General features: G+C 63.3%; 60 protein-coding genes (2 of these 60 only partly in view). 30 read left to right on the top strand and 30 right to left on the bottom strand.

Annotated elements, in window-relative coordinates; translation table 11 throughout:
* Positions 1–195 carry the 5' portion of a ParB N-terminal domain-containing protein gene (locus LB520_RS03245; RefSeq protein ID WP_042644583.1) on the bottom strand. It extends 54 nt beyond the left edge of the window, so the window shows 195 of its 249 coding nt (coding positions 1–195); its start codon is at positions 193–195; the stop codon falls past the left edge of the window.
* 146 nt (positions 196–341) lie between these two features.
* Here LB520_RS03245 and LB520_RS03240 point away from each other — a divergent pair, with 146 nt between their 5' ends.
* The 4 genes from LB520_RS03240 to LB520_RS03225 are packed head-to-tail and all read left to right on the top strand — an operon-like array spanning position 342 to position 4,905.
* Positions 342–1,982 carry a N,N-dimethylformamidase beta subunit family domain-containing protein gene (locus LB520_RS03240; RefSeq protein ID WP_224636408.1) on the top strand — a complete coding sequence of 547 codons (1,641 nt, stop codon included), beginning with the start codon at positions 342–344 and terminating at the stop codon, positions 1,980–1,982.
* 1 nt (position 1,983) lies between these two features.
* Entirely contained in the window at positions 1,984–3,366 is a 1,383-nt protein-coding gene (locus LB520_RS03235) for an aspartate aminotransferase family protein (protein WP_224636407.1), read from the top strand.
* A gap of 13 nt (positions 3,367–3,379) precedes the next feature.
* Positions 3,380–3,874, top strand: a complete 495-nt coding sequence (locus tag LB520_RS03230; RefSeq protein ID WP_224636406.1) for a GNAT family N-acetyltransferase — start codon at positions 3,380–3,382, stop codon at positions 3,872–3,874.
* A gap of 2 nt (positions 3,875–3,876) precedes the next feature.
* On the top strand, positions 3,877–4,905 hold the full coding sequence (locus LB520_RS03225) for a histone deacetylase family protein (protein WP_224636405.1): 1,029 nt from the start codon (positions 3,877–3,879) through the stop codon (positions 4,903–4,905).
* A 6-nt stretch (positions 4,906–4,911) separates the two neighbouring features.
* On the opposite strand, the gene LB520_RS03220 is transcribed toward LB520_RS03225, so the two are convergent.
* The 3 genes from LB520_RS03220 to LB520_RS03210 all read right to left on the bottom strand — a co-directional run bounded on the left by LB520_RS03220 (position 4,912) and on the right by LB520_RS03210 (position 8,201).
* Positions 4,912–6,180 (bottom strand): cysteine desulfurase-like protein, encoded by a 1,269-nt coding sequence (locus LB520_RS03220; RefSeq protein WP_224636404.1) that lies wholly within the window; start codon positions 6,178–6,180, stop codon positions 4,912–4,914.
* A 37-nt stretch (positions 6,181–6,217) separates the two neighbouring features.
* Positions 6,218–7,285: an aldo/keto reductase gene (locus tag LB520_RS03215; RefSeq protein ID WP_140677490.1), complete on the bottom strand. Its 1,068-nt coding sequence runs from the start codon at positions 7,283–7,285 to the stop codon at positions 6,218–6,220.
* A gap of 379 nt (positions 7,286–7,664) precedes the next feature.
* Positions 7,665–8,201 carry a hypothetical protein gene (locus tag LB520_RS03210; protein ID WP_411969852.1) on the bottom strand — a complete coding sequence of 179 codons (537 nt, stop codon included), beginning with the start codon at positions 8,199–8,201 and terminating at the stop codon, positions 7,665–7,667.
* Positions 8,202–8,518: 317 nt separating this feature from the next.
* Here LB520_RS03210 and LB520_RS03205 point away from each other — a divergent pair, with 317 nt between their 5' ends.
* Complete coding sequence (locus tag LB520_RS03205; protein ID WP_095765222.1) at positions 8,519–8,683, top strand: DUF1127 domain-containing protein; 165 nt, start codon at positions 8,519–8,521, stop codon at positions 8,681–8,683.
* A 55-nt stretch (positions 8,684–8,738) separates the two neighbouring features.
* On the opposite strand, the gene LB520_RS03200 is transcribed toward LB520_RS03205, so the two are convergent.
* A complete protein-coding gene (locus tag LB520_RS03200; RefSeq protein ID WP_140677488.1) occupies positions 8,739–9,245 on the bottom strand; it encodes a DUF1993 family protein in 507 nt (168 codons plus the stop codon).
* A gap of 140 nt (positions 9,246–9,385) precedes the next feature.
* Here LB520_RS03200 and LB520_RS03195 point away from each other — a divergent pair, with 140 nt between their 5' ends.
* Positions 9,386–10,435, top strand: a complete 1,050-nt coding sequence (locus LB520_RS03195) for a DUF1176 domain-containing protein (RefSeq protein WP_224636403.1) — start codon at positions 9,386–9,388, stop codon at positions 10,433–10,435.
* A 15-nt stretch (positions 10,436–10,450) separates the two neighbouring features.
* Here LB520_RS03195 and LB520_RS03190 read toward each other — a convergent pair whose 3' ends face one another.
* The 7 genes from LB520_RS03190 to LB520_RS03160 all read right to left on the bottom strand — a co-directional run bounded on the left by LB520_RS03190 (position 10,451) and on the right by LB520_RS03160 (position 16,820).
* A complete protein-coding gene (locus LB520_RS03190) occupies positions 10,451–11,338 on the bottom strand; it encodes an alpha/beta hydrolase (RefSeq protein ID WP_224636402.1) in 888 nt (295 codons plus the stop codon).
* 33 nt (positions 11,339–11,371) lie between these two features.
* Positions 11,372–12,988 (bottom strand): NTP transferase domain-containing protein, encoded by a 1,617-nt coding sequence (locus tag LB520_RS03185; protein WP_224636401.1) that lies wholly within the window; start codon positions 12,986–12,988, stop codon positions 11,372–11,374.
* Positions 12,985–13,689, bottom strand: coding sequence for an XdhC family protein (locus LB520_RS03180; RefSeq protein WP_224636400.1), 705 nt, complete (start codon positions 13,687–13,689; stop codon positions 12,985–12,987). Before LB520_RS03180 ends, LB520_RS03185 begins: the two co-directional genes overlap by 4 nt.
* 6 nt (positions 13,690–13,695) lie before the next feature.
* Positions 13,696–14,034, bottom strand: coding sequence for an XdhC family protein (locus LB520_RS03175; protein ID WP_095765217.1), 339 nt, complete (start codon positions 14,032–14,034; stop codon positions 13,696–13,698).
* An 86-nt stretch (positions 14,035–14,120) separates the two neighbouring features.
* Positions 14,121–15,368, bottom strand: a complete 1,248-nt coding sequence (locus LB520_RS03170) for a vWA domain-containing protein (protein ID WP_224636399.1) — start codon at positions 15,366–15,368, stop codon at positions 14,121–14,123.
* Between the two features lie 5 nt (positions 15,369–15,373).
* The gene (locus tag LB520_RS03165) at positions 15,374–16,297 is read right to left on the bottom strand and encodes an AAA family ATPase (protein ID WP_140840139.1); all 924 of its coding nucleotides are present in this window, start codon (positions 16,295–16,297) and stop codon (positions 15,374–15,376) included.
* A 28-nt stretch (positions 16,298–16,325) separates the two neighbouring features.
* A complete protein-coding gene (locus LB520_RS03160; RefSeq protein ID WP_095765215.1) occupies positions 16,326–16,820 on the bottom strand; it encodes a flavin reductase in 495 nt (164 codons plus the stop codon).
* 191 nt (positions 16,821–17,011) lie between these two features.
* On the opposite strand from LB520_RS03160, the gene LB520_RS03155 reads away from it, so the two are divergent.
* Both LB520_RS03155 and LB520_RS03150 read left to right on the top strand, forming a co-directional pair.
* Positions 17,012–18,076 carry a branched-chain amino acid ABC transporter substrate-binding protein gene (locus tag LB520_RS03155; protein ID WP_224636397.1) on the top strand — a complete coding sequence of 355 codons (1,065 nt, stop codon included), beginning with the start codon at positions 17,012–17,014 and terminating at the stop codon, positions 18,074–18,076.
* Positions 18,076–19,092 (top strand): P1 family peptidase, encoded by a 1,017-nt coding sequence (locus LB520_RS03150; RefSeq protein ID WP_224636395.1) that lies wholly within the window; start codon positions 18,076–18,078, stop codon positions 19,090–19,092. The genes LB520_RS03155 and LB520_RS03150 overlap by 1 nt, the downstream gene beginning before the upstream one ends.
* 7 nt (positions 19,093–19,099) lie before the next feature.
* On the opposite strand, the gene LB520_RS03145 is transcribed toward LB520_RS03150, so the two are convergent.
* A complete protein-coding gene (locus LB520_RS03145; RefSeq protein ID WP_224636392.1) occupies positions 19,100–19,357 on the bottom strand; it encodes a DUF2171 domain-containing protein in 258 nt (85 codons plus the stop codon).
* 262 nt (positions 19,358–19,619) lie between these two features.
* Here LB520_RS03145 and purB point away from each other — a divergent pair, with 262 nt between their 5' ends.
* Positions 19,620–20,927, top strand: coding sequence for an adenylosuccinate lyase (purB, locus tag LB520_RS03140; protein WP_224636391.1), 1,308 nt, complete (start codon positions 19,620–19,622; stop codon positions 20,925–20,927).
* Positions 20,928–21,174: 247 nt separating this feature from the next.
* Here purB and LB520_RS03135 read toward each other — a convergent pair whose 3' ends face one another.
* A complete protein-coding gene (locus LB520_RS03135; protein WP_224628043.1) occupies positions 21,175–21,987 on the bottom strand; it encodes a VOC family protein in 813 nt (270 codons plus the stop codon).
* Positions 21,988–22,185: 198 nt separating this feature from the next.
* On the opposite strand from LB520_RS03135, the gene LB520_RS03130 reads away from it, so the two are divergent.
* Entirely contained in the window at positions 22,186–22,743 is a 558-nt protein-coding gene (locus LB520_RS03130) for an RBBP9/YdeN family alpha/beta hydrolase (RefSeq protein ID WP_224636389.1), read from the top strand.
* Between the two features lie 150 nt (positions 22,744–22,893).
* Here the strand turns inward: LB520_RS03130 and LB520_RS03125 are convergent, their stop codons facing one another.
* Positions 22,894–23,667: an HpcH/HpaI aldolase family protein gene (locus tag LB520_RS03125; RefSeq protein ID WP_095765209.1), complete on the bottom strand. Its 774-nt coding sequence runs from the start codon at positions 23,665–23,667 to the stop codon at positions 22,894–22,896.
* Between the two features lie 219 nt (positions 23,668–23,886).
* Positions 23,887–24,207: a DUF1476 domain-containing protein gene (locus LB520_RS03120; protein WP_095765208.1), complete on the bottom strand. Its 321-nt coding sequence runs from the start codon at positions 24,205–24,207 to the stop codon at positions 23,887–23,889.
* Positions 24,208–24,481: 274 nt separating this feature from the next.
* Here LB520_RS03120 and purC point away from each other — a divergent pair, with 274 nt between their 5' ends.
* The 5 genes from purC (at position 24,482) to LB520_RS03095 (ending at position 27,356) form a co-directional block, all read left to right on the top strand.
* Positions 24,482–25,276 (top strand): phosphoribosylaminoimidazolesuccinocarboxamide synthase, encoded by a 795-nt coding sequence (gene purC, locus LB520_RS03115; protein ID WP_040995384.1) that lies wholly within the window; start codon positions 24,482–24,484, stop codon positions 25,274–25,276.
* Between the two features lie 64 nt (positions 25,277–25,340).
* A complete protein-coding gene (gene purS / locus LB520_RS03110) occupies positions 25,341–25,580 on the top strand; it encodes a phosphoribosylformylglycinamidine synthase subunit PurS (RefSeq protein WP_095765207.1) in 240 nt (79 codons plus the stop codon).
* 2 nt (positions 25,581–25,582) lie between these two features.
* A complete protein-coding gene (purQ, locus tag LB520_RS03105; RefSeq protein ID WP_224636387.1) occupies positions 25,583–26,251 on the top strand; it encodes a phosphoribosylformylglycinamidine synthase subunit PurQ in 669 nt (222 codons plus the stop codon).
* Between the two features lie 39 nt (positions 26,252–26,290).
* The gene (locus LB520_RS03100) at positions 26,291–26,701 is read left to right on the top strand and encodes a hypothetical protein (protein WP_224636386.1); all 411 of its coding nucleotides are present in this window, start codon (positions 26,291–26,293) and stop codon (positions 26,699–26,701) included.
* 7 nt (positions 26,702–26,708) lie between these two features.
* Complete coding sequence (locus tag LB520_RS03095) at positions 26,709–27,356, top strand: Pr6Pr family membrane protein (RefSeq protein ID WP_224636384.1); 648 nt, start codon at positions 26,709–26,711, stop codon at positions 27,354–27,356.
* A gap of 4 nt (positions 27,357–27,360) precedes the next feature.
* Here the strand turns inward: LB520_RS03095 and LB520_RS03090 are convergent, their stop codons facing one another.
* The gene (locus tag LB520_RS03090) at positions 27,361–27,702 is read right to left on the bottom strand and encodes a DUF1127 domain-containing protein (RefSeq protein ID WP_411969851.1); all 342 of its coding nucleotides are present in this window, start codon (positions 27,700–27,702) and stop codon (positions 27,361–27,363) included.
* On the opposite strand from LB520_RS03090, the gene LB520_RS03085 reads away from it, so the two are divergent.
* The 5 genes from LB520_RS03085 (at position 27,701) to LB520_RS03070 (ending at position 32,448) form a co-directional block, all read left to right on the top strand.
* Complete coding sequence (locus tag LB520_RS03085; protein ID WP_224602532.1) at positions 27,701–29,110, top strand: PLP-dependent aminotransferase family protein; 1,410 nt, start codon at positions 27,701–27,703, stop codon at positions 29,108–29,110. The two genes, LB520_RS03090 and LB520_RS03085, sit on opposite strands and share 2 nt — an antisense overlap.
* A gap of 149 nt (positions 29,111–29,259) precedes the next feature.
* A complete protein-coding gene (purL, locus tag LB520_RS03080) occupies positions 29,260–31,491 on the top strand; it encodes a phosphoribosylformylglycinamidine synthase subunit PurL (RefSeq protein ID WP_224636383.1) in 2,232 nt (743 codons plus the stop codon).
* Positions 31,492–31,563: 72 nt separating this feature from the next.
* Entirely contained in the window at positions 31,564–31,818 is a 255-nt protein-coding gene (locus tag LB520_RS29250) for a hypothetical protein (RefSeq protein WP_318012073.1), read from the top strand.
* 153 nt (positions 31,819–31,971) lie between these two features.
* Positions 31,972–32,112 (top strand): hypothetical protein, encoded by a 141-nt coding sequence (locus LB520_RS29245; protein WP_318012071.1) that lies wholly within the window; start codon positions 31,972–31,974, stop codon positions 32,110–32,112.
* Positions 32,113–32,214: 102 nt separating this feature from the next.
* Positions 32,215–32,448 carry a BolA/IbaG family iron-sulfur metabolism protein gene (locus LB520_RS03070; RefSeq protein ID WP_040995401.1) on the top strand — a complete coding sequence of 78 codons (234 nt, stop codon included), beginning with the start codon at positions 32,215–32,217 and terminating at the stop codon, positions 32,446–32,448.
* Between the two features lie 40 nt (positions 32,449–32,488).
* On the opposite strand, the gene LB520_RS03065 is transcribed toward LB520_RS03070, so the two are convergent.
* Positions 32,489–33,217 carry a DJ-1/PfpI family protein gene (locus LB520_RS03065; protein ID WP_224636381.1) on the bottom strand — a complete coding sequence of 243 codons (729 nt, stop codon included), beginning with the start codon at positions 33,215–33,217 and terminating at the stop codon, positions 32,489–32,491.
* Positions 33,218–33,523: 306 nt separating this feature from the next.
* On the opposite strand from LB520_RS03065, the gene grxD reads away from it, so the two are divergent.
* Positions 33,524–33,859 carry a Grx4 family monothiol glutaredoxin gene (grxD, locus tag LB520_RS03060; RefSeq protein ID WP_059185116.1) on the top strand — a complete coding sequence of 112 codons (336 nt, stop codon included), beginning with the start codon at positions 33,524–33,526 and terminating at the stop codon, positions 33,857–33,859.
* A gap of 188 nt (positions 33,860–34,047) precedes the next feature.
* The gene (locus tag LB520_RS03055; RefSeq protein WP_411969857.1) at positions 34,048–35,271 is read left to right on the top strand and encodes a multidrug effflux MFS transporter; all 1,224 of its coding nucleotides are present in this window, start codon (positions 34,048–34,050) and stop codon (positions 35,269–35,271) included.
* Between the two features lie 45 nt (positions 35,272–35,316).
* Here LB520_RS03055 and LB520_RS03050 read toward each other — a convergent pair whose 3' ends face one another.
* From LB520_RS03050 to rpsD, 3 genes are all read right to left on the bottom strand, one after another.
* Positions 35,317–36,144, bottom strand: a complete 828-nt coding sequence (locus tag LB520_RS03050) for an inositol monophosphatase family protein (protein WP_224631919.1) — start codon at positions 36,142–36,144, stop codon at positions 35,317–35,319.
* Positions 36,134–37,024: a tRNA 2-thiocytidine(32) synthetase TtcA gene (ttcA, locus tag LB520_RS03045; RefSeq protein WP_224636379.1), complete on the bottom strand. Its 891-nt coding sequence runs from the start codon at positions 37,022–37,024 to the stop codon at positions 36,134–36,136. The genes LB520_RS03050 and ttcA overlap by 11 nt, the downstream gene beginning before the upstream one ends.
* Before the next feature lie 106 nt (positions 37,025–37,130).
* Positions 37,131–37,748 carry a 30S ribosomal protein S4 gene (gene rpsD, locus LB520_RS03040; protein WP_224636378.1) on the bottom strand — a complete coding sequence of 206 codons (618 nt, stop codon included), beginning with the start codon at positions 37,746–37,748 and terminating at the stop codon, positions 37,131–37,133.
* Positions 37,749–38,112: 364 nt separating this feature from the next.
* Between rpsD and LB520_RS03035 the strand changes: the two genes are divergently transcribed.
* Complete coding sequence (locus LB520_RS03035; protein ID WP_140542642.1) at positions 38,113–38,316, top strand: hypothetical protein; 204 nt, start codon at positions 38,113–38,115, stop codon at positions 38,314–38,316.
* A gap of 63 nt (positions 38,317–38,379) precedes the next feature.
* On the opposite strand, the gene LB520_RS03030 is transcribed toward LB520_RS03035, so the two are convergent.
* On the bottom strand, positions 38,380–38,562 hold the full coding sequence (locus LB520_RS03030; RefSeq protein WP_095765193.1) for a DUF3008 family protein: 183 nt from the start codon (positions 38,560–38,562) through the stop codon (positions 38,380–38,382).
* A gap of 164 nt (positions 38,563–38,726) precedes the next feature.
* Here LB520_RS03030 and LB520_RS03025 point away from each other — a divergent pair, with 164 nt between their 5' ends.
* Positions 38,727–40,118: an RNB domain-containing ribonuclease gene (locus tag LB520_RS03025; RefSeq protein ID WP_224636377.1), complete on the top strand. Its 1,392-nt coding sequence runs from the start codon at positions 38,727–38,729 to the stop codon at positions 40,116–40,118.
* A 3-nt stretch (positions 40,119–40,121) separates the two neighbouring features.
* Here LB520_RS03025 and murI read toward each other — a convergent pair whose 3' ends face one another.
* The 3 genes from murI to LB520_RS03010 form a co-directional block, all read right to left on the bottom strand.
* Positions 40,122–40,922 carry a glutamate racemase gene (gene murI / locus LB520_RS03020; protein ID WP_224636376.1) on the bottom strand — a complete coding sequence of 267 codons (801 nt, stop codon included), beginning with the start codon at positions 40,920–40,922 and terminating at the stop codon, positions 40,122–40,124.
* A gap of 174 nt (positions 40,923–41,096) precedes the next feature.
* Positions 41,097–41,702, bottom strand: a complete 606-nt coding sequence (locus LB520_RS03015) for a hypothetical protein (protein ID WP_224636375.1) — start codon at positions 41,700–41,702, stop codon at positions 41,097–41,099.
* Positions 41,703–41,783: 81 nt separating this feature from the next.
* Complete coding sequence (locus LB520_RS03010; RefSeq protein WP_224636374.1) at positions 41,784–42,632, bottom strand: RNA methyltransferase; 849 nt, start codon at positions 42,630–42,632, stop codon at positions 41,784–41,786.
* 209 nt (positions 42,633–42,841) lie between these two features.
* Here LB520_RS03010 and LB520_RS03005 point away from each other — a divergent pair, with 209 nt between their 5' ends.
* Positions 42,842–44,053: an NADP-dependent isocitrate dehydrogenase gene (locus tag LB520_RS03005; RefSeq protein WP_095765188.1), complete on the top strand. Its 1,212-nt coding sequence runs from the start codon at positions 42,842–42,844 to the stop codon at positions 44,051–44,053.
* A gap of 79 nt (positions 44,054–44,132) precedes the next feature.
* A complete protein-coding gene (locus LB520_RS03000) occupies positions 44,133–44,759 on the top strand; it encodes a glutathione S-transferase family protein (RefSeq protein WP_224636373.1) in 627 nt (208 codons plus the stop codon).
* A 34-nt stretch (positions 44,760–44,793) separates the two neighbouring features.
* Here the strand turns inward: LB520_RS03000 and LB520_RS02995 are convergent, their stop codons facing one another.
* From LB520_RS02995 to recA, 4 genes are all read right to left on the bottom strand, one after another.
* Entirely contained in the window at positions 44,794–45,744 is a 951-nt protein-coding gene (locus LB520_RS02995; RefSeq protein WP_224636372.1) for a DarT ssDNA thymidine ADP-ribosyltransferase family protein, read from the bottom strand.
* Complete coding sequence (locus LB520_RS02990; RefSeq protein ID WP_140627545.1) at positions 45,729–46,622, bottom strand: macro domain-containing protein; 894 nt, start codon at positions 46,620–46,622, stop codon at positions 45,729–45,731. The genes LB520_RS02995 and LB520_RS02990 overlap by 16 nt, the downstream gene beginning before the upstream one ends.
* A gap of 237 nt (positions 46,623–46,859) precedes the next feature.
* A complete protein-coding gene (alaS, locus tag LB520_RS02985; RefSeq protein WP_224636370.1) occupies positions 46,860–49,529 on the bottom strand; it encodes an alanine--tRNA ligase in 2,670 nt (889 codons plus the stop codon).
* Between the two features lie 436 nt (positions 49,530–49,965).
* Complete coding sequence (gene recA / locus LB520_RS02980) at positions 49,966–51,063, bottom strand: recombinase RecA (RefSeq protein ID WP_095765184.1); 1,098 nt, start codon at positions 51,061–51,063, stop codon at positions 49,966–49,968.
* Positions 51,064–51,345: 282 nt separating this feature from the next.
* Here recA and LB520_RS02975 point away from each other — a divergent pair, with 282 nt between their 5' ends.
* Both LB520_RS02975 and LB520_RS02970 read left to right on the top strand, forming a co-directional pair.
* Complete coding sequence (locus tag LB520_RS02975) at positions 51,346–52,284, top strand: carbohydrate kinase family protein (RefSeq protein ID WP_224636368.1); 939 nt, start codon at positions 51,346–51,348, stop codon at positions 52,282–52,284.
* A 42-nt stretch (positions 52,285–52,326) separates the two neighbouring features.
* A complete protein-coding gene (locus LB520_RS02970; protein WP_224636366.1) occupies positions 52,327–53,244 on the top strand; it encodes a pseudouridine-5'-phosphate glycosidase in 918 nt (305 codons plus the stop codon).
* 21 nt (positions 53,245–53,265) lie between these two features.
* Here LB520_RS02970 and LB520_RS02965 read toward each other — a convergent pair whose 3' ends face one another.
* On the bottom strand, positions 53,266–53,598 hold the full coding sequence (locus LB520_RS02965; protein WP_224636365.1) for a TfoX/Sxy family protein: 333 nt from the start codon (positions 53,596–53,598) through the stop codon (positions 53,266–53,268).
* Positions 53,599–53,687: 89 nt separating this feature from the next.
* Between LB520_RS02965 and LB520_RS02960 the strand changes: the two genes are divergently transcribed.
* The gene (locus LB520_RS02960; protein ID WP_224636363.1) at positions 53,688–54,185 is read left to right on the top strand and encodes a GFA family protein; all 498 of its coding nucleotides are present in this window, start codon (positions 53,688–53,690) and stop codon (positions 54,183–54,185) included.
* A 78-nt stretch (positions 54,186–54,263) separates the two neighbouring features.
* Positions 54,264–54,655: the 5' portion of a RidA family protein gene (locus tag LB520_RS02955; RefSeq protein WP_095765180.1), read on the top strand. 67 nt of this gene lie beyond the right edge of the window; only the first 392 of its 459 coding nucleotides appear in the window; the start codon lies at positions 54,264–54,266; the stop codon falls past the right edge of the window.

Raw genomic sequence — 54,655 nt, 5'->3', positions numbered from 1 at the left:
CTTCGCGGCTTCGAGCCTATGCAGCCCCTCGACCAGGATGTGGCGCTTGCCGTCGTGTCGCACCTGTATCGGGGTCTTCATGCCGTTTTCGAGAATATCCTCGGCAAGATGGCGCACCGTCTCGGGATGCAGCGTCTTGCGCCGCGCCGTCGGCACGTAGATGTCGTCGACCTTGACCTTTTGCACACGCAGCATGTCGGCTCCTCGGCGAGAATGTCGCCTCAGCATGAATAGTTGGTTTGCCGGCGGCGGCCAAGCGCGAGCGCGCTGGCCCGATGCTTTCCATTTGACGCTTGGGCGGCCAATGGTCTCAATGACGGCCTCGTGACCTCAGGTGTTCCTTGACGCAACTGCCCAGTGAATTCCCCGATTTCGGGCTGACGCCCGAGCAGCGCCGCGAGGCGGTGCGCGGCCACTATTACGAATGGCCGGGAATGGATGGCCCGAGCGGCGAGATCTGGTGCTACAGTGACCGGTTTTCCTATCGCCCCGGCGAGACGGTAACGCTCTTCGTCAGCGCGTCGGCGCCGCAATTCAGCCTCGCCATCATTCGCGACGGCGACAGCGAAACAATAGTCTTCGAGGGAGCGGGGCTGTCGGCGCGCTGGCAAGATACGCCCGACCAATGCTCTGTCGACGGCTGCGGCTGGGAGGCCTCGTTCGAATTCCGCGTCGGCGACGACTGGCCGTCCGGCGCCTATCGCGTGACGCTCTCGGCCGAAGGCCGCGACGGCACGCCGATCCACAGCCATCATCTCTTCATCGTCACCCCCCTGCCCGGCCGCAAGCCCGGCCGCTTGCTGCAGGTCGCCGCGACCGGCACCTGGCTCGCCTACAACACATGGGGCGGCTCGAACCACTATCAGGGCATCACCGGCCCGAACCGCGACCAGTACGCGACGACGGTGTCAACGCAGCGCCCCTGGTGCCGCGGCTTCGTGGTGCTGCCCAAGGATGCGCCGCGCGTGCCGCTGGAAGTGGCGGTGCCGCCGAAGACAGTGCCGCGTTACCCGCACATGGAATGGGCTTTCGCCACTGGACATTCGAAGAAATATGCCTCTTCGGGCTGGGCGAGCTATGACAGCCATTTCTTCCGCTTCGCCGAGCGCGCCGGCTATCAGGTCGATCTCGCCAGCCAGCACGAGCTCCATTTCTCGCCCGAAATCCTCGACGGCTATGACTGCGTCGTCTTCGTCGGCCACGACGAATACTGGACCTGGGAGATGCGCGATGCCGTCGACACCTATGTTGAGCGCGGCGGACATGCGGCGCGCTTCGCCGGCAATTTCATGTGGCAGACGAGGCTGGAGGACCAAGGCCGCCGCCAGGTCTGCTACAAATACAAGGCACGCGCGGAAGACCCGGCCTATCGCGGCGGCGACGTCACCCGCGCCACCAATTCCTGGGAAGCGCCGGAGATCGGCCGTCCCGGCAGCGCCACCTTCGGCCTCAACGCGACCCGAGGCGTCTATGCCGGCTGGGGCGGCTGCGCGCCGCGCGGCGTGCCTGGCTTTCCGGTCTACCGTCCCGAGCACTGGGCATTCGCCGGCACCGGCATCTATTACGGCGACCTGCTCGGCGCCGACAGCCATGTCTATGGCTATGAAGTCGACGGCCTCGATTTCGAGATCCGTGGCGGCCTGCCCTACCCGACCGCGACCAGCGGCGCGCCGGACGGCTTGCAGGTGCTGGCGGTCGGCATGGCGAGCCAGGTCGAGGAAAGCGCCGACATCCCGGTCGAGGACCAGTTCCTCGCCGACGAGGACGGCCGCTTCACCGCCGAGACGTTGTTCGGCGAGGCGAGCGACGCCAATCTCGACAAGGTCAAGCGCGGCAACGGCATGATCGTCAATTTCCCGCGCGGCAAAGGCGAGGTCTTCCATGCCGGAAGCTGCGAATGGGTCGCCGGCCTGCTAAGGCAGGACGCGATGGTCGAACGCGTGACCAAAAATGTTCTCGACCGCTATCTCGGAAAGTCCTGACATGTCGAAACTGGAAGTCCAGCCCGTAGCAGAGGCCGAAGCGCGGCCGCCGTCGCACCTGTTCTATTTGTCCAGCCTGCGCCGGCCGCTCGTCGACCGCGCCGAGGGCATCTATTTCTGGACGAAGGACGGCCGCCGCTACATCGATGGCTCGAGCGGGCCGATGGTCGCCAATATCGGCCACTCCAACCGCAACGTGCTCGACGCCATGAAGCGGCAGATGGACAAGACCACCTTCGCCTACCGGTTGCATTTCGAAAATGAGCCGGCCGAGGAGCTTGCGCGCGCCCTGGCCGGCAAGCTGCCCGAAGGTATGGACCGCATCTTCTTCGTTTCGGGCGGCTCGGAAGCGACCGAATCCTGCATCAAGCTTGCTCGGCAATGGGCGGTCGCTACCGGCCAGTCCAAGCGCTGGAAGGTGATCACCCGCTTCCCGTCCTATCACGGCGGCACGCTGGGCTCGCTTGCCGTCACCGGCGACGATGCGCTGGCCGAAACCTTCACGCCGATGATGAAGGTGATGCCGACAGTGCCTGCGCCCACAGCCTGGCGCGACCGCGACAATCTCTCGATGGAGCAGCGCGGCCTTCGCTATGCCGACATGCTGGAGGAGAAGATTCTCGCCGAAGGGCCGGAAAGCGTTTTGGCCTTCATCATGGAGCCGGTCGGCGGTGCCGCGACCGCAGCCCTTGTCGCGCCCGACAGCTACTATCCGCGCATCCGCGAAATCTGCGACCGCTACGGCATTCTTCTGATTCATGACGAGGTGATGAGCGGCGCCGGCAGGACAGGCAAGTTCCTCGGCGGCGACCACTGGAACTGCAGGCCCGACATCGTCGCCCTCTCGAAGGGGCTGGGCTCGGGTTACGCGCCACTCGGCGCCCTCGCCGCGCCGATGCGCCTGGTCGAGCCGCTGCTGGCCTCCGGCGGTTTCCAGCACGGCCACACCTATGCCGGCAATCCGCTTGCCTGCGCCGCCGGCCTCGCCGTGCTCGGCGAGATGGACCGGCTCGATCTCCTCGCCAACGCCGCCGCGATGGGCGAGGTGCTGATGGCAGAGTTGAAGGGCTTGCAAAAGCGCTTCCCCTTCATCGCCGACGTGCGCGGCAAGGGCCTGCTCTCCGGCGCCGAAATGGTCGCCGATCCCGAGACTTTGAGGCCCATCGATCCGGCCAGCAAGGCGACGCAGCGCCTGCTCGACCACGCCTATGCGCGCGGCCTGATCATCTATGGCCGCAAGGTCAAGGGCGGCGTCGACGGCGACAATTTCATGGTAGCGCCGCCGATGATCATCACCAGAGACCAGATCGGCGAGATGATTTCCATCATCGGAGATTCGCTGGAGGCGCTCGCCGCGGAGCTCGACCTGCCGGTGGAAGGCTGAAAAAGGTGTTTTGATGCCGGCACCAATCACCCTCCGCACGGGCACCATCGACGATGTCGAAACCATCCACGCCGCCCTGCTGCGCCTCGGCACCCATATCGGCGCCCATCAGGAAATCACCTCGACACCCGAGGACCTGCGCCGCTACGGCTTCGGCGAAAAGCCCGCTTTCTCAACCCTGATCGCCGAGATCGACGGTGAGTTCGCCGGGCTTTGCCTGCATTTCCCGATTTTCTCGACCTGGATGGGCCGCCCAGGTGTCTATATTCAGGACCTCTATGTCGAGGACCGCTTTCGCGGCCAGCGGATTGGCGAAAAGCTGCTGCGGCGCGTAGCCAAGGAGTGTCGCGCGGCGGGCGGGGTCTATCTGAGGCTTTCCGTCGATACCGACAATGAAACGGCCAAGGCGTTCTACGAAAGACTGGGCATCGGCTGGTCGAGTTACGAGCAGGTGCAGAAGATCGTCGGCGACGCCTTTTTCGCCTTTGCCGACACGCCGGAGGAATGACGATGAAAACCTTCTACGCCGAAGAGCAGAAACGCCATGATCCCAAGGCTTTCCTCTCAAGCGGCGCGCCGCAGCCCAACCCGGAAAAGCCAGAGCGGGTCGAAAGATTATTAGCCGGCGCAAGATCGGCCGGGTTGACGGTCGAACGTCCAGGGAATCATGGGCTTGGCCCGATTGCGGCGGTGCATACACCTGAATATCTCGACTTCCTCGAGCACATTTTTGCGCGCTGGCAGCGCATCGAAGGCGCCTCGGCGGAAGTCATCCCGAACATTCACCCGATCACCCGCAACGGCTCCTATCCGGCCTCGGCTGTCGGCCAGGCCGGCTACCACATGGCCGACACCGCCTGCCCGATCTCGGCCGAGACCTGGAACAGCGCGTTGTGGAGCGCCTGGAGCGCGGTGGAGGCCGCTGAAGCTGTGATGACCGGCGCGCCCTCGGCCTATGCGCTCTGCCGTCCGCCGGGCCATCACGCATTCGCCGATGTCGCCGGCGGTTTCTGCTTCATCAACAATTCGGCGGTCGCGGCGCAGGTGCTGCGCAGACAAGCCGCGCGCGTCGCCATCCTCGATGTCGACCTGCACCACGGCAACGGCACGCAAGGCATCTTCTACGCCCGTCCCGACGTGCTGACCGTCTCGCTTCATGCCGATCCGGTGCGCTTCTATCCGTTCTTCTGGGGACACGCCGACGAGCGCGGCGAAGGCCTCGGCCTCGGCTACAATTTCAACCTGCCGCTGCCGCGCAAATCCGGCGATGCGGCCTTTCTCGAAGCGCTGGCGACAGCCTTCCAGCGCATCCGCGCCTTCGCGCCGGAAGCGCTGATCGTGGCGCTCGGCCTCGACGCTTTCGAGGGCGATCCGTTCGGCGGCCTGTCGGTGACGACGCCGGGCTTCTCGCGCATCGGCGAAGCGATAGCCGGGCTGGGCCTGCCGACGGTCATCGTCCAGGAAGGCGGCTATCTCTGCGACGCGCTCGGCGACAACCTCACCGCTTTCCTGACCGGTTTCGGAGGCAAGCAGCGGTAGACGGGCTTAGGAACGCTGCTGCCGTAGCATCGCGATCACGCGATGCGCGCTTTCCAGCGTCTCCTCGATCTCGGCCGCCGTGTTGTAATGCGCAATGCCGATGCGCACGACACCTTGCTCGGCGGGTATGCCGAGCTGGTGGACGACCTCCCACGCATAATTGTTGCCTGACCACAGGAAGATGTTTTCGGCGTTCATCTGCCGCACGATCGTTTCCGGCTCGATGCCTTCGACGGTAAAGGAAATGGTCGGCACCCGCTCAGTAAAGCGTTGCCGATCGGTGATGCCATGGATGATCAGGCCTTCGATATCGGACAGGCCCTCGATCAGTTGCCGGGCAAGCGCATTCTCGTAAGCGATCGACACCTCGAACGCCTTGGCGATCCGCTGCCGCCGCGAGCCGTCCTGGCCGGCGGCAGCACCGAGATCGGCGAAATAGTCGATTGCCGCCGTCAGCCCGGCCATCAGCTCGATCTGCGGCGTGCCGAGCTCGAACCGCTCGGGCAGGACGTTTGAAGAACAGCGGCATTTGTAGGGTTCGAGGCCGTCGATGACGTCGCGTCGGCCCCACAATATGCCCATATGCGGCCCGAAGAATTTATAGGCCGAGCAGATCAGGAAATCGCAGCCAAGCGCCTGCACGTCGATCAACCCGTGCGGCGCGAATTGCACGGCATCGACATAGACCAGCGCACCGGCCTGCTTGGCGATCGCCGTCAGCGCCTTCACGCGGTTGATCGAGCCGGTGAGGTTCGAAGCGTAATTCAGCGCGACGAGCCGCGTCCTTTCCGAAAGCAGTGCCTTGAGTGCCGCCTCCTCCACCTGCCAGCTTTGCTCGTCGAACGGTAGGAAGCGTATGACGAGGCCGAGATCATCGGCAAGCTGCAGCCAGGGCGAGACATTGCCCTCGTGATCCATGCGGGTGACGATGATCTCGTCGCCCGGCTTCATCGTCCGGCCAAGCGTGCGCGACATGTGGTAGGTCAGCGTCGTCATATTGGCGCCGATGACGATCTCCTCGACGCTTGCGGCGTTCAGGAAATCGGCCATCGCCGCATGCGCCCCGTCGACCACTTTTTGGGCCGCAACCGTAGTCTCAAAGAACCCGCCTAAATTGGCATTGGTCGTCAGCAGGCAGCGCGACACCGCGTCCGCCACCGTCAGCGGCACCTGCGTGCCGGCCGGATTGTCGAGATAGATGCGGCGGCGCCGGTTATCGTCCAGCGAAAGCGCCGGAAATTTGCCGCGCACGGCCTCGATCGGAAAAACCGCCATCGTCTCCATCACCTCATCTTTTCTCAACGACGCCCGGTCATGGGCACGGATTGCCGACGCGCTGGTGGATGGCGTCGACCGCCTTTTGCATCTCTTCCGTCCAGGTGACGTCGACCGAGGACAGCGCGATCTCGAGCTGCGCGATGGTTGTCGCGCCGACGATATTCGCGGTCACGAAGGGCCGGCTCGCCACATAGGCGTTGGCGAAAAGCGCTGGCTCCAGGCCGAAGGAACGCGCCAGCTCGGTGTATTCAAGCAGCACTTCCGCCGCATTCGGCGTCTCGTAGCGCTGGCCGCGGTTGAAGAGCTGCGAGCGCGAACCCTGCGGTCGCGCACCATGATTGTATTTGCCGGTGAGATAGCCCTGGGCAAGCGGCGAATAGGGAAGAAATGCGATCTCCTCGCGCGCGCAGACCTCGGCAAGGTTCACCTCGAACGTGCGGTTGACGAGACTGTAGGCGTTCTGCAGCGAGGCGACGCGCGGACCCGTGCCCTTCTCGGCTTCGAACACGAAACGCATGACGCCCCAGGAGCTTTCGTTCGACAGGCCAAGATGGCGGATTTTTCCCGCCTTCACCAGTTCCTCGAAGACGGCCAGCGTTTCGGCAACCGGCGTCTCGTCTCCCGGAGCCCCTGCCGCATCCGCGCGCCGCGCCACCGCTCCGACGCGGGTCGGGTTCGAGCCCCACGGAATGTCCCGGTCCGGCCAGTGGATCTGGTAGAGGTCGATATAGTCGGTGCCGAGCTTGGCCAGCGATTTCTCGACCGCGTCGAAGATGTCGGCGCGCACCAGCTTCGACGGACGATCGCCGCGGAACCACGCGTTGGCCGTGCGGCCGACCACCTTCGAGGCGAGGATGACCTTGTCGCGGTTGCGATTGGCCTTCATCCAGCTGCCGATGGTCTTCTCGGTTCGCCCTTGCGTCTCCGCCTTGGGCGGGATCGGGTAAAGCTCGGCCGTGTCGATGAAATTCACGCCGCGCGAGAACGCCAGATCCATCTGCGCATGGCCTTCGGCCTCGCTGTTCTGCTGCCCCCAGGTCATCGAACCGAGGCAGATTTGCGAAACAAGAAGATCGGTCCGACCGAGGCGGCGTTTATGCATGAATTTCTCCGATGGGAGGTTTTGCGCGGACAGCGCGGAGGAGGAGGTTGAACATAGAGCAAAACGCTTGCGTTTTGCAAAGTCGCCCAGTTTCGAGATTGGCCGAAGCGTCAGTCAGTTCGTCATTCTAGGGCGGAGCAAGGAGCGAAGCGACGCGCGCAGACCCTAGAATCCATTCCGTTACCCTAAGGCGTTGCAACGATTACAGAATTCTGCACCGTTGCACTCTACGTTGAAGGTCACGGAATGGATCCTTGGGTCTGCGCTTCGCTTCGCGTCGCTACGCCCAAGGATGACGAATATTGGAGAGGCTCCAGCCAATTTCGATGGCTTGCGATGGGTCGCCGAAGCGAACAGTTGAAGTCTCTGATGGAGGGAACTACCGCCTGGCCCCAGCTAAAGCCCGCCGCTTGGCCTCGTCGATCAGCATATTGGCCACCTGCATGCGGATCATGGCGCGCTGGCGCAGATGCGGCGCGACCCGGTCCGGATGATTGGCGAAGGCGAAGTTACGGCGGATGCGACCGAGATCGGCGTTCTTGGCGGGACGGTCGAGGCCGAGCTCGCCGGCAATCGCTTCGGGATCGATCGGCGGCAGCTTCTCCTCCGGGTACTGCTCTTCGCCGGCCAGCGCCAGTTTCGCCTGGTCGAGAAGTGCTGCGAACTCGGCCGCGAGGTCGGCGCCTTGCTCGCGATATTCGGCGGCGACGCTCTCGCCTGCGACCTTGATGCGGCCGGAATGCAGTTCATCGGCCACGGACAGATAGTCGAATGGGATAGACGGTCGAGCCCCCTCGTCCTCGCCTTTCTCCGAGGCGACGATCAGGTCGTCGAGCAACGAAGCGAAATCGAGCTTGTTCCCGGTGCCGATCTCAACCTCCCTGTCGTGACGGCATGCATTGATGCCGCCAAACATAGGGCGCTCTCGTTAAGAATGAATTCTGGCGATGTTAACAATTGGCGGCTTTTCCGCCCGGCAAGACGACATCGGAAAATAAAAAGCCGGACTGCTCTTTCGTGCAGTCCGGCAAGGTCGCCGGGAGTGGCGAGGAAAAAGCCAGCCATGTGCCGGCACGAGTGCCTACGGTCGAGCCTGCCGAAAAGTTTCACGGAAAGTCGATCGTGGCGGAAAAATTTCGCGCGGCATGGCAGCCATGCAATTGCTGCACTGCACAATTTTAACAAATCACCATATATTGTGATGTGGGGAGGACCAACAGGGGCAACTGAGTCATGGGGTTCTTCACTGAAATGTTCGCTCGGCCGCGGCCGCAGGAACACCAGCGCTACCGCTCGGCGCTCGCGCTTCTAAACGCGATGAGCAACGCCGACCGCGCCGATATCGGCATCAAGCCGGCGGATTTTCCGCGCATCGCGCGCGAGATGTCGATCCGCTGAGCCGAACCAAAGAGGTTTCCCAGGACGCCTGGGAAACCTCCAAGCCACTCCAACGTCAGCGGTTTCCCAGAAAAGTCTGCTTGCTGAGCGGCACGCCATTGTGGCGCAGGATGTCGTAGGCCGTGGTGACGTGGAAGTAGAAATTCGGCATCGCCACATGCAGCAGGTACTGCAGGCCGGGCAGCGTAGCTTCGCGCCCGCCGAGCCTTATTTCGACCGTCCTATCCTCTGAACCTTCCAGATCCGCCGCCGCGAACGTCCCCAGATGATCGAGCGTCTTGGCGATTCGGGCCTGCAGCTCGGCAAAGCTCGCTTCGTTGTCCTCGTATTTCGGCACCTCGCGGCCGGCCAGCCGCGACGGCGCGCCCTTGGCATGGTCGGTGGCGATCTGGACCTGCCTGGCCAGCGCGAACATGTCGGGCGCCAGCCGCGCGGTGAGGAACACTTGCGGATCGATCTTGCGCTCGCCGGCATTCTGCTCCGCCGCCGTCAACACGCTCGCCAGCGCCTTCAGCCTGGCGGAAAACACGCCCACCGATATGTCGTACATGGAAATGGTCACGGGTATCTCCCACGCGGCCCTAGCGCCGCGGGCCGTGAACTAGCGCCTCCCGCCACGATTCTTCAAGCGGCCGTGCCCACGGCGTCACCGCGCCGCCGCAATCGCCGTGGTAGTATTTTCGTTACCGAGCGGAGGATTCGATGAAAAGAGCCACTTTCGCAGCGACCGTCTTTTTCTCACTGGCCGGCTTCACGCATTCCGCGTCCGCGGCGGATGCGCCCTATATCGATGACCGATCAAGCGCCGATGCGGTCGTCCGCTCGCTTTATAGCGCTATCAATCGCCACGAATTCGCCCGCGCCTGGGGTTATTTCGGCGATACGAAGCCGGCAAAGGACTTCAACGCCTTCGTCAAGGGTTATGACGGCACCGACAGCGTCGAAGTCAAGACCGGCGCTGTCTCGGAGGACGGTGCCGCCGGCAGCATCTATTACAGCGTCCCGGTCGCCATCCAGGCAACCGACAAGAAGGGCGAGGCCAAGGTTTTCGCCGGCTGCTACACGGTTCGCCAGGTCAATGCGCAGATCCAGGAGCCGCCCTTTCAGCCGATCTTCATCGACAAGGGTGCCTTGAAGCCGTCGACCGAGGATTTCGACAGCGCCGTGCCGGCAAGCTGCGGCGACGGCCCGCCGCCGCCGAAGAAGGACGAAGCGTTGGAGCAGGCCAAGAAGGCCTTCCTCGCGACCTATGGCGACCAGTGCGACAAGCAGGATCCGGACGGCAAGCCGATCGGCGAGCCCGAGGCTCATTCCATCCACTACAAGGACAAGGACGCCCAGCCCAGCGACCCGGAGCGCGAGACGCGGCTGTTCCGCTTCTTCTGCTCGATGGCCGCCTACAACGAGACGGCGGTCTACTACATCGGCGACGATGTCAACGGCGTCTCACAGTTGCAGTTCACCGAGCCGGACCTCGACATCCGCTACGAGAACAACAACAGCGAAGGCAAGGTCGAATCGATCCATATCATCGGGTTCAAGACCAGCGGCTGGGCGACCAATTCGGACTACGACGACAACACCAAAACCATCACCACATCGAACAAATGGCGTGGCGTGGGGGATGCCTCGTCATCGGGAACCTACCTTTTCCGCAACGGCGATTTCTCGCTCGTCCAGTACGACGTCGATGCATCCTATGACGGCGAGCAAAATCCGCAGACGGTCATCGACTACAACACGGCGCCTTGAGGCGCTGCAGCGCAATCACGGCGCTTTCGTCAGCATCCAGTTCAGCGTGCCGCGCCAGTCGACCATGCGGATCGGCGTGCCGTGCGTGCCGGTCTCGAAGCGTACGAAGCGGGTCGGATAAGCCTTCCTGGCCAGAATCGAGCGGAAGAAGGCTTCCTGCTTCTCCACCGGGAAGACCACGTCATGGCTGCCCTGTCCGAAAAACACCGGTACGCGGCGCTTGAAGGCGGGGCTGGTGAGAAAGCTGTCGTCCCACAGCGATCCGAGCAGCAGCAGCCCGGCGATGCGGCCGCCCGTATCCTTGCGCGCGGCGAGCTTCCAGCAGATGATCCCGCCCATCGAGCCGCAGGCGACGAAGATCTTCGCGCTCGGCGATGTCTCGGCATAGTGGTCGATGAGCGCCGCGACCTGCGCCGCGCCCTTGTCGCCGAAATCGGGGAAATCGGGCGAAAGATAGAGCCCGTTGTTGGCGGCCATCAGGTTCTTGATGCGATTGAAATTGCCGCCGAAGGTGAAGTCGTCCACGCCTTGCTTGCGGCTGCCGCCTTGCCCGTGCAGATAAAGCACGATGATGGACGCGCCTTCCGTCCTGCCGACCGCGACATGTCTGATATCGCCGGCATCGGTCTTCAGCATCAGGTCCTGCTGCACCTTGCGCACCCCGGGATCGGTGTATTGCGCATGCACGCGCTTTTCCGGCACCTCGTCGCGCTGATTTATGTCGCGCATCTCGCGATAGTCGAGGACGGTGTAGGCGCCGTTGTCGCTCGTCGACAGTGTCGCCGGATAAGCGAACAGATCGTCCTTGAACGATTTCAGCGAAAGCGTTTGCCCCTCGGCGACCGAGAGGGACAGCGCCGTCGCGGCGATCAGGGCGAAGAAACGTCGATAACGCAAAGCCATGCCGAGAGGCATGCGAAATTCGGCTCCGCTTTGTCAATCCTGCAGAACGCCGCCCGCCCCTTCCAGCGCCTCGCGCGTGTCGACATCGATCGAGGCCCCCTGCCCGATCTCGACATCGATGACGTCGAGACCCTCGGCCTCGACCAGATGACGCGCCCCGGTATCGCCCTCGAGCTGCGCGACGGCCGCGAAAAGCGAGCGCGGCAAAAGCACCGGATTGCCGCGCTTGCCTTGGTACGAAGCGCGCACCACGGAGCGGCCGCCGGCGCGGCGGAACGCGTCGATCAGGCTGTCGAGGTCTTTCGACGAAACGCCCGGCATGTCGCCAAGCACGATCAGGGCGCCGGCCGCGTCGGGCGCGACCTTCGCGATACCCGCCTTCAACGACGAAGCGAGGCCATCGGCGAAATCCGGATTGTCCACGAATGTCACGCCAAGACCGCCAAGCGCCGAACGCACGCGCTCGCGCTGATGGCCGGTGACGACGATGGTGGCGGCGGCCTTCGAGGCCAGCGCACGACCGGCAGTGCGGCGCACCAGCGGCTCGCCGTCGAACAGCGCCAGAAGCTTGTTCGGCCCGCCCATGCGACTCGAGCGGCCGGCGGCCAGAAGCACGATATCGACTTTCATCGCCGACCTTGCCGGCTGCGGCGCCGGCTCGCGCGGCTGCGGCCTGGTCGGAATTTCCATCAAAAGCCCGCCGACGCCCATTCCGGCAATATCGCCCGCCGTCACCTCGAGCCCGGCAACCAGCCGATCGAGCACCCAGTCGAAGCCATTTTCCTTCGGACTGCGCGCGCAGCCGGGCGCGCCGACGATGCGCTTGCCGTCGAGCGTTCCGAGCACCAGCAGATTGCCGGGGTCGACCGGCATGCCCGCGCGGACGACGGTACCCCCGGCACGCTCGATCGCGGCCGGCACGACATCGGCGAAATCGCTCATCGCCGAGGCGCCGAAGATCACCACCATGTCGTTGTCGCGCGCCAACTGGGTTGCGGCCGCGGCGACCGGCGCGACCTCATGCGGCGTGCGCCGCTCGGCCGTCAGTCGGCCGCCGAAACGCGCCAGCCGGGCCTCGGTAACGCGCAGTGTCTTGTCGAGCACGCTCGGCTTGACGCCGGGAAGCATCGTCTGGATGACGCCGACAGTTACGGGGCGATAGGCATTGACGGCAAATATTTCGCGGCCGGCGCAGATCCTCACCACGCTGTCCACCAGGCTTGCGGCGACGGCAAAGGGGATGATCTTGACCGTCGCCACCATCTGACCCTTCTCGACCGGCGCATGCTGCGCCAGCGTCGCGATGGTGACGGCCGGATCGACGGCATTAATGGCGTCGATCATTGCGGCGTCAACGGTAAAGACGCCTGAGGCTTCCGCATGCAAATTCACCCGCCCGGTCGCGGCCGGCTTGACCTCGATGTTGCAGTGCCGCATGGCGGCGGCGATCCTATCGGCAGCGGCATCCTCGTCGAGATCATCCTCGGCAAGCACCGCGGCGACGACTTCGCCGACGCCCGCCGCCTTGAGCGCCGCGATATCGTCTCGGCTCAATCGGTGCGCCTTGCGGAAGCGTTTTTCGCCGGCGGTGGTCGCATGCGCCAGCACCGCCCCTTCCGCCTCGTCGATCGGAACCGGTCCGAATTTCACGCCACAGCGCCTTTTGCTTCGAGACCGCGCGAGCGGAAGGCGTGGATCGTCTGCGCAAGGACGGCGACGGCGATCTCGGCCGGACTGGCAGCACCGATATCGAGGCCGATCGGCGCGTGGATGCGGGCGATCTGGTCGGCACCGGCGCCGAGCGCCAGCAGGCGTTCGACACGCTTGGCGTGGGTTTTGCGGCTGCCCAACGCCCCGACATAGAAGCATCGCGCGTCGAGCGCCGCCTTCAGCGCGAAATCGTCGATCTTCGGATCGTGGGTGACGGCGGCAAGGGCGGTATAGCTGTCGAGCGGCGCACGCTTCAGCACATCCTGCGGCCATTCGGCATGCAGCGCGACATCGGGGAAGCGTTCCGGGGTAGCGAAGGCTGTGCGCGGATCGATGATCTCGACCGGATAGCCGGCGATCCTGGCCATCGGCGCCAGCGCCTGGCTGATATGCACGGCGCCGATCACCACGAGGCGCGGACGCGGCAGATGCGCGTTGAGAAAGAACGTCCGCCCTTCCGCCTCCACCGACTGCGAATTGCCGGTGCGAAACGCATTGGCGATCGCCGCCCCGAGATCGCCTGCGACATGGTCACCCTCGTGCACGATGCGGTCGCGGCCGTCGCCCAGGTCGGTGACAAGCACCGCGGCGCGGCGGGCGCGGCGTTCTTCGTTCAGAGTCTTCAGGACGTAGGGATCCATCTGTGATCAGCCCAGCCGCTCGACATAGACCTTGATGCGGCCGCCGCAGGAAAGGCCCACCTGCCATGCGGTCTCGTCGGCGACGCCGAATTCCAGCATCCTGGCCTTGCCCGAGCCGATGACGTCCATCGCCTCGGTCACCACGGCGCCCTCGACGCAGCCGCCGGAGACCGAGCCATGGAAATTGCCCTCGGCGTCAATGACCAAATGGCTGCCGACCGGGCGAGGCGCCGAACCCCAGGTCTCGACCACGGTCGCGATGGCGACATCCTTGCCGTCCTTCATCCAGTCTTCCGCGATGATCAGGGGATCGCGGGCCTCGTCGAGATAAATGCTCTCATCCATCGTCGCTTCTCGCAAAGTCTGTTTTTCAAGGAAAACCTTGGTCGTCCCTACGGTAAACGTTGGTTTCCCGCCAAGGAAACATATGGCTACGCGGCCTGCCTCCCGCCAGCTTGCCAGCGGCGCGGGTCGACCGAAGCCGCCGGCCGCTGGTCGAGCGAGGCGCAAAGATCGGCCAGCGCGTCGAGATTGTGCACTGCCCGGAACTCATCGACATAGGGCAGCATCGCTTTCACGCCACGGGCGCGGGCCTCAAAACCGTCGAAGCGCAGCAGCGGATTGAGCCAGATCAGCCGCCGGCAGGATTTATGCAGCCGCTCCATCTCCTGCGAAAGGCCGGCGACGTCGTCGCGCTCCAGCCCGTCGGTGATGAGAAGCACCACGGCGCCCTGCCCCAGCACGCGCCGCGACCACAGCCGGTTGAACTCGGCAAGCGTGTCGCCGATGCGGGTGCCGCCCGACCAGTCCTTCACCGCCGCCGAGCATTCGGCCAACGCCTCGTCGGGATCGCGATGGCGCATCTGGCGGGTCAGGTTGGTCAGCCGCGTGCCGAAGACGAAGGCGTGCACGCGCCGGCGCTTCTCCGTCAGCGCATGCAGGAAATGCAGGAAGATGCGCGTATACTGGCTCATCGAGCCGGAAATATCGGCCAGCACGACCAGCGGCGGATGCGCTTCGCGCGGAGACCGGAATTTCGGCAGGATAAGCTCGCCGCCGGTGCGCGCGGCCGAGCGCATCATGGCGCGCGGATCGATGCGGCCCCCTTGCGCGTCCGCCCTGAAGCGCCGTGTGCGGACAAGATCGAAGGGCAGGCGCAAGGCCGCGATCGCCTTTTTGGCTTCGGCCATCTCCGCCGCATCCATCTGGGCAAAATCCTTGCCGCGCAGCACCTCGTTGCCGGAAAAGGTGAGGCGCGCATCGACCTCGATCTCCGGCACTTCCCGGACCGGTTGATTCTTCCCATGGCCTTCGAACATCGCCTGGCTGACGCGGTTCTCGGCCGCCCGCGGCTTCTGCTTCTCAGCATTGTCCGCAGCGACCGGCGAAAACATCGCCAGTAGCTTCTCGATCAGCTCGCGCGATTTCCAGAACAGGCGGAAGGCCTCGTCGAAGACAGGATGGTCCTCGCGCCGCGAGACGAGCACTGCATGCAGCGTCCAGTAGAAATCGTCGCGCGAGCCGATGCCGGCGGCAAGCACCGCCTCGATGGCGTCCTTCACCGACGCCGGGCCGACGCGCATGCCTGCCTTGCGCAACGCACGCGCGAAATAGACGATGTTGTCGGCGATGCGCCCATCGGCGAGCGCCTCTTTGGGTTCCGGACGCGGCACAGGCATCGCGCCTACTCCGCCGCCGACAGCTCGGCCTTCACCTCATTGAGGATGCGCCGGCCCTCGCCCTCGCCGATACGGGCGATGTCGTCCTGATATTTCAAAAGCACGCCGATCGTGTCCGACACGGTCTCCGGATCGAGCGCCACCTTGTCGAGCTCGGTCAGCGCGCCGGCCCAATCGATGGTCTCGGCAACGCCTGGCGCCTTGAACAGTTCGACCTGGCGCAGCTTCTGGATGAAGGACACGACCTCCGCCGACAGCCGGCGGTTCGCCTGCGGCACCTTGCGCCGCACGATCTCCAGCTCGCGCTCGGCGTTCGGATAGTCGACCCAGTGATAGAGACAGCGACGCTTCAGCGCGTCGTGAATCTCGCGTGTCCGGTTGGTGGTGATGATGACGATCGGCGGCTCTTCCGCCTTGATCGTGCCAAGTTCCGGAACTGTTACCTGGAAATCGGAAAGAATCTCGAGCAGGAACGCCTCGAAAGCTTCGTCGGTGCGATCGAGCTCGTCGATCAGGAACACCGGCGCGGCACCCGCCTTGCCGGTCAGCGCGTCGAGCACCGGGCGGCGGATCAGGTATTTCTCGGAAAAGACGTTGCGCTCCATGTCGGAGCGGACGACCTTGCCCGCCGCTTCCTCCATGCGGATCTCGATCATCTGCGCGGCATAGTTCCACTCATAGACGGCCGAGGAGACGTCGAGCCCTTCATAGCATTGCAGCCGGATCAGCCGGCGGCCGAGCGCGCCGGCCAGCACTTTGGCGATCTCGGTCTTGCCGACGCCCGCCTCGCCTTCGAGGAACAAGGGCCGCTTCATGCGCAGTGAAAGAAACAGCACCGTCGCCAGCGAACGGTCCGCGACATAATCCGCGCCTGTCAAAAGATCGAGCGTTTCGTCGATCGTTTTCGGCGCGGGGCGCGGCGCGGTCATCTTGTCTCCGTGGATCCCGCTTGCACGTTCAAAGAAAATGATAGCCGCGGTTGTGGTAGATCAGCGGCCGCAAATTATCGCCGATGCGCAGGCCTGTCACCTTGCCAAAAAGCACACGGTGGGTGGCAAGGTCCTTGCTATCGATGATCTCGCAGTCGAACACGGCCAGCGCGCCTTTCAGCGTCGGGGCGCCAGTCGAGATCACATCCCATTCGGCAAGCGCGAAGCGCTCCTCCACCGGCAGGCCGGTGATGCCGGAAAAGGCGACCGATACGGCTTCCTGGTCCGATGCGAGGGTGTTGAGCGCGAACTTGCCGTTCTTGATGAAAGCTTCGTTCTTGGCGTTCTCGCGGTTGAGGCAGACCAGCACCGTCGGCGGCGTGTCCGAGACCGAACAGGCGGCGATCACCGTCGCGCCCCTTTTGCCGCCGGGCCCGTCGGTCGTCACCACATGCACATGGCCGGCAAAATGCGCCATCGCATCGCGATAATGCTGTGGCCCGATATCATTGATCTTCAGCACCCGATGTCCACCTGTCGAAACCAGTTCGTTATATATGGCGGCATATTGCACGCCACAAGTTGCATAGCATGGGCGAAGTGCTTGACCGCAGTCCGCAAATTCGCGTGTTGCGCGGCGCTTAGCCAGCCTTTAGGCATTTCCTGGAATAGTGTCGGGACTGTATTCCCGGCATGGAGGATCTCTTAGCCCGAATGCGTCTTCTCACGACGACATCAGCCGTGCTGCTCTGGTTGTCGCTGGCCGCGAGCGCCGACGCCGAGACGCTGGTCGGCATTGCCGCGCCGCTTTCCGGCCCATCGGCGATCCTCGGCAAGCAGATCGAGGCCGGCGCCGGCCTTGCGGCGGAAGCGAACGACATCGCGATCAAGGCCGTGGACGATGCCTGCACCGCCGATGGCGGCGCCGCAGCAGCGAAGGAATTCGTCGACGCCAAGGTCAATGTCGTGGTGGGCTTTCTCTGCACCGACGCGATCGAGGCGGCGCTGCCGATCCTGAAGGATGCCAACATCCCGGTCATCACGGTCGGCGTGCGCACCGAAAGCCTGACCGACCGGCGCGCCAAGACCAGCTGGCCGGTCTACCGGCTCGGCCCACGCGGCGACGATGAGCGCAATGCGGTCGCCGCCAAGCTAATCCAGCTCTGGCGCGACGACCTGTTCGCCATCGTCGATGACGGCACCATCTATGGCCGCGAGATGGCCGAGACCTTTCGCGCCGCAGCCGAGCAGGCTGCCTTGAAGCCGGTCTTCACCGACACGTTCCGGCCGCAGCTCGACAACCAGATCGGGCTGATCGGCCGGTTGAAAAAGGCCGGCGCGACTAAGGTGTTCGCCGGCGGCGACGGCGAGGATGTCGCCATCATGGGCCGCGACGCCGCCCAGCTCGATGCCGGCATCACCTTTGCCGGAGGCGAAAACCTGCGCACGCCGCCGGGCGATGTGCCCTATCCCGTCGGCACGCTGATGATCGCCCCGCCGGAATGGTCGGAGATCGCCGATCCCAAGGTGGTGCAGGCTTTCGCCGCGAAGAACATCGTGCCCGACGGCTATACGCTTCCGACCTATGCCGCGGTCGAGGTCGCCAAGGCCGCGCTGGCCGGCGCGGACGGCCAGCCGCTCGCCGAGGCGCTGACCGGCCATGATTTCGCGACCGCTCTCGGCACCATCCGCTTCGACGACAAGGGCGATCTCAGCCAGAACCCGTTCCGTATCTTCCGCTTCGACGGGACGCATTTCGTGCCGCTGGAGGAGAAGTGATGTTCCGCACCGGACCGCGCAACCTCATCACCGACGTCGCGGGCCTCAGCGTCGGCAACGCCGCCGACGCCAGGCTGAAATCCGGCGTCACGGTGGTGATATGCGATGAGCCTGCCGTGGCCGGTTTCCAGGTGCTGGGCGGTGCGCCGGGCACGCGCGAGACCGATCTGCTCGAGCCGCAGAATTCGATCGCGACGGTCCATGCCGTCGTTCTGTCCGGCGGCTCGGCCTTCGGCCTCGACGCCGCCTCGGGCGTGCAGGCGGCGCTGCGCGAGAAGAACATCGGTGTCGAGGTCGGCGGCTTCCGCGTGCCGATCGTGCCGGCCGCGATCCTGTTCGACCTGCGCAATGGCGGCGACAAGGACTGGGGCCGTTATCCGCCCTATCGCGAGCTCGGCTATGAGGCCGTGCAGGCGGCGACAGTGGATTTCGAAATCGGCACGGCTGGCGCCGGCACCGGCGCGCTGACCTCCGGGCTGAAAGGCGGGCTGGGCTCCGCCTCGACGGTGCTCGACAGCGGCGTCACCATTGGCGCGCTCGCCGCCGTCAACCCGACCGGCTCGGTGACGGTCGGCCGCAGCCGCCATTTCTGGGCGGCGCCCTTCGAGATCGGCGACGAGTTCGGTGGCCTGGGTTATCCCGCGCCGATGCCTGAAGAGGCCAGGAAGATCCTGCTGAAATACCGCGACAGGCGCGTCGGCGGGCATGGGGAAGCCGGCAGCACTACCATCGCCGTCATCGCCACGGACGCCGTCATGACCAAGGCCGCGGCCAAGCGGCTGGCGATCTCGGCGCATGACGGCTTCGCCCGCGCCATCTGGCCGACGCATACGCCGGCCGACGGCGATCTGGTGTTTGCGCTGGCGACGGGCCGGAGCGGAATAGAACTCGGCGCCGATGCCGCGATCGACCTGTTCGCGGCGGCAGGCGCCACCATGGCGCGCGCGATCAGCCGCGGCGTCTATGCCGCCACGCCCGCCGACGGCGACTTGTTTCCCGTCTGGTCTTCGCGTTGACGGCTAATCAGGTCGGATCGGATTTCTCTTCCTCGAAGGTGACCGCGACATCGGAATTCGCGGAGAGCCATACCTTCTGCCCGTCGATCTCCGCGACCAGCCCAAGCGAAATGTAGTGGTGATGGTCCTTGTGCGAGCCCATGCCGCTATCAGCCTTGGTCAGCTTGATCCGGTCGCCCTCGACCTTGTCGACGGTGCCGATATGGACGCCGTCGGCGCCGATCAGTTCCATGTGTCCGCGTATCTTGCTGATGTCGGTGCTCATGCTGGTCCTCCGCTGGATGGCGATTTGCCCTTTCGGATGCGAGACGGTCGACAATAACAAATGAACGCCGGATTGGATGCATCGCACGGCGCGCCTCGTTCATCGTGGCGTGATAAGCATGACGCTGATGAGACAGATGACAAACCGTCTTGCAGCGCTCGTCGCGGTCAGTACCTGGTTTGCGCGGCAGCGGCGTTGAGCATTGGGCCAGGCTCTGTTAGGACGCGGCCGACGCTTCTCCCAGGCAGGACTTAGAAAACGGATGATCCCTCGCTATTCCCGGCCGGAAATGGTCGCCATCTGGTCGCCCGAAACCCGCTTCCGCATCTGGTTCGAGATCGAGGCGCATGCCTGCGATGCGCTGGCGGAGCTGGGTGTCATTCCGAAGGAAGCGGCGAAGACGATCTGGGAAAAAGGCGGCGCGGCCAAATTCGACGTCGCCAAGATCGACGAGATCGAACGCGTCACCAAGCATGACGTCATCGCTTTCCTGACCCATCTCGCCGAATTCGTCGGACCGGATGCCCGCTTCATCCACCAGGGCATGACCTCGTCGGACGTGCTCGACACCTGCCTTGCGGTGCAGCTGACCCGGGCCAGCGACATCCTGCTCGCCGATATCGACGCCTTGCTTGCGGCGCTGAAGCGCCGCGCCTTCGAGCACAAGGACACCGTCACCATCGGCCGCAGCCATGGCATCCATGCCGAGCCGACCACCTTCGGCGTCAAGCTGGCGCAGGCCTATGCCGAGTTCTCGCGCTGCCGCGAGCGGCTGGTGCACGCGCGCGAAGACATCGCCACCTGCGCCATTTCCGGCGCGGTCGGCACTTTCGCCAACATCGAGCCTTATGTCGAAGAGCATGTGGCGGCAAAGCTTGGCCTGAAGCCGGAGCCGGTGTCCACGCAGGTCATCCCGCGCGACCGCCATGCCATGTTCTTCGCCACGCTTGGCGTCATCGCCTCGTCGGTCGAACGCCTCGCCATAGAGATCCGCCATCTGCAGCGCACCGAGGTGCTGGAAGCGGAAGAGTATTTCTCGCCGGGCCAGAAGGGCTCGTCGGCTATGCCGCACAAGCGCAACCCGGTGCTGACCGAAAACCTCACCGGCCTCGCCCGCATGGTGCGCGCCTACGCCATGCCGGCGATGGAAGACGTGGCGCTCTGGCACGAGCGCGACATTTCGCATTCCTCGGTCGAGCGCATGATCGGGCCGGATGCGACGGTGACGCTGGATTTCGCGCTGTCGCGCCTGACCGGCGTCGTCGACAAGCTGCTCGTCTACCCCGAGAACATGGAGAAGAACCTCAACAAGTTCCGCGGCCTGGTGCATTCACAGCGCGTGCTTCTGGCGCTCACCCAGGCCGGCCTGTCACGCGAGGACGCCTACCGCCTGGTGCAGCGCAACGCCATGAAAGTCTGGGAACACGGCGCCGATTTCCTGGAGGAACTGCTTGGCGACAAGGACGTGACGGCGGCGCTGCCCGAAGCCGAGATCCGCGAGAAATTCGACCTCGGCTATCATACCAAGCATGTCGACACGATCTTCAAGCGGGTGTTCGGGGAAGCTTGAGGCCGAACAAAGGCGCGCGCTGGCGCCAGGCTGGAACACCCCTCATCCGTCTTGTCGCTTCGCGACAAACCACCTTCTCCCACAAGGGGAGAAGGGGGAATTTGGCGCCCGCGCCTCAGCTAATCACCAACGCCACTATTGGCGCCGGCTCCGGCGCGGTTTTCCCTTCTCCCCTTGTGGGAGAAGGTGGATCGGCGCGCTAGCGCCGAGACGGATGAGGGGTGCTCCAGCTTGACGCAGGCGTCGCTCAAGCCTTCCCAGGCACCGTCCTGATCACCGTGCCCCAGGGATCCTCACGGCTCGTCTCCTCCTTCACATTGTCCGAGCGCATCTCGACCCAGGCGAGGCCCGAGCGCGACGGATCGCGGCGGCCGGCGCCGGCGCTCTGCCAGGCATTGGCGCCGATATGGTGGTGGTAATGGCCGGACGACAGGAACACCGCCTGGCCGCCATATTTGGCGACGGTGTCGAAGCCGAACTGGTCATGCCACCAGGCCTCCGCGTCCTCCGGCCGGCCGACACGCAGATGCACATGGCCGACAATGGTGTTTTCCGGCGCGCCCTGCCAGCCGGCATCGCCCGCCGGGACACTGCCCACCACCGCCTGCAAGTTCAGCCGCTCGGTCGCCATGGCAATTCTGTCGCCGTTCCATTTCCAGTCCTGCGGGCGGCGATCGGCATAGATCTCGATGCCGTTGCCTTCCGGATCGGTGAGATAGAGCGCCTCGCTGACCAGATGGTCGGAGGCGCCCTCGATGCCGATGCGATTGGCGGCGGCGTGGCTGATCCAGCGGCCAAGGTCCGCACGCGACGGCAAAAGGAAAGCGGTGTGAAAAAGGCCGGCGCTACGCGGATCGTCGGGCTTGGCCGACGAATCCTGTTCGAGCACCAGCAATGGCCGATTGGCTGCGCCGAGCGTGATCGCGCCGTCGGCGCGGCTCAGTTCCTGCAGGCCGACGACGGCGCGATAATAGGCCGCCAGGCTTTCGGCATCGCGCGCCTTTAGCCCGACACGCGACACGCTGACCGGGGTGGTCGCGGCAAAAGGCAGTTCGCTCATCAAACTCTCCGTTCGGGCAGCGCTTATCCCAGCATGGGATTGTCGTGGCCGCCAGCCCTTGTTCCTTGTTCCCCCCAAATCGTCGATTGCGATCGTTCACACAAGAGAGCAAGAATCGAACAAGTTGTTCACAATTGTGATCGCTCCGAATTTTCCGACAGGGTTGCAGCCAAGAAGGCCGCTCGCTACATCGGCGCCATGAAAGTCAAAGACGCAGATATACTGATCGTGCCGGGCTACACCAATTCCGGCCCCGAGCACTGGCAGACCCGCTGGCAATCGAAACTGTCGACGGCGCGCCGGGTCGAGCAGGCGGAATGGACCAAACCCGTGCGTGAGGACTGGACGGCGAGCGTGGCCAACGCCGTCAACGAGGCCGAGCGGCCCGTGGTACTTGTTGCGCACTCGCTGGGCGTGACGGCGGCGGTGCAGGCCATCCCGCAATTCAAGAAGCCGGTCGCCGGCGCGTTCTTCGTCGCGCCGCCCGACGTCTCCAATCCGGAAATCAGGCCAAGGCATCTGATGACCTTCGGCCCCTATTCGCGCGATCCCCTGCCCTTTCCGTCCATCGTGATCGCCAGCCGCAACGATCCATTCTGCGCCTTCGCAGTCGCCGAGGACATTGCCGCCGCCTGGGGATCGCTCTTCATCGACGCCGGCGAGGCAGGCCATCTCAACCACGACGCCGGCTTCGGCCCGTGGCCCGAGGGTTCGATGACTTTCGCCAAATTCCTGACGGAACTGAAGCAGCCCTGAGACGGCCCAAGGTGTGTTGAGATTCAGGTCAGGCTGAGTCGAAAATGGTGGATTCCGAGAACCGGAGCGGAGCGTACTTAAAGTACGTGAGCACCGGAAGCGCAGGAAACCGCCATTTGCAGGCCGGCCTCACCTGAATATCAGCACACCTTAGGAGCCGATTGAATCCCGCATGCTTTTCAGCAGCGTTTTCGCGCCGAGCGAGATCAGCGTGTGGTCCGAGCCCATGGCGAGCAGCCGAAAACCCATCGACACGACACGCCCGGCAATCGCCGGTTCGATGACATAGATCGCGGCATGCTTGCCGGCCTTGCGGGTCCGCTCGGCGATCGACGCGACCGTCTCCATCATGCTTTCCAGCGTCGAATTGATGGTGGTGCCGTTCGACCAGGCGATCGAGAAATCCGACGGACCGACGAAGATGCCGTCGATGCCGGGCGTATCCAAAATACCGTCCAGCGCCTCGAGGGCAGCCCGCGTCTCGACCATGGCAAAAGCCATGGTGCGCTGGTTCGTGTCGCGCAGCCATTCGGCATGGTCGCCCTTGCCATGGCGCGGGAAAGCATAGGTCGGGCCCCAGGAGCGTTCGCCCAGCGGCGGATATTTCATCGCGGCGGCGAATTGCCTTGCATCGGCCACGGAGTTCACCATCGGCGCGATCACCGCCTCGGCGCCGAAATCGAGCGCGCGGCTCGCCATGTCGAAGCGCCCGACCGGAATGCGCACCAGCGCCGGCTTGTTGGCGGCTAGAACCGGCACCAGGCCGCGCAGCACGCTGTCCTCATGGTGGCCGCCATGCTGCATGTCGAGCGTGACGGCATCAAAACCCTGCTTGGCGATGATCTCGACCGTCAGCGCGTCCGGCACGCCCGACCAGGCGGTGAACAGCGTTTCGTCGGCGGCCAGGCGGGACTTGAGCGACATCGGAAGTTTCCTTGTGAACAATCCGCAGTTTTGGCCGGAAACGACGCGAAGGCAAAGAAAAACCGCCCGGTTTGGCCGAGCGGTCGATTGGTCCAGTCAGAGCACTTCCAGGAAAAGTGTGTATCGGTTTTCCGTCCGGAATTGCGTAAAAACAAAGAGATAGAGAATGATGCCGAAAAGCGCGAAGCGGTTCTCGGACGACACCATGTCCGCACAGCCTCAGCTGTTCTTGATCTCCTCGATCGCCTGCGCCATCAGCTCGTCCATGGTGCGGCGGATCTGATGGTCGGACTGGGCGACGCCGGCCGCGTCAAAATCCGTGCGTATCTTGCGGAAAACATCGTGGTCGCCCGCTTCCTCGATATCGGAGACCACCACTTCCTTGGCATAGGCTTCGGCATCGGCGCCGGATTTGCCCAGTTTCTCGGCGGCCCACAGGCCAAGCGCCTTGTTGCGGCGCGCCGCGGCCTTGAAGCGAAGCTCCTCGTCGAAGGCGAATTTGCGCTCAAAACCCTCTTCGCGGTCTTTCATGCTGCTCATAACGTCCCTCCGATCAATCCGATTCGCTTGGCGGTGAATATGTGTGGTGGGCAAGCACAAACCAAAAGGCCGCGGGCCGGTCAATATGCTTCGTCGCATGCTGCGCTGCGGCATTTCAGTCCCGAAAGCGGTTGATTCGCGGGATTTGCCGATTGAGCAAACAAGACGATTGCGATAACACCGGCATTGAACGCCGCCTTCGCCATACTAATTTAGGCAGACGGGCAGGAACCGGTCACTCGCCGCTTGCCCGCAGATCCAGAGAAAAAATCAAATGAAAAATCGCCGCCGCATTTACGAAGGCAAGGCCAAGATCCTCTATGAGGGCCCTGAGCCGGGGACGCTGATCCAGTTTTTCAAGGACGATGCCACCGCTTTCAACAAGAAGAAGCATGAAGTGGTCGATGGCAAGGGCGTGCTCAACAACCGCATTTCCGAACACATCTTCAATCACTTGAACCGGATGGGCATCCCGACCCATTTCATCCGCCGGCTCAACATGCGCGAGCAGTTGATCAAGGAAGTCGAGATCATCCCGCTCGAGGTGGTGGTTCGCAATGTCGCCGCCGGCTCGCTATCCAAGCGCCTCGGCATCGAGGAAGGCACGGTGCTGCCGCGCTCGATCATCGAATTCTACTACAAGGCCGACGCGCTCGACGACCCGATGGTGTCGGAAGAGCACATCACCGCCTTCGGCTGGGCAAGCCCCCAGGAAATCGACGACATCATGGCTTTGGCCATCCGCGTCAACGACTTCCTGTCCGGCCTGTTCCTCGGCGTCGGCATCCAGCTGGTCGACTTCAAGATCGAATGCGGCCGCCTGTTCGAGGGCGACATGATGCGCATCGTCGTCGCCGACGAGATCTCGCCGGACTCCTGCAGGCTGTGGGACGTCGCCACCCAGGACAAGCTCGACAAGGACCGTTTCCGCCGCGACATGGGCGGTCTGGTCGAAGCCTATCAGGAAGTTGCCCGCCGTCTCGGCATCATCAACGAGAACGAGCCGCCGCGCCCGACGGGCCCTGTGCTCGTCGCCTCTTCCGAGGCGCCCAAGGGCCTGAAGCACTGAATATTGACGGGCCTGCCGGACAATGGCAGGCCTTTCCCAAACGACGATCTGCCCAGGAGCATCGATGAAAGCCCGTATCACCGTGACCCTCAAGAACGGCGTCCTCGACCCGCAGGGCAAGGCGATCGAGCACGCGCTCTCCGGGCTGGGCTTCGATGGCGTCGGCCAAGTGCGGCAAGGCAAGGTGTTCGACATCGAACTCGCCGGAACCGACAAGGCCAAGGCCGAAGCCGACCTCAAGGCCATGTGCGACAAGCTTCTGGCGAACACGGTGATCGAGAACTACGCGGTGGAGATCGCCTGACAATGAAATCAGCCGTCGTCCTCCTGCCTGGCCTCAACCGCGACCGCGACATGATCGGGGCGCTGACCAAGATTTCCGGCCATGCGCCGGCGACCGTCTGGCAGACCGACACTGAAATCCCCGATGTCGACCTGATCGCTATCCCGGGCGGCTTCTCCTTCGGCGACTATCTGCGCTGCGGCGCCATCGCGGCGCGCATGCCGGTGATGCGCGCGGTCGCCGAAAAGGCGGCCAAGGGCGTGACCGTTATCGGCGTCTGCAACGGTTTTCAGATTCTGGTCGAGGCGGGATTGCTGCCCGGTGCCCTGATGCGCAACGCCTCGCTGAAATTCGTCTGCCGGCAGGTGAAGCTCGAGATCGCCAACGCCAACACCATGTTCACCCGCGGCTACCAGCCCGGACAGGTCATCCGCTCGCCGGTGGCGCATCATGACGGCAACTATTTCGCCGATGTCGAGACGCTTGCCCGGCTCGAAGGCGAAGGCCAGGTGGTGTTCCGCTATGCGGAAAACACCAACCCCAACGGCTCGATCAACGACATTGCCGGCATCGTCAACGACAAGGGCAATGTGCTCGGCCTGATGCCGCATCCGGAAAACCTGATCGAGGCGGCGCATGGCGGCGAGGACGGACGGGCGCTGTTCGAAAGCGCGCTCGGCATCGCTGCCTGATCCTTTAACATCCTATCGGAACGCGGGGGCGGACTGACTATGAGACTGACGATCGCTCGCCTTGCTCTCCTGGCCGCCGCCGGGCTCGCCTTGGCTTCCTGCCAGTCCAGCCCCAAAACGACGCCGGTTCCCTCGGGCAAGAGCGCCTCGCTGCTCGCGATGGAACAGGTTGCCATCGCAGCGCACAAATGCTGGATCGCCAGCAAGGACCCGGCCTTCAAGGCCTACCAGATGGCCAACGAGCTCAATTCCTACAGCGGCACGCCGCGCTTCCTGCTGGTGCCAGCCAAGCATTATGGCGGCAAGCCGCTGCTGGTCGTGCAGGCGCAGGGCAGTTCCAACCGCGTCGACGCCTTTGGCCCGCTGATGAACGAGCCGCTCGGCGCGCGCATCGGTTCCGATATCGCCCGCTGGCAGGCCGGCAATCCGTCCTGCGCGGCTGCCGCCTGAGGTTGTGATGGCCCGGTTCCTGCAGACCGCGGGACTGGCTGTCGGGCTGATTGCGCTTGTTCTGCAATTCGCCATCACTATCCCGGCATCGATGGCCGCAGGCCGCGGCCTGCTCAGCTCGATCGTCTTCTATTTCAGCTTCTTCACCGTCCTGACCAACATCGCCGCTGTGATGGTGCACGCCTCGCTGCTGTCACCCGCCGGCTATGCCTGGTTCCCGGCCTTTGCCGGACCGCGGACGCGGACTGGCGTCGCCGTGGCCATGACTTTGGTTTTCATCGTCTACACCACAGTCCTGGCGAAGCTCTGGCAGCCGCGGGGTTTGTTCCTGCTCTGCGACGTCCTCTTGCACTATATGACGCCGGCGCTGTTCGTGCTGTGGTGGCTGGTGGCGGGCGCCGATGGCAGGCGGCAGTGGAGCGACATCGCCTGGTGGATGATCTATCCGGTCGCCTATCTCGCCTACGCGCTGATACGCGCGCCCTTCGCCGGCGAAGTACCCTACCCATTCCTCGACGTCGCCAAGAACGGCGCCGCCAACGTTGCCGTTTCGGCGCTTGGCGTCACGGCCCTGTTCATCGCATTGAGCGTGCTCGCCGTGCTTGTCGATCACGGTATCGGCCGGTTGCGAAGAAAGCCCGCAACCCGAAGATAGACCATCATTCCCAAAATGGCCTGATGCCTTCGCGATGGGCGTCGCAGCGCGAGACGCCGATATCCTTGAGCTGCTCGTCCGTCATCTCCATGAGCGCGAGGCGGCCGCGCCTGCGCTCCAGCATCCGGTCGAACTGCCTTACGAGGGAACGGAGCACAACCGCCGTGCGGCCGACGAAGCCACGATGGGCCAAGGGATCGACCTGCGCGCCAGAAACCGGGCGAGCATAGCGAATTGTCTCGATTGTATCCATTGTCATTCTGCCTTGTTCCGATTGTACCTTCCCAATCGCGAGATCGATATGAATTGACTCATCGCGCGGTGCAATATAGAAAATTGTCACCATGACAAATTGGCTCCCCGATCTTTCCTCTGGCTCCGGTCCGCTCTATCAGCGCCTTGCTGACAGCATTGAGTCAGATATCGACAAGGGCGTTATCGACGCCGGTGCAAAACTGCCGCCGCAACGCGACCTCGCCTACGACATCGGCACGACCGTCGGCACCATCGGCAGGGCCTATCAGCTGCTGCGCGAGCGGGGCCTTGTGAGCGGCGAGGTCGGCCGCGGCACCTATGTGCTAGGCCAGCGCGCCGCAGACCCGAAGCCGGATTTGGAACCTGCCATCCAGGGCACGCGCCCCATCGATGCGCCAAGCGGCAAGCTGCGCTTCGACAGCACCGCCGCGCCCGATGTCGGCCAGGGCGCGGTGATAGCCGACATGCTGGCACGCACGGCGCAGGAGCATCCGCACGACATTTCGAGCTATACGCGGGATTTTCCCGAACGCTGGTATGAGGCAGGCAGCCGCTGGCTGGCGCGCAATGCCTTCCGCCCCTCGCTCGATTCGATCGTGCCGACGCTGGGCACCCATGCTGCAGTCATGGCGGCGATCGCGGCGCTGACCATGCCCGGCGACTACGTGGTCTTCGAGCACCTCACCTATTCGCAGATCGCGCGCAGCGCCGGGCTGATCGGCCGCCGCACGGCGCTGGTTTTGACTGATGAGGGCGGTATCGACCCGGATGATTTCGAGCGCGTCTGCGCTCAGAAACATCCAAAGCTGATGTTCCTGATGCCGACCGCTAAGAACCCGACGCTGGTGACGTTGTCGGCGGAGCGGCGGCAGGCGATCGCCAAGATCGCGCGTGAGTACAATGTCGCGCTGATCGAGGACGATCTTTACGGCGAACTCACCGACGACCCGACACCGCTGCTGGCCGAATACGCGCCCGAGCGCACGATCGTCGCCGGCGGCCTGTCAAAGTCGGTCGCGGCAGGCGTGCGCGGCGGCTGGCTTTCCTGCCCACCGGCCTATCGCCACCGCATCCGTGTCGCGCACAAGATGATGACCGGCGGCCTGCCCTTTCTGCTGGCCGAGGTCGGCACGAGGCTGGTGATGTCGGGCCAGGCGGGCGAGATCCGCAAGCGCTGCATTGGCGAAATCCAGGTGCGCCTCGCTATCGTGCGCGAAGTGCTGGCGGGTTTTGATTTCAAGGCGCGCGACAACGTGCCCTTCGTCTGGCTGACCTTGCCGGACCCGTGGCTGTCCGGCACTTTCAAGAACGCCTGCCTGGCGCAAGGCGTGCTCATCGACGACGAGGACGAGTTCAAGGCCGGCCGCTCCGAGCAGGTCTTTCACGGCGTGCGCTTTGGCGTGTCGCAGCCGCGGCAAAGCTCGGATGTCGCCGGCGGCGTCGCCGTCATCCGCCGCCTGCTTGACGAAGGCCGCGCCGGCTACGACAGTTTTTCCTGATCAAGCTGGCGAGCTCTAGGCCCTGGCCTCCGCCGGCAGGGGCCGTTTTCCGGCTTTTTTCGTCATCCGGTGGGGTGTATCGCGCGAAAGCTTGCGATAAGAGGAGACTCAAAGAAACTCCCCTCTTCCACGGACAAAAATCGCCGCTCATGACCATTTCCAATTCCGTGCCGATCACTCCCGAGCTCGTCGCCGCGCATGGGCTGAAGCCGGACGAATACCAGCGCATCCTCGATCTGGTCGGCCGCGAGCCAAGCTTCACCGAGCTCGGCATCTTCTCGGCGATGTGGAACGAGCACTGCTCCTACAAGTCCTCCAAGAAATGGCTGCGCACGCTGCCGACCAGCGGTCCGCAGGTCATCCAGGGTCCAGGCGAGAATGCCGGTGTGGTCGACATCGGCGACGGTGACTGCGTCGTCTTCAAGATGGAGAGCCACAACCACCCCTCTTACATCGAACCTTATCAGGGTGCCGCGACCGGCGTCGGCGGCATCCTGCGCGACGTCTTCACAATGGGCGCCAGGCCGGTGGCGGCAATGAACGCGCTTCGCTTCGGCGCGCCGGATCATCCCAAGACCCGGCACCTTGTCGCGGGCGTGGTTTCGGGCGTCGGCGGCTACGGCAATTCCTTCGGCGTGCCGACCGTCGGCGGCGAAGTCAATTTCGATGCTCGCTACAACGGCAACATTCTGGTCAATGCCTTCGCGGCGGGTCTTGCCAAGACCAACGCCATCTTCCTGTCGCAGGCCAAGGGCGTCGGCCTGCCGGTCGTCTATCTCGGCGCCAAGACCGGGCGCGACGGCGTCGGCGGCGCCACCATGGCCTCGGCCGAATTCGACGACAAGATCGAGGAGAAGCGTCCGACCGTGCAGGTCGGAGATCCCTTCACCGAAAAATGCCTGCTGGAGGCCTGCCTCGAGCTGATGGCGTCGGGCGCCGTCATCGCCATCCAGGACATGGGTGCCGCCGGCCTGACCTGCTCCGCCGTGGAGATGGGCGCCAAGGGCGACCTCGGCATCGAGCTCGACCTCGACAAGGTGCCGGTGCGCGAGGAGCGCATGAGCGCCTATGAGATGATGCTGTCGGAAAGCCAGGAGCGCATGCTGATGGTGCTGCGCCCGGAAAAGGAAGAGGAAGCCGAGGCGATCTTCCGCAAATGGGGCCTCGACTTCGCCATCGTCGGCAAGACCACCGATGATCTGCGCTTCCGCGTCATCCATCAGGGTGACGAGGTCGCCAATCTGCCGATCAAGGAACTGGGCGACCAGGCGCCGGAATATGACCGCCCCTGGGTCGAGGCGAAGAAACCAACGCCGCTTGCCGCGAACGACGCGCCGAAGGCCGATGTCGCCGACGCGCTGCTCAAGATGCTGGGGGGGCCGGATCTCTCCTCGCGCCGCTGGGTGTGGGAGCAGTATGACACGCTGATCCAGGGCAATTCGCTACAGCTTCCAGGCGGCGATGCCGGCGTCGTGCGCGTCGAAGGTCACCCGACCAAGGCGCTGGCCTTTTCCTCCGACGTCACGCCGCGCTACTGCGAGGCCGATCCTTACGAAGGCGGCAAGCAGGCTGTGGCCGAATGCTGGCGCAACCTGACGGCAACGGGCGCCCTGCCGCTTGCTGCCACCGACAATCTCAATTTCGGCAATCCGGAGCGGCCGGAGATCATGGGTCAGCTCGTCGGCGCCATCAAAGGCATCGGGGATGCCTGCCGCGCGCTCGGCTTCCCGATCGTGTCGGGCAATGTCTCGCTCTACAACGAAACCAATGGCCGCGGCATCCTGCCGACCCCGACGATCGGCGGCGTCGGCCTCATCGCCGACTGGTCGAAGATGGCGCGCATCGGCTTTGCCGCCGAGGGCCAGATGATCGTGCTTGTCGGCGCGCCACCGACATGGGGCAGCCATCTCGGCCAGTCCGCCTATATGCGTGACATCCATGGCCGCTCCGACGGTCCGCCGCCGCCCGTCGACCTCGCGCATGAGAAGCGCGTCGGCGACCATGTGCGCTCGCTGATCGCTTCCGGCATCGTGACATCGGCCCACGATGTCTCCGACGGCGGCCTGGCGGTAGCGCTGGCCGAAATGGCTATGGCCTCCGGCATCGGCGCCACCATCCCCGGCCTCACCGGCACCGACCCGATTCCGGTCTGGTTCGGCGAGGACCAAGGCCGCTATCTATTGACGTTATCAATCGACCCGCAAAGCGGCGAATGGGACAGGATCCGCGAGGAGCAGAGCAAGCTCGGCATCTTCGCGCCATGGATCGGCACCACCGGCGGACGTGAATTGAAGCTGGGTGACGCACGGCCGATCCCGGTCAGTGAATTGACCGCCGCCCATGAGGGCTGGTTCCCGCGCTTCATGGATCAGGCCAGTTGACCAGAAGCATGTCTCCCGAAAGTGTGCAGCGGTTTCGGGAAAAAGACATGCTTAACGTAAAAGACCTAAATCATGTCGCATAAATCCTTTTTTATGCGACATGATTTAACCGCCAGGGCGCTGGTCGCAGTCGTCTTCTGGCCGTCTCTGTTCTTCTTCTGGTTTCTCGGACCGTTCGCCCTGTTCCTGCTGTCGACGACGTCGAGCGAGATCTGCCCCCGGCTAGAAACCCGCGCCGAGTTCCTGGCGGCGGCAAACGGCACGCTGCCGATGCTCATCGTGCAGAGCCTGATCTACGCGGTTCCAATCGCCTGTCTCGTGCTGTGAAACAGGTTTTCTCCGGAGCCGGCGCGGGCAAAGCACATCGCGACCTGCATCAAGCTCTTTGCCGTTGCCGCCGCGGTCGGGGCGGTTTGGGACTATGGCTCGTCCTTGATCTGCGACGGCTACGGTCAAGCCTTCTTCTCAACTGCATGGCGGATGACGAGCTATCTTCCCATCGTCGGCCTGCTGATCAACGTCCCGCTCTACGTGCTGGTCTTCAGCCTCGGCCGCGCCTATTCGACGCGCGATGACATCAGCGAGGACGGTGTGCTTCATCCGAGCCCGGATAATTCCTAGGCTTCCTTCTGCGACGGAACGGCTTCAATCCGGGCTGGAAAGGTTCTAGGCTCTACCCCGAGTCACACCACACAGCCTGCCCGCTTGAAACAGGATTTTGCCATGGCAATGGATGCCCACGACATCGAAAAACTGATCAAGGAAGGCATTCCCGACGCCAAGGTGACCATCCGCGATCTGGCCGGCGACGGCGATCATTATGCGGCCGAAGTGGTGGCCGAGAGTTTCCGGGGCAAAAGCCGCGTCCAGCAGCACCAGATGGTCTATGACGCGCTGAAGGGCAAGATGGGGGGTGTCCTGCATGCTCTGGCGCTGCAGACCAGCGTTCCGGACTAGTGGTTGAAATCTGACGGCTGGTACTGGAGTTGTAGGTCCCTTAGCGCGGAAATTTCCCGGGGATGACCAATTTTTTGAGTCCTTCGCGAATCCCCGTGTAGACCTTTTCGTTGCGTTGAACCATGAGCGCGATGGCCGCCTCAGATGCCTTGTCAGGGTGACCTGAATCAAAGGGAGGAGACGGGTCGTACTCGATCCCGAGTTGGATGGCTTGCGCGACCTCCGGTCCAGCAAGTTCGGCGACGATGCGGAATGCGAAGTCAATCCCCGAAGTGACGCCGCCCGAGGTGAAGACATTGCCGTCGCGCACTACCCGCCCCTTTTCGTGACTGGCGCCGACCAAGGGGAGCAGATCGACGTAGGCCCAATGTGTCGCAGCCCTACGTCCCTTCAACAACCCGGCTGCACCAAGAAGAAAGGCGCCCATGCAAACGGAGGTTACATATTCTGCCTGCTCGCCCTGGCGACGAATGAAGTCGACCGTCTCGAAATCGGCGAGAGCTTCCACAACGCCTGCGCCACCGGGCAGGCAAATCAGGTCTAGCGGGGGACAGCTCTGAAACGTGCAGGTGGGCATGATGCCGAGACCGCGGTCGCTCGAAACCGGTAGCATGGTCTTCGCGACAACGTGGGTTCTCGATTGAGGGAACTTGCTGGCGGCAGAGATCGAGGCAGGCGTTCCAAGCCGGCTCAAGACTTCAAACGGGCCAGTAAAGTCGAGTTGCGTGATTCCAGGGAAGATCACGAAGCCGATATCGAAACCGGACATGCCGCATTCGCCTCCAAATGCCCAGAACGCCGGCTTGGCGCAGTGGAGATCATCGCGCTTGGTGAAGATATGCGCAACGGGTCATAGCTCCGAGGGGGCAGATCTGGGCCGGGAGACGTCTTCCGCATCGGGCACCAAGCTCAGATTCATCACTACGAATCCACCGTCACTCGGTTTGGCCCAAACCGCGCCGACTTTTGCGCCATTGGGCCAGCGTCACGGCTAACGTCTTGTTTCAGCCAACCTATGGGTTTATTTGAAGGACATGCTTCGAGCCTGACTCCCACAGGCATGAAAGGATTGTCCATGACCGGCATCAACGACTACATCGATAATGAAGTGAAGAGCAACGACGTCGTGCTCTTCATGAAGGGCACACCCGGCTTCCCGCAATGCGGGTTCTCCGGACAGGTGGTGCAGATCCTCGATTATATCGGGGCCGACTACAAAGGCGTCAACGTGCTCGACTCTGCCGAATTGCGCCAGGGCATCAAGGATTATTCCAACTGGCCGACCATCCCGCAGCTCTATGTGAAGGGCGAATTCGTCGGCGGTTGCGACATCGTGCGCGAGATGTTCCAAGCCGGTGAATTGCAGGACTTTCTGGTCGAAAAGGGCGTCAGCGTCAAAGGCGCCGCCTGATCGGATTGCGTCGGCGACCGGCCGGCGGACACTAGCTTCCGGGGCTGCCCCCACCTCGGCATTGTAGTTCTCGGATTCGAGAACGAGACGAATGGATGCGCCGGTAATCCGGCGCATGTTCGTTTGAAGAATCGGATTTCGCGGTGGACAAGCAGGCAGCAGCGCAGCAATCGGCAACAAGCTTGCCCATTCCGCGCTGGGAATTCATCGCGCTCTGCGCGGCGCTCATGGCGCTCAACTCCCTGGCCATCGACATCATGCTGCCGGCGCTTCAGCAGATCGGCGCCTCGCTCGGCGTCGAGAGCGAGAACCATCGCCAATATGTCATCACCGCCTATATGCTTGGCTTCGGCGGCGGACAGCTTTTCTTCGGACCCATTTCGGATCGCTTCGGGCGCCGTGCGCCGTTGGTCTTCGGCCTGGTCGTCTATGTCGCCGCCGCGGCCGCCGCCGCCGTCGCGCCGAGTTTCGCCCTGTTGCTCACCTGCCGCCTGATACAAGGCTTCGGCGCGGCGGCGACCCGCGTCATCGCCGTCTCGATCGTGCGCGACACGTTCGAAGGGCGGCGCATGGCCGAGGTGATGTCCCTGATCTTCATGGTGTTCATGGCAATTCCTGTGGTCGCGCCCGGCATCGGCCAGTTTGTCATGCTGTTTGCCAGTTGGCATTGGATTTTCATCACCATGGCCATCGGTGCGCTGGTCGTGTCGGCGTGGGCGCTGTTGCGCCTGCCCGAGACGCTGCATCCGGAATATCGCCGACCGCTGACGGTAAGCTCCGTCGCCGGCGGCTTCCGCATCGTGCTCACCAACCGCCTCACGCTTTGCTACGCCTTTGCCAGCACCTTCATCTTCGCGGCCATGTTCGGCTTCATCAGCTCGGCCCAGCAGATCTATATCGACATCTTCCATGTCGGCGAATTGTTCCCGCTGATCTTTGCCGGCGTCGCCGGCGTGCTGGCTTTCTCGAACTATCTGAATTCGCGGCTGGTCGGACAGATCGGCATGCGCCGCCTGTCGCAGGGCGCGCTGCTTGTCTTCCTGTGCATCAGCCTTGCCTGGCTCGTCGTCTCGCTCGAAATGAAAATGCCGCTCTGGCTGTTCATCGCGTTTTTTGCCGGCGCGATGCTGCCCTTCGGCGGACTTGGCGCGAATTTCAACGCTTTGGCCATGGAGCCGCTCGGCGAGCTCGCCGGCACCGCCGCGTCCATCCTGGGCTTCATGCAGACCTTCCTCGGCGCCATCATCGGCGCGCTGATCGGCCAGGCCTATAACGGCACGGTGACGCCTCTGGCCGCCGGCTTCTGCACCGTCTCGGTCGCGGCTCTGCTGATGATCCTAATCGCCGAGCGGGGCAGGATGTTCCAGCCTCACAATCCCCCTGTTTCGGGGCACATCACCGATCTGCATTAAATGCTGTATGGCCGGCAGCTTTGCCGGCCAGAGCCGGCACGGCCCCTATTCCGCCCAGAGCTCGCGTCGCAACTCGTCCCAGCTTTGCTTGTCCGGCGCCACAAGCAGGCCGCCATCGACATGCGAGGGAAGGTAGGCGCTGCCGTCGACGCGCGCAACATGGCCGCCGGCTTCCTGGTGGATCAGCGCCCCGGCGAGATGATCCCAGGGCATCAGCTTGTTGTAGAGCACGAAATGGGCGTGGCCGCTGGCCAGAAGCCGGTATTCATGCGCCGCGCAGCGATAGGCGAATTGCGACAGCGTCTTGGTCTGGTTGCGGGCGAGCCGCGAGCGTTCGGGCTCGTGAAGAAACTGCCAGGAAACGGAACCGGTCATCTGCGACATCGGCACCGGCGCCGCGACGCGAACCTTCTCCAGCGCGCCATGCGCATGGCGGATATGGCTGCCGGCGCCCTTGGTCCCGATCAGCCAGTCCTTGCCGACCGGGTCATGGATGATGCCGGCGACGGTCTCGCCATTGACGACGACGCCGGCCATGACACCGAACAGCGGCACGCCGGAAGCGAAATTGAAAGTGCCGTCGACCGGATCGATGACGAAGGCAAGCGCAGCATCGCCAAGGCCAGACAGCAGCGCCGGGTTATCGGAGCAAGCTTCCTCGCCGACCACCATGGCGTCCGGATAACGTTCAAGCAGCCTGGCGGTGATCAGCCTCTCGGCGTTGACGTCCGCCTCGGTGACGAGGTCGGCGGCGGATGTCTTCTGGCGCACGTCGCCCTCGCCCAGCCGGCGGAAGCGCGGCATGATTTCGGCGTTTGCGGCACCGGCGAGAAGCTCGGCCAGCCAGTCGATCGCATTATCGTCAAATCGCATCGGAAATGTCTTGTCCTGGGTTTGCATCGAGGCCCGCGAAGTCGAACAGCTTCCTGTCCAGGAGATGCGAGGGCCTTACATTGGCCATGGCGCGGATCATCGTGTCCTTGCGGCCCGGCATGCGCTTCTCGATGTCGTCGAGCATCGCCTTCATGGCGTTGCGCTGCAGCCCTTCCTGGCTGCCGCAGAGGTCGCACGGGATGATCGGGAATTTCATCGCGTTGGCGAATTTTTCGAGGTCGGCCTCGGCGCTATAGGCGAGCGGCCGCAGCACCATGACGTCGCCTTCGTCATTGAGGAGCTTGGGCGGCATGGCGGCGAGACGCCCGCCATGGAACAGGTTCATGAAGAACGTCTCGAGAATATCCTCGCGGTGATGGCCAAGCACCAGCGCCGAGCACCCTTCCTCGCGCGCGATGCGGTACAGATGGCCGCGCCGCAACCGCGAGCAAAGCGAGCAATAGGTGCTGCCCTGCGGCAGCTTGTCGGTCACCACCGAATAGGTGTCCTGGTATTCGATGCGGTGGGCGATGCCGTTGGCGTTGAGATAGTCAGGCAGGATGTGCTTCGGGAAATTCGGCTGGCCCTGGTCGAGATTGCAGGCGAGCAGTTCGACCGGCAGCAGCCCGCGCCATTTGAGGTCGAGCAAAAGCGCCAGCAGGCCGTAGGAATCCTTGCCGCCCGACAGCGCCACCAGCCAGCGTTCGCCCGGCTTCACCATGGCGAAATCCTCGATCGCCTGGCGGGTGAGCCTCAACAGCCGCTTGCGCAGCTTGTTGAACTCGACCGAGGACGGCACGTCGCGAAACAGCGGGTGGAAACCGTCGTCGGTCTCATCGTCGATCGCCTCGAGGGATTTGACATCTGGCAGCATATTCATGGCGCCGGCCCCATGGTTCTGTTGGCGCCCGGCTTAGCGGACCTGACCGCCAAAGAAAAGGCCGCCTCGAAAGGCGGCCTTGGATGCACCGGCTGATTGATGTCGATCAGCGCGAGTAGAATTCGACGACCAGGTTCGGTTCCATCTGCACGGCGAACGGAACGTCCGAAAGGCCGGGAACGCGAGCGAAGGTCGCGGTCATCTTGTTGTGGTCGGCTTCGATGTAGTCCGGCACGTCGCGCTCGGCGAGAGCGACCGATTCCAGCACGATCACGAGCTGCTTCGACCTCTCGCGCACCTCGATGACGTCGCCCGGCTTGCAGCGATACGAGCCGATGTTCGTGCGCTTGCCGTTGACGTTGACATGGCCGTGGTTGACGAACTGACGGGCGGCGAAGATGGTCGGCACGAACTTGGCGCGGTAGACCACCGCGTCGAGACGCGACTCGAGCAGGCCGATCAGGTTCTCGGAGGTGTCGCCCTTGCGGCGGTTGGCCTCTTCATAGACCTTGCGGAACTGCTTTTCCGAAACGTCGCCATAGTGACCCTTCAGCTTCTGCTTGGCGCGCAGCTGCAGGCCGAAATCGGACAGCTTGCCCTTGCGGCGCTGGCCGTGCTGGCCGGGGCCGTATTCACGCTTGTTGACCGGGGACTTCGGACGGCCCCAGATATTTTCGCCGAGACGGCGGTCGATCTTGTATTTCGCGGATTCGCGCTTGCTCATCGCATTCCCTTTCAAAACAATATACCCGGAACCCCATGGCTCCGGGCGAAGGAAACGCGCCCTCCTCTGGCCTCCGTTTTCGAGACCTGACAGGGTTTTCCACGCAAAGCGACGGAAACCCACGGGACACGTCAAAAGAAACCACCGGGCGTCGCCACCCGGTGTTGGTGGGCCTGTTAAACAGAGATTTAACCGGTGTCAAGCTTACGGCTGGCAGCGCGGGTCGCAACCCGATAATTTCCCGCGTGGCGTGCAGTGCCGGTTGTGGCGAAAGCCGTCGGCAGCAGAGCGGCTTGTGCTTCCAAGGAGCTGCCCTGCTCTGCCATCTTAATGAAGGGACTGGAGCAGAGGAGTCCGAATTCCCATGAAGAAGTTCTTCCTTACCCTGACCGGGGCCGCTGTATTGGCGGGATCTATGGCGGTCATGACGCCGGAACCTGCCATGGCCAGGCATTGGAGCGGCCACAGGCAGATATGCCGCGTCGTGGTGACGAAAAGAGTGGTCTGGCGCCACGGCCATCGCCACGTCATCCGCTACAAGACCAAACGCTGCTGGTGGCGCCGCTAGCTCATCTTGCGCCAAAAGGGGTTGACGGAGGCCCGTGGCCGACGCCGCAGGCCTTTCATTCGACTACGACTTCTTGCTGGGCAGACTTTTGCGCTTGGTCTCGGCGAACTCCTCGAGCTGCTTTTCGCTCATCGATTCATACATTTCGCGCGAAGCGCCTTTGAGTTCGCTCTTCTTCGTCTCGCCGCGCTTGGCGGAAAGCGCTGCGCCGGCGGCCTTTTGCTGGGCTTGCGATTTGGCGGGCATGGCGGTTTCTCCCTTTGCTGTGAGAAGAAACGCCGGGCCGAAGCGGCAGTTCCAGCGGCTACGGCCCGGCCCGTGGGCCTGCTTGAGTTGGCGATTAGGCGGCCGACCTTGGCGGGATCCTGGCAGGCCTTCCCGCGCCCGGAATGCCAGTGTAGGACGGTTGCATGAAATCCCTGAATGATCCCTCACAGGCGCTTTCCACCGGCCTTGCGAAAATCCGCGCAGAATTCCACGTGCCGGATGGATTTCCGCCTGCGGTAACGGCCGCGGCGGAGGCGGCGGCAAAGCGTGTGCCCGAGCAGCATGCCGACCGGACGGAAATGCTCTTCGTCACGCTCGATCCGGCGAGTTCCACCGATCTCGACCAGGCCTTCTCGATCGAGGCCAGCGGCGGCGATCTTCTCTTGCACTATGCCATTGCCGACGTGGCCTGGTTCGTCGAGGACGGCGACGCGATTGATCTCGAAGCCTGGGGCCGGGGCGAGACACTTTACTTGCCGGACGGCAGGGCCGGGCTCTACCCACCGGTGCTCGCCGAGGCCGCGGCAAGCCTGTTGCCCGATGAGCCGTGTCCGGCAGTCGTCTTCACCGTTCGGGTCGCCGAGGACGGTGCGGTGAAATTGGATGGCGCTGAGCGCGCCATCATCCAAAGCCGCGCCAAGCTCGCCTATGACAGCGTGCGGGCCGCCGACGTTCCGGCCGGCTTCGCTGAGCTGGCGCGGCGCATGGCGGCAAACGAAGAGCGCCGCGGCGCTTCGCGCGTCGATCCGCCCGAGCAGGAGGTGGAAAGGCTCGCCGACGGCACGTTCCGGCTTTCGTTCAGGCCGCTGCTGCAATCCGAGCAGGACAATGCGGCACTTTCGCTGGCCGCCAATATGGCGATCGCCGACGCCATGCTGGCCCACAAGACCGGACTGTTCCGGGTGATGTCGGGGCCGGACGCCTCCAAGGTGCAACGGCTGCGCAACGCGGCACAGGCGCTCGGCCTGTCCTGGCCGGCCTCCACCAGCTTGCGCGACTATCAACGCACGCTCGATCCGGCCGACCCGAAACAGGCGGCACTGATGCTGGAAATCCGCCGCGCAGGCAACGGCGCATCCTACCAACCCTATCAGGAGGGCGTCGTCCCCTGGCATGAGGCGATGGCCGCGACCTATGCCCACGCCACCGCGCCGCTCAGGCGGCTGGCCGACCGCTACGTCCTGCGCTGCGCGCTGGCGATCGCCAATGGCCAGCCCGTGCCGCAGGCCGTCACCGACGCCTTCGCCAGACTGCCGAAGGTGATGGGGCGCGCGGATGCCCGCGCCTCGCAGATCAGCCACGCGGCAATCGACCTTGCCGAGGCGGTGATGCTCAAGGGACATGAGGGCGAGACGTTCGAGGCCGTCGTCACCGACTTCGTCGAGCGTGGCGTGCGCGTGCAGCTTGCCGACATGCCGGTGGTTGCCAGCGTGAAGGCTTCAGGGCTCAGACAGGGCGACAATCTCAGTCTGAAGCTTGTCTCGGCCGATCCGGATCAACGCAGCATCGTTTTCGAGACCGCTCAGCCGCTTTGAGCACTAAGGTGCGGTGAGTCCAAAACCCTGGATCAGCCGCCTCGTGGCGAAATCCACCTTGCCCGAGGTGAAAACGGCAAGATCCGGCTCGCTTTCAGCGGATGTCTCCCCAACGGGTTCAAGCAGCGACATGGCGCGCCGCGCGATCGCCTCGGCGGGATCTATCCAGTCGACCGGCCAGGGCGCGGTCTTGCGCATGCGGTTGGCGAGAAACGGGTAGTGCGTGCAGGCAAGCACGACGATGTCGGTGCGGTTGCCGTCGCGCTCGATGAAGCAGGGCGCAATTTCGGCGCGCACGGCTTCCTCGTCGACGAAACCCTGGCGCATATAGATCTCGGCGAGCCCCGCCAGCCGGTCGCTGCCAACCAGGCGCACATGGCATTTCTGCGCCCATTTGCTGATCAGGTCGCGCGTGTATTGGCGCTTCACGGTGCCCGGCGTCGCCAGCACCGACACCAGGCCGGAGCGGGTGCGTTCGGCCGCCGGCTTGATTGCCGGAACGGTGCCGACAAAGGGATGGCCGGGGAATTTATCGCGCAGCGCATCGATCACCAGCGTCGAGGCTGTATTGCAGGCAATGACCGAAATCGCCGGCTGGAGCCGGTCGAGCAATTTGCCGAACAGTGCAAGGATGTGTTCCTGGAGCGCCGGTTCCTCCCAAGCGCCATAGGGAAAAGCCGCGTCGTCGGCGACATAGACGAAGCGGCGGTCGGGCATCAGCACGCGCGCCTCGCGCAGCACGGTCAGCCCGCCGACGCCGGAATCGAACATCAGGATCGGGCGCTGGCTTGATCGATCGCTCATTGTCATCCGGTTATGAGAAACGACAGGCCCGGAATTGGACCGACGCGCTTCTATCGCGAATGATCGTGGTCTTGAAGAGGCGAATGCGAGCAGCTTTTGCGCAGTCGCTAGAACATGATGCCGAAAAGTGCCAAGCGGCTTTCGGACGACATCATGCCCTATCTCTAAAATCACTCATATGCCGCGCTTGCCGAAACCGGCCGGGCGCGGTCTGCCGAAAGGCTGCGGCGCAGGCGGGATGAGTGCGGCTGAAGCGCCAACCGCGGCGCGTGGAGCGGCCGGCACAGCGGTGCGTGCAGCGCGCGTCGATGCCGGCAGCGGGCCATCGAAGTCGAAAACATCGGTCAATTCATCGATGTTGCTGCCCGCGACGGGCTTCGCCCACCAAATCGTGCACCAGAGTCCGAATACCGAAAACCCAAGCAGGTTCAGCCCGCCCGGAATGCTCTCGGGGTCGCCGAATTTGACGACCAGCAGCACGCCTGCCTGCAGAAGGGCATAGACAGCCGAAAGGGCGATGTAGGCCCACAGGATCCAGCGGCGTCCGTTGGCGTCGCGGGTGCGGCGCGAGGCGATGTTGCCGCGAAGCGCGACGAAGATGAGAGAGGCGATGAGGACCGCGCCTGCCATGCCCTGGCGCGACGGACCGGGCCCTGAATTGAGCAGCCCTTCGAAACCGATCGTGCTGACAATGCAGATGACGATCACCACGGTTTCGGCTACGGCGAGACCGAGAGAGTAAAGGAAAAAGCGCAGTCGACCAATATTGGACGTAAACATGTGCCACCCCCACTATTGCAGCAAGGATGAGGCGCAACCGAATAAAATTCGGTTACTTCAAATGCTCACAGCTTACCGATCTTAACTTTCTTCGTCTTTGGCGCGACTGCGCGCGCCGGCCGGCAATCGTCTCGGATCGTCCCAGGGCGAGCCATCGCCCCGCGGCATGGCCGGCGAAAACCTGTCGAGCGAGGAAATGATTCCGCGCAGCACCTTGAGCTCGGGCTCGGCGAAGCCCGGGCGCGTCAGCACTGCGCGCAGATTGTCGACCATCTTCGGCTTCTTTTCTTCGGGGCGAAAATAGCCGCGCGCTTCCAGCGCGTTCTCGAGGTAGGCGAACAGGCTGTGCAGCTGCTCCTTGGGCGCCGGCGCCAGCTCCGGCCCGGAGAAGTTGGTCTGGGTTTCGTCGGCGAGGCCGGACTTCATCCATTCATAGGACATCAAAAGCACCGCCTGGGCGATGTTGAGTGAGGAAAAGCCGGGATCGACCGGAAAGGTGACGATCTCGTCGGCGAGCCCGACCTCGTCATTATAGAGGCCGAAGCGCTCGCGGCCGAACAGGATACCGGTGCGCAGCCCGGCCTCGCTGCGCGCCCTGAGCGCCCTGCCCGCCTCCACCGGACCGCGCACCGGCTTGAAGCCGTCGCGCTCGCGCGCTGTCGTGGCGAAGACGAAGTTCAGGTCGGCGACCGCCGAGGGCAGGTCGTCGAAGACCCTGGTGGCGTCGATGACGTGGTCGGCGCGGCTGGCCGCCGCGCGCGCCTTCTCGCTCGGCCAGCCGTCGCGCGGGTTGACCAGCCTGAGCTCGGACAAGCCGAAATTCGCCATGGCCCGCGCCACCATGCCGATATTCTCGCCGAGCTGCGGCTCGACCAGGATGATCGCCGGTCCGGCGGAAGCGATCTTGGTTGTGTCTTCGATGGCTGGCATGGGTTGTGGGTAACCGGGGTTTGCGGCGTTTCGGCGTCCCCTGCCACATCCGGACCGGAAAATGAAGCATTCACAACAGCGGCACCCGTCTGCTTCGGCACGGATCGCGGTTTGCGCGCTGAAAAAGCCTTTGATATACGCTCCGCATCCCCGGCCGAAGCCATGCGGGCAAGGCCGTTCAGATCCCCCAGCAACGAGGCATTCTTTCCATGGCGAAGATCAAGGTGGCGAACCCGGTCGTCGAGCTCGACGGCGACGAGATGACCCGCATCATCTGGCAGTTCATCAAGGACAAGCTGATCCACCCCTATCTCGACCTGAAGCTGGAATATTACGATCTCGGCATCGAGCACCGCGACGCCACCAACGATCAGGTAACGATCGATTCGGCCAATGCCATCAAGAAATGGGGCGTCGGCGTGAAATGCGCGACGATCACCCCCGACGAGGCGCGCGTCGAGGAATTCAAGCTGAAGAAGATGTGGAAGTCGCCCAACGGCACCATCCGCAACATCCTCGGCGGCACCATCTTCCGCGAGCCGATCATCATGAAGAACGTGCCGCGCCTTGTGCCGGGCTGGACCAAGCCGATCGTCGTCGGACGTCATGCCTTCGGCGACCAGTACCGCGCCACCGACTTCCGCTTCCCCGGCAAAGGCAAGCTGACGATCAAGTTCGTCGGCGAGGACGGCCAGGTGATCGAGCATGACGTCTATGACGCGCCGGGCGGCGGCGTGGCCATGGCCATGTACAATCTCGACGAGTCGATCCGCGAGTTCGCCCGCGCCTCGCTGAACTACGGCTTGCTGCGCAATTTCCCGGTCTACCTGTCCACCAAGAACACCATCCTCAAGGCCTATGACGGCCGCTTCAAGGATATCTTCCAGGAAGTCTACGAGAAGGAGTTCGAGGCCGAGTTCAAGGCAAGGAAACTCTGGTACGAGCACCGCCTGATCGACGACATGGTCGCTTCCAGCCTGAAATGGTCGGGCGGCTATGTCTGGGCCTGCAAGAACTATGACGGCGACGTGCAGTCCGACACCGTGGCGCAAGGCTTCGGCTCGCTCGGCCTGATGACCTCGGTGCTGATGACGCCGGACGGCAAGACGGTGGAGGCGGAAGCCGCGCACGGCACCGTGACGCGCCACTACCGGCAGCATCAGAAGGGCGAGGAAACCTCGACCAATTCGATCGCCTCGATCTTCGCCTGGACGCGCGGCCTCGCCCACCGCGCCAAGCTCGACGACAATGCCGAGCTCAAGCGCTTCGCCGAGACGCTGGAAAAGGTCTGTATCCAGACCGTCGAGAGCGGGTTCATGACCAAGGACCTGTCGCTGCTGATCGGTCCCGACCAGCCCTGGCTCTCGACCACCGGCTTCCTCGACAAGATCGACGAGAATTTGCAGAAAGCCATGGGGTAAACCCACATTCGGCATACCGAAGGCTCCGGAAGGAGCCTTCTTTTTTGGTACTCCGACGAGCGGAGGGGAGCGCTGATCGATGGCCAAGCCAACTCTCTACGGCGCGGACTATAGCGTCTATGCGCGCATCGCACGGATGACGCTGGAGGAGAAAGGCGTCGGCTACGAGCTCGTTCCCCTCGACATCTTCGCCGCCGAAGGCATCCCGGCCTGGTATCTGGAACATCACCCTTTCGGCCGCATCCCGGCCTTCGAGCACGACGGTTTTCGACTGTTCGAGACCGGTGCGATCACGCGCTATGTCGACGAAGCCTTCGACGGCCCGGCCTTGCAGCCGGTCGACGCGCGCGGCCGCGCCAGGATGGTCCAGATCAGCGGCATGCTCGACGCCTATGGTTATCGTGCCATGGTCTGGGACGTCGCCGTCGAGCGGCTGGAGAAAACGCAACCGGATGAGCAGCTGATCGCCAGCGGACTGAGCCAGGCTGAGACGGTGCTCAAGGTTCTGACATCGCTGAAGGCGAAAGGGCCGTGGCTGCTAGGCGAGCAACTGACACTGGCCGACCTGCACGCGGCACCGATCGTCGCCTATTTCGTCAAAGTCGCGGAAGGACGCGATTTGTTGGCGCGCTTTGAGGATGTCCGGGATTGGTATCAGCGCTTTGCCGCGCAGCCGAGCTTCGCACGTACGGAGAGGGTCGGCTGAAGTCTGCGCACAAACAGAAGCGACAAATATCCCGCTATCGCACCACTGGTACCGTAGCCGGCACAGGTCCTAAATATGCGGTACAGCCTTCAATCTCGATCTTCCACTCTGCTGACGGATCTGGATTAACTATTTGAGGTACACGCCAACTGCTTGGCTCGAGCGAGAAAGCAAACCGGCTATTCCCGCATGATACAGTGACCGAGTACTTATCTTTCCTCGCGGTTGACGGTGCAGTGAAATCGAAATGAAGCTCGCCGCCCCGCGTGTACAGCTCAGTGATGTAACTCCCGCGGCGCAGAAACAATGAGCCACCTTTTTCGACCGCAAAACGCACATCAGAAACGTCAACGTTGCGAAGCAGATATCTAAGCATTCTCTCTTCGTGAATGGTACGGCAAACGACCGCTCTAAGGTGGTGGGCCAGGGGCAACTCATTCCTGACTACAACCTCGGCCATCCGAGCGTCACGAATAGTTTGCATCATGTCCTGCGAAACTGCTGAATCGTGATAAATATAGTTAAAATTTAGACCATCAAAATTCGTATCACCTTGTAGCAGTGCCAATGCTTGGGATGCAAAGTTTCCCGAGACAAAAAAGCTGTCCGCGAGAGTTATTACAGATGTGAAGTCAAAAACCAACATGACCGGTATAGCCATATGTGGATTGACCCGATAGGGATCAGAATTCGACTTAATCCCTTCCGTCTTGAAGTGAAAGCTGTTCTTCGGTCGGAAGTAGAGCCTCACATACTCATGCGCAGCGGGATTGTTCCAAAGGGCGCCCTGGTTCGCGACATCGCACAAAACGATGGGAACATGCTGCCTGCAGACAACTTTGCGTTGACGCACTATCTCAGCGGCAGTCTCGATCTGGCATGCGTGGAAAAGAGAATTCACCCATCCGTTGCGAGATGGATACCGCGCAAGCTTTTCGTTCCATTCCCTGATATGCCGCTGAGCACGTGCTATTGAAATAGCCATTCTTGGCTATCCCTCGAAGTCGAGACACTGGAGTATGGCGTCTTTTGATCGCGATCGATAAAGAGCGCTTCGGCCCGAGTGGATCCAGTGTTACCGGCCTTGATCTTGACACTCCGGACATAGGGCAGTTCCGCGAGGATTGGGAAGAGATAACCCTTCAACCTACGGGATTTCTCGTCGGAGAAATTCTCAAAGGAGAGCAGCCGTTCACGGAGCCTAATCCAAGCCGCTTCCATCAAATCGGGATCAATGCGCTCTCTTTTCCCGGTCTCGTGCTGGACAACGACTGAGTTGTCCGGCTGCATTTCCGCACTAAAGAAGCTATCTCTAGACGTAGAGAATTTGCGCCCCCTTGAGAGTCGATCGATGTCCCTAGAAAATTCAGCAAAATCCCTTGGCACAGTTGCAGGTTCTTTGTGTTCTGGCACAAAATCCGCTGCGACTTGAATGTCGTGTATGTAGATTGGAATATCAACCTTCGATAGATACTCCTCCATCACCGGTTTGACATCGGCCCAATTGAGATTCCCATTGCCGCAACCGAGCGGCGGGAACGATGCCGAACTGATGCTGAGCGCCTTATATGACTCTACAAATTTGGCCAAACCAGAGTGAATGTATTCCAGCTTGGATGGAAGCTTCCATGTGGTCTTGGTCGGAAAATTGAGGACCCACCGGGTGTCGGAACGCCACAGATGAATTTTGCCGACGCCTAGCGCCCGTTGCTCGCAGAGCTTCCGATACTCAGCAAACATTGCCGGATACCGGCTCTTAAATTCCTTGGCGATACCCTTTCCCATCACCCCGACGGTGTTAACGGTGTTAACGAGCGTCTGGGCCGGGGACTCAAAAACGCTGCTCTCCAAATATGTGATCATCGCTTGCGTTCCATTTCCAACCCCGATAATGGGAACATATAGAGAACATAGCGCACTTCGTAGCACGATTCCAGCGCTGGTGTCGCGGCGCTATCGTAAGATTGTGCCGCGAATACGGATCAAAACAACATGTTTGGCCAAACCAAACTAGGTTGGTGAATTCGGCGGCACCAGGGCCCGCAGGTGGCGCTCCGAAGAATATCGGCACGTAGCCACCCCAGACGAGTTGCTAGACTGTCACGCCGCCTCCAGCGCCGCCTTCACCGCCGCAATGGCATCATTGGCCCTGGAGGCGTCGGGGCCGCCGGCCTGCGCCATGTCGGGCCGACCGCCGCCGCCTTGACCGCCAAGCGCGGCGGACGCGACGCGCACGAGATCGACGGCGCTGAAGCGGCCGGTCAAATCGTCGGTGACGCCGACGACCACGCTCGCCTTGTTGTCCTCGCCGGCGCCGACAAAGACGACCACGCCGGAGCCGAGCGTCTTCTTGCCGGCGTCCGCCAGCGGCTTCAGGTCCTTCGGCGCCACGCCGCTGACCGCCTTGCCGAGGAAGCCGACGCCGGCGACGGTCTCGTTGGTAGGCGGAGCATCGGATACGGCCGGGCCGGCGCCAAGCGCCAGCTTCTTGCGCGCCTCGCTGAGTTCCTTTTCGAGCTTCTTGCGTTCCTCAAGCAATGTTTCGACGCGAGCCGGCACATCGGCCGGCGCGATCTTCAAGGTCGCCGCCGCGGCTTTCAGCCGCCTGTCCTGCTCGTCCAGATGCCTGCGTGCCGCCTCGCCGGTCAGGGCCTCGATGCGGCGCACGCCGGCCGCCACCGCGCTATCCGACAGGATGCGCACCAGGCCGATATCGCCGGTCGATTTCACATGCGTGCCGCCGCAAAGCTCGACGGAATAAGGCCGGTTTGCCCTGGCGCCATGCAGGCCGGTGCCCATCGACACGACACGCACCTCGTCGCCGTATTTCTCGCCGAACAGTGCCATGGCGCCCTCGGCGATCGCGTCGTCGACCGACATCAGGCGCGTCGTCACCGGGCTGTTCTGCACGACGATCTCGTTGGCCATGCGCTCGACCTCCTCGAGCTCATCGGCCGAGATCGGCTTATTGTGCGAGATGTCGAAGCGCAGCCTTTCGGGCGCAACCAGCGAGCCCTTCTGCGCGACATGGGTGCCCAGCACCTCGCGTAGCGCCTCGTGAATGAGATGCGTCGCGGAGTGGTTGGCGCGCAGCCTCGAGCGGCGGGCATGATCGACCTTCAGCTCGACGGCATCACCCGTCTTGATCGTGCCTTTAGCCACCTTGCCGAGATGCACGAACAAACCATCGGCCTTCTTCTGCGTGTCCGACACCTCGATTGAAAAACCATCGCCGGAAATCACGCCGGTGTCGCCCATCTGCCCGCCGGATTCGCCATAGAACGGCGTCTGGTTGACGACCACGGCGACCGCATCGCCCTGCCTCGCGCTGTCGATGGTCTTGCCGTCCTTGACCAGGGCCTGGACGATGCCTTCCGCCTGCTCGGTCTCATAGCCGAGGAATTCGGTCGCGCCGGTCTTTTCGCGCACGGAAAACCACACCGTCTCGGTCGCGGCTTCGCCCGAGCCAGCCCAATGCGCGCGCGCCTCGGCCTTCTGCCGCTCCATCGCGTCGGTGAAGCCGGCGATATCGACCGAGATGCTGCGCTGGCGCAGCGCATCCTGCGTCAGATCGAGCGGGAAGCCATAGGTATCGTAGAGCTTGAAGGCCGTCTCGCCGTCCAGCATGTCGCCGGCGTGCAGCGTCTCGGTCGCGTCCGAAAGCAGGCCGAGGCCGCGCACTAGTGTCTTGCGGAAGCGTGTTTCCTCAAGCTTCAGCGTTTCGGTGATCAGCGCCTCGCCGCGCACGAGCTCGGGATAGGCCTGGCCCATCTCGCGCACTAGCGCCGGCACCAGCTGCCACATCAGCGGCTCCTTGGCGCCAAGCAGCTGCGCATGGCGCATGGCGCGGCGCATGATGCGGCGCAGTACATAGCCGCGCCCCTCATTGGATGGCAGAACCCCGTCGGCCACCAGGAACGAGGTTGAGCGCAGATGATCGGCGATGACACGGTAGGACGCTACGTTCTCCTGGCTTGGCCCCTGCCCGAGCGCCGAGGACGCTGCGTCGATCAGATGCTTGAACAGGTCGGTCTCGAAGACGCTTTCGACGCCCTGCAGGATAGAGGCCATGCGCTCCAGGCCCATGCCCGTGTCGATCGAGGGACGCGGCAGGTCGATGCGCTCTTCCTTGCTCACCTGCTCGTATTGCATGAACACCAGGTTCCAGAATTCCAGGAACCGGTCGCCATCCTCTTCCGGGCTGCCGGGCGGTCCGCCCCAAATGTGCTCGCCGCGATCGATGAAGATTTCCGAGCACGGGCCGCAGGGGCCGGTGTCGCCCATCGCCCAGAAATTGTCGGAGGTCGGGATGCGGATGATGCGGTCGTCGGAGAAGCCGGCGATCTTCTTCCAATAACCCGCCGCCTCGTCGTCGGTGTGATAGACGGTGACCAAGAGCTTGTCTTTCGGCAGACCGAATTCCTTGGTGATCAGGTTCCAGGCAAGCTCGATCGCGCGCTCCTTGAAATAGTCGCCGAACGAGAAATTGCCGAGCATCTCGAAGAAGGTGAGATGGCGCGCCGTGTAGCCGACATTGTCGAGGTCGTTGTGCTTGCCGCCGGCGCGGACGCTCTTCTGCGCGGTCGCGGCGCGCGAATAAGGGCGCTTCTCCAGCCCGGTGAAGACGTTCTTGAACTGCACCATGCCGGCGTTGGTGAACATCAGCGTCGGATCGTTGCGCGGCACCAGCGGGCTGGAGGCGACGATCTCGTGGCCCTCCTTGCGGAAGTAGTCGAGGAATGTCGACCGGATGTCGTTCACGCCACTCATTGCATACTGCCTTTTTCGCAAGAACCGCCGGCCCGGCCGGCGGCAAATGGGCTTTGGTGTTTCAGAAGATAGATTGGCCTTTTAGCGATAGCTCTTGTGCCTGTCCAGAAACACGCAAAACAGGCGTGTCGCTCAAAACTGCGCAAGCGGTTTTGGGAAAACGACAGGCACAAGCATGGACCAAAGCGCATTGCCTGAATTCATTGCAGCGCGACGCGCTTTGGGCCGATCGGCGGACGAGCGGCGGCTCAGCGCTGCCTGCGAAACGCAAAACCGCCAGCACGAAGGCCGGCGGTTCGGTTACGCAATACAAGAACTCGATTACATAAGCATAAGGCGATAAACCAGGATTGTGGCCGAACTCCGGCTAAGCCAACCAACTATCCTCGGGCGCCCTCGGGTCGCCGGAGCGCAAAATCCCAAGCGCAAACGCACTTTACAGGGCGCCGGCTTCGTCCTCGAAACCGTCGTCGCCGCCTTCTGAGCCGCCATTCTCGAGGAATTTCTCGGCGATCAGTCCGGCATTCTGGCGCAACGCAAGCTCGACCTCACGCGCCGTATCGGGATTGTCGCGCAGGAACAGCTTTGCGTTCTCGCGACCCTGGCCGAGGCGCTGGGAATTGTAGGAGAACCAGGCGCCCGACTTTTCGATGACGCCGGCCTTGACGCCGAGATCGATCAGCTCGCCGGTCTTCGACACGCCCTCGCCATACATGATGTCGAACTCGACCACCTTGAAGGGCGGGGCCAGCTTGTTCTTCACCACCTTGACGCGGGTCTGGTTGCCGACGACCTCGTCGCGGTCCTTGACCGAGCCGATGCGGCGGATGTCGAGGCGCACCGAGGCGTAGAATTTCAGCGCGTTGCCGCCGGTGGTCGTCTCGGGCGAGCCGAACATGACGCCGATCTTCATGCGGATCTGGTTGATGAAGATGACCATGGTGTTGGAACGCGAGATCGAGGCGGTCAGCTTGCGCAGCGCCTGGCTCATCAGGCGAGCCTGAAGACCGGGCAGCGAATCGCCCATCTCGCCTTCGATTTCAGCGCGCGGCGTCAGTGCCGCCACCGAGTCGACGACCAGCACGTCGATGGCGCCCGAACGCACCAGCGTGTCGCAGATCTCCAGCGCCTGCTCACCGGTGTCGGGCTGCGAGATCAAAAGGTTCTCGAGGTCGACGCCAAGCTTGCGGGCATAGACCGGATCGAGCGCGTGCTCGGCATCGACGAAGGCGCAAATACCGCCCTTCTTCTGGGCTTCCGCAACCGTGTGCAACGCCAGCGTCGTCTTGCCCGAGCTTTCCGGCCCGTAGATCTCGATGATGCGGCCGCGCGGCAGGCCGCCGACGCCGAGCGCGATGTCGAGGCCGAGCGAGCCGGTCGGCACGGTTTCGATCTCGACCACCTGCTCGTTGGCGCCGAGCCGCATGATCGAGCCCTTGCCGAACGCGCGCTCGATTTGCGACAGCGCCGCGTCCAGAGCCTTTGATTTGTCCACTGCCTTATCCTCTACAAGCCGCAAAGAATTCTGAGCCATGATACATCACCCCTTGGTCGTCAATGAAGGCCGGACAATCCGTGATCCCTGCTTGTTTTGTACCTTTTTTGTTCTCATTTGGCAAGAGGCAACAAATATCTGAAAAATAATCAATATCTGGATTTGTTCTATTTTTGTCTCACCAGGGCTGGTGCGGAGTGCAACCACGGGTCCAGAAGAGATTTCGATATCCGGCCGTCCGAATCGCGACCCCGATTGCAGGGCGACGCGCAGAAACCTAGTGTGCGCGGCCGCACGATCAACGAAAGTCACCGACCCGAAATGCCGACATCCCCAACAATCCTGGCGCTTGGCGGCGCCCATATCGACCGGCGCGGCCAGGTCTCGGGCGTCTATGTGCCCGCGGCTTCGAATCCCGGCATCATGCGCGAGGACGTCGGCGGCGTGGTTTTCAACGCGCTGCGCAGCGTGGTGAAGCGCGGCGTGTCGGCCTCGCTGATCTCGGTGCGTGGCGGTGACGCTGCGGCGGACACAGTCGCCTCGGCGATTGACAACGCCGGGATAACCGACCTTTCGGTAGTGTTCCTCGACCGCACGACGCCGAGCTACACGGCGTTGATCGACGCCGAGGGCGAGTTGATCGTCGGGCTGGCCGACATGGCGCTCTACGATCTTGCCTTTCCCAAGCAAATAAGACGCGCCAAGGTGCGCGAGGCGATCGAAGCCGCCGACGCTATCCTGTGCGACGCCAACCTGCCCACGGCCGCGCTGGAGCGCCTGCTGGCGCTTGCCGGCGGTCGGCCGGTCTTCGCCATCGCCGTTTCGCCGGCCAAGGTCGTCCGCCTGGCGCCGCTGCTCGACGATCTGTCGCTGCTCTTCATGAACCGTCGCGAGGCCGCCGCGCTGGTCGGCGCCGAGCCATCCGGCAAGGCCCTCGTCGACGCGCTCAGGCGGGCAGGCCTGGACACCGGCGTGGTCACGTCCGGCAGCGCTCCGGTGCTGGGCTTCGACGACACCGGAATCTTCGAGATCGATCCGCCCGCGCCGCGCAAGGTGGCCGACGTGACCGGCGCCGGCGACGCCTTGACCGGCGCAACCGTCGCCGCCTTGCTGCGCGGCCTGCCGTTGCGCGCCGCGCTGCGCGAAGGCCTTGCCGCGGCGATGCTCGCCATAGAGAGCCCGCAGGCCGTGCCGTCCTTCACGATCGCCACCTTCACGCAGGCGCTTGCCCTTGTGCCGGAGCCGCGGGAAGTGGCATAGGGCCACCACTGCCGAAGCAATCCCTTCGGATCGGAGACAGCCATGACGCCTGACACCGCCCGCCCCTTCGTCGATATCCATCCGCCGGTGGCGGAGGCGCTTGCCGCCGGCCGGCCCGTGGTGGCGCTGGAAAGCACCATCATCACCCACGGCATGCCCTACCCCGACAATGGCGCCATGGCTGCCAAGGTCGAGCAGATCATCATCGATGGCGGCGCGGTACCGGCGACGATCGCCGTGGTCGAGGGCCGCATCAAGATCGGCCTCTCCGACGGCGAGCGCGAATCGCTTGCCATGACGGGCGATGCCATGAAGCTGTCGCGCGCCGATCTCGGCTTCGCGGTCGCTCAAACGCGCACCGGCGGCACCACTGTCGCCGCGACCATGATCGCCGCGCATATGGCCGGCATAAAAGTGTTCGCCACCGGCGGTATCGGCGGGGTCCACAAGGGCGCTGAGAAAAGCTTCGATATCTCGGCCGATCTCGACGAGCTGGCGCGCACGCCGGTCATCGTCGTCTCGGCTGGCGCCAAGGCGATCCTCGACATCGAGAAAACGCTGGAAGTGCTGGAAACGCGCGGCGTGCCGGTTATCGGCCATGGCTGCGAGACGATGCCCGCCTTCTGGTCGAGGCAGTCGCCCTTCCGCGCGCCGCTGACCCTTCATGCGCCGGAAGACATCGCGCATTTCTACAGAACGCGCCAAGCGCTGGGCCTGGGCGGCGGCATCCTCGTCGCCAACCCGGTGCCGCAGAATGACGAAATCCCGGCCGCCGAGATGGACGGCTACATCCAGGCCGCGCAAAAGGCTGCCGAGGCGCTCAACGTCACCGGCAAGGCGGTGACACCGTTTTTGCTGTCGAAGATCCTGGAGCTGACCGGCGGTCGCAGCCTCAAGACCAACATCGCGCTGGTCGAGAACAATGCGCGGCTGGCGGCGGAGATCGCCAAGGCGTTATAGGCACGCGCGGCGAAGGCCCCCTCACCCGGATTGCTTCCCCGCCCTTCGTCCCGCTTCATAAGCCCGCCGCGCCCACACTGCCATCTCGTCAGGATCATCGAAGGCCTCGTCGGGAACGCTCCAATATGGCATCGCCACCTCCTTGCCGTGGCGCGAGCCGGTATAGGTCCATTGCTTGCAGCCGGCGGCTTCGAAGTCGGGAATTGTTTCCTCGTCCGCCTTGAGCATCAGCTCGTCGCGCACGACGACCGCGACGATGACGCCGTCGCAATAGATGCCCTTGCCGCCGAACAGTTTTCGGATGGCGATCGGTCGAAGGCTTTCGAACAGTTCTTCAAGACGCGCATTGTCCATGCCGCGATCATCTCATCCGTCACCGGCCTTGTCATCGCCGCAACCAAAAGCATGCTGACAGGTTGAAATCTGAAAACGGAGTTCCCGCCATGCCTGTCCTGCTCAAAGGCTCCTGCCGCTGCGGCGCCGTCCGCTTCGAGGTGGAGAGCCACACGCCTGTGCCCTTCATGCTCTGCTACTGCTCGATCTGCCGCAAGCAGCAGGGCGGCGGCGGGTTCGCCATCAATCTCGGCGCCGACTACGAGACGATGAACATAAGGGGCAAGCGCAGCCTCGGCGTCTATCGCGCCGAGATCGAGGACGACGAGCATCCGCATTGCGAGGTCTCGACCGGCGAGCGCAATTTCTGCAGGAAATGCGGCGCAGCACTCTGGCTCTACGACCCGACGTGGCCGGACCTCGTTCACCCCTTCGCCTCGGCGATCGACACCGACCTGCCGACACCGCCGCAAAAGGTGCATCTGATGCTGAAATACAAGGCGAACTGGGTCGAGCCGGTCGTCGGCAAGAACGACAAGGTATTCGACGTCTATCCGGAGGAATCGATCGCCGACTGGCACAAGCGAACCGGCATGTGGGTTGATTAGGGCAATTCCAGAAGAACTGCGCAGCGGTTTTCCGCCCGGAATTGCATTGAGACAATTATCTGGCGACAGGAGGCAGAAATGAACCTCACGACGCACAAGAAATTCAAAGGCGATCGTTTGATGCCTTGGGGCAAGGGCACGGTCGTCTCGGACGCCAAGGGATATGTTTTTCTGTCCGGCAACACCGCCACTGTCGACGACTACGATCCGTCGAAACACCAAGGCGGCGCTGTCGGCGACGCGGCAACGCAGTGGCGCGAAATCCTGGCCAACATAAAGTCGGATCTGGAGGAACTTGGCAGCTCGCTTGACCATTTGGTCAAGGTGACGTTCTACGTCAAAGGGCCTTTTCCGTCCGGCGGCGTTCTCAGCTCACCCAACTTTCGTCTGGACGTGCTGGACGAATTCTTTGCCGAACATTGCCCGAAGCACTGCAGCTACAACAACCCGCCGCCATCGGAGGTGATCGG

This window comes from Mesorhizobium sp. CA12 (assembly GCF_020165255.1).
In the GTDB taxonomy this organism is placed as follows: domain Bacteria; phylum Pseudomonadota; class Alphaproteobacteria; order Rhizobiales; family Rhizobiaceae; genus Mesorhizobium.
Note: the sequence above shows the minus strand (reverse complement) of the source record. Positions and strands in the feature narration are given on the sequence as shown.

Coding starts and splice junctions, on each gene's coding strand:
- LB520_RS03235 (WP_224636407.1), top strand. CDS start 1,984: ATGTCGAAACTGGAAGTCCAGCCCGTAGCAGAGGCCGAAGCGCGGCCG.
- LB520_RS03230 (WP_224636406.1), top strand. CDS start 3,380: ATGCCGGCACCAATCACCCTCCGCACGGGCACCATCGACGATGTCGAA.
- LB520_RS03225 (WP_224636405.1), top strand. CDS start 3,877: ATGAAAACCTTCTACGCCGAAGAGCAGAAACGCCATGATCCCAAGGCT.
- LB520_RS03220 (WP_224636404.1), bottom strand. CDS start 6,180: ATGGCGGTTTTTCCGATCGAGGCCGTGCGCGGCAAATTTCCGGCGCTT.
- LB520_RS03215 (WP_140677490.1), bottom strand. CDS start 7,285: ATGCATAAACGCCGCCTCGGTCGGACCGATCTTCTTGTTTCGCAAATC.
- LB520_RS03210 (WP_411969852.1), bottom strand. CDS start 8,201: ATGTTTGGCGGCATCAATGCATGCCGTCACGACAGGGAGGTTGAGATC.
- LB520_RS03205 (WP_095765222.1), top strand. CDS start 8,519: ATGGGGTTCTTCACTGAAATGTTCGCTCGGCCGCGGCCGCAGGAACAC.
- LB520_RS03195 (WP_224636403.1), top strand. CDS start 9,386: ATGAAAAGAGCCACTTTCGCAGCGACCGTCTTTTTCTCACTGGCCGGC.
- LB520_RS03190 (WP_224636402.1), bottom strand. CDS start 11,338: ATGGCTTTGCGTTATCGACGTTTCTTCGCCCTGATCGCCGCGACGGCG.
- LB520_RS03180 (WP_224636400.1), bottom strand. CDS start 13,689: ATGGATCCCTACGTCCTGAAGACTCTGAACGAAGAACGCCGCGCCCGC.
- LB520_RS03175 (WP_095765217.1), bottom strand. CDS start 14,034: ATGGATGAGAGCATTTATCTCGACGAGGCCCGCGATCCCCTGATCATC.
- LB520_RS03170 (WP_224636399.1), bottom strand. CDS start 15,368: ATGCCTGTGCCGCGTCCGGAACCCAAAGAGGCGCTCGCCGATGGGCGC.
- LB520_RS03165 (WP_140840139.1), bottom strand. CDS start 16,297: ATGACCGCGCCGCGCCCCGCGCCGAAAACGATCGACGAAACGCTCGAT.
- LB520_RS03155 (WP_224636397.1), top strand. CDS start 17,012: ATGCGTCTTCTCACGACGACATCAGCCGTGCTGCTCTGGTTGTCGCTG.
- LB520_RS03150 (WP_224636395.1), top strand. CDS start 18,076: ATGTTCCGCACCGGACCGCGCAACCTCATCACCGACGTCGCGGGCCTC.
- LB520_RS03145 (WP_224636392.1), bottom strand. CDS start 19,357: ATGAGCACCGACATCAGCAAGATACGCGGACACATGGAACTGATCGGC.
- purB (WP_224636391.1), top strand. CDS start 19,620: ATGATCCCTCGCTATTCCCGGCCGGAAATGGTCGCCATCTGGTCGCCC.
- LB520_RS03135 (WP_224628043.1), bottom strand. CDS start 21,987: ATGAGCGAACTGCCTTTTGCCGCGACCACCCCGGTCAGCGTGTCGCGT.
- LB520_RS03130 (WP_224636389.1), top strand. CDS start 22,186: ATGAAAGTCAAAGACGCAGATATACTGATCGTGCCGGGCTACACCAAT.
- LB520_RS03125 (WP_095765209.1), bottom strand. CDS start 23,667: ATGTCGCTCAAGTCCCGCCTGGCCGCCGACGAAACGCTGTTCACCGCC.
- LB520_RS03120 (WP_095765208.1), bottom strand. CDS start 24,207: ATGAGCAGCATGAAAGACCGCGAAGAGGGTTTTGAGCGCAAATTCGCC.
- purC (WP_040995384.1), top strand. CDS start 24,482: ATGAAAAATCGCCGCCGCATTTACGAAGGCAAGGCCAAGATCCTCTAT.
- purS (WP_095765207.1), top strand. CDS start 25,341: ATGAAAGCCCGTATCACCGTGACCCTCAAGAACGGCGTCCTCGACCCG.
- purQ (WP_224636387.1), top strand. CDS start 25,583: ATGAAATCAGCCGTCGTCCTCCTGCCTGGCCTCAACCGCGACCGCGAC.
- LB520_RS03100 (WP_224636386.1), top strand. CDS start 26,291: ATGAGACTGACGATCGCTCGCCTTGCTCTCCTGGCCGCCGCCGGGCTC.
- LB520_RS03095 (WP_224636384.1), top strand. CDS start 26,709: ATGGCCCGGTTCCTGCAGACCGCGGGACTGGCTGTCGGGCTGATTGCG.
- LB520_RS03085 (WP_224602532.1), top strand. CDS start 27,701: ATGACAAATTGGCTCCCCGATCTTTCCTCTGGCTCCGGTCCGCTCTAT.
- LB520_RS03090 (WP_411969851.1), bottom strand. CDS start 27,702: ATGGTGACAATTTTCTATATTGCACCGCGCGATGAGTCAATTCATATC.
- purL (WP_224636383.1), top strand. CDS start 29,260: ATGACCATTTCCAATTCCGTGCCGATCACTCCCGAGCTCGTCGCCGCG.
- LB520_RS29250 (WP_318012073.1), top strand. CDS start 31,564: ATGTCGCATAAATCCTTTTTTATGCGACATGATTTAACCGCCAGGGCG.
- LB520_RS29245 (WP_318012071.1), top strand. CDS start 31,972: ATGACGAGCTATCTTCCCATCGTCGGCCTGCTGATCAACGTCCCGCTC.
- LB520_RS03070 (WP_040995401.1), top strand. CDS start 32,215: ATGGCAATGGATGCCCACGACATCGAAAAACTGATCAAGGAAGGCATT.
- LB520_RS03065 (WP_224636381.1), bottom strand. CDS start 33,217: ATGTCCGGTTTCGATATCGGCTTCGTGATCTTCCCTGGAATCACGCAA.
- grxD (WP_059185116.1), top strand. CDS start 33,524: ATGACCGGCATCAACGACTACATCGATAATGAAGTGAAGAGCAACGAC.
- LB520_RS03050 (WP_224631919.1), bottom strand. CDS start 36,144: ATGCGATTTGACGATAATGCGATCGACTGGCTGGCCGAGCTTCTCGCC.
- ttcA (WP_224636379.1), bottom strand. CDS start 37,024: ATGAATATGCTGCCAGATGTCAAATCCCTCGAGGCGATCGACGATGAG.
- rpsD (WP_224636378.1), bottom strand. CDS start 37,748: ATGAGCAAGCGCGAATCCGCGAAATACAAGATCGACCGCCGTCTCGGC.
- LB520_RS03035 (WP_140542642.1), top strand. CDS start 38,113: ATGAAGAAGTTCTTCCTTACCCTGACCGGGGCCGCTGTATTGGCGGGA.
- LB520_RS03030 (WP_095765193.1), bottom strand. CDS start 38,562: ATGCCCGCCAAATCGCAAGCCCAGCAAAAGGCCGCCGGCGCAGCGCTT.
- LB520_RS03025 (WP_224636377.1), top strand. CDS start 38,727: ATGAAATCCCTGAATGATCCCTCACAGGCGCTTTCCACCGGCCTTGCG.
- murI (WP_224636376.1), bottom strand. CDS start 40,922: ATGAGCGATCGATCAAGCCAGCGCCCGATCCTGATGTTCGATTCCGGC.
- LB520_RS03015 (WP_224636375.1), bottom strand. CDS start 41,702: ATGTTTACGTCCAATATTGGTCGACTGCGCTTTTTCCTTTACTCTCTC.
- LB520_RS03010 (WP_224636374.1), bottom strand. CDS start 42,632: ATGCCAGCCATCGAAGACACAACCAAGATCGCTTCCGCCGGACCGGCG.
- LB520_RS03005 (WP_095765188.1), top strand. CDS start 42,842: ATGGCGAAGATCAAGGTGGCGAACCCGGTCGTCGAGCTCGACGGCGAC.
- LB520_RS03000 (WP_224636373.1), top strand. CDS start 44,133: ATGGCCAAGCCAACTCTCTACGGCGCGGACTATAGCGTCTATGCGCGC.
- LB520_RS02995 (WP_224636372.1), bottom strand. CDS start 45,744: ATGGCTATTTCAATAGCACGTGCTCAGCGGCATATCAGGGAATGGAAC.
- LB520_RS02990 (WP_140627545.1), bottom strand. CDS start 46,622: ATGATCACATATTTGGAGAGCAGCGTTTTTGAGTCCCCGGCCCAGACG.
- alaS (WP_224636370.1), bottom strand. CDS start 49,529: ATGAGTGGCGTGAACGACATCCGGTCGACATTCCTCGACTACTTCCGC.
- recA (WP_095765184.1), bottom strand. CDS start 51,063: ATGGCTCAGAATTCTTTGCGGCTTGTAGAGGATAAGGCAGTGGACAAA.
- LB520_RS02975 (WP_224636368.1), top strand. CDS start 51,346: ATGCCGACATCCCCAACAATCCTGGCGCTTGGCGGCGCCCATATCGAC.
- LB520_RS02970 (WP_224636366.1), top strand. CDS start 52,327: ATGACGCCTGACACCGCCCGCCCCTTCGTCGATATCCATCCGCCGGTG.
- LB520_RS02965 (WP_224636365.1), bottom strand. CDS start 53,598: ATGGACAATGCGCGTCTTGAAGAACTGTTCGAAAGCCTTCGACCGATC.
- LB520_RS02960 (WP_224636363.1), top strand. CDS start 53,688: ATGCCTGTCCTGCTCAAAGGCTCCTGCCGCTGCGGCGCCGTCCGCTTC.